The sequence below is a fragment of the Streptomyces sp. enrichment culture genome, from assembly GCF_964272895.1.
Lineage (GTDB): Bacteria > Actinomycetota > Actinomycetes > Streptomycetales > Streptomycetaceae > Streptomyces.
Window position 1 is genome coordinate 5056806 of record NZ_OZ186832.1, and the last position, 56270, is coordinate 5113075.

Here is a 56270-nt window from a genome sequence, read left to right on the forward strand (position 1 = left end):
GCGGAACCGGGTCACGTCCGCCTCGGTGGCCCGCCGGGCCGCCGTCTGGTTGCCGCCGAACAGCTCACGGACGGCCTCGACCGTGGTCAGCGCGTCCGTGCCGCGAACCGGCTCCTCGCTGTTGACGAGGCGTACGGCGTAGTCCGAGTAATAGGCCAGTTCCACTTGTAGTCCTTACGTGGGCGCTCTATTGTCGTGGCGTGCGGTCGGTAACAGTTGATCGTGCATCCAGGGTATTACGGGACATGCGTGGACGGAGGGGCGTCGATGACCGACACCGGCATCACCACGGCCGGAGCCGACTGGCAGGCGTGGCAGCAGAGCTGGGACCGCCAGCAGGAGTGGTACATGCCCGACCGCGAGGAACGCTTCCGCATCATGCTCGACATGGTCGAAGCCCTCGTCGGTTCCAGCCCCCGCGTGCTCGACCTCGCCTGCGGCACCGGCACCATCACCGCCCGCCTCCTCGCCCGCTTCCCCGACGCCACCAGCACCGGCGTCGACCTCGACCCGGCCCTCCTCGCCATCGCCGAGGGCACCTTCGCCGGCGACGACCGCGTCACGCTCGTCACCGCCGACCTCAAGGACCCCGACTGGACGGCGAAGCTGCCGCACGACTCGTACGACGCCGTCCTCACGGCCACCGCCCTGCACTGGTTCCACAGCGAGCCCCTGGCGGCCCTCTACGGCCGGATCGCCGAGGTCGTCCGCGACGGCGGGGTCTTCATGAACGCCGACCACATGATCGACGACACCACCCCCCGCATCAACGCCGCCGAGCGCGCCCTGCGCCACGCCCGCATGGACCGGGCCAAGGCCGACGGCGCCCTCGACTGGGCGGAGTGGTGGCAGCTGGCCGCCAAGGACCCCGTGCTCGCCGAGCCCACCGCCCGCCGCTTCGAGATCTACGGCGAGCACGCCGACGGCGAGATGCCCTCCGCCGCCTGGCACGCCCGCGTCCTGCGCGAGAAGGGCTTCGCCGAGGTACGGCCCGTGTGGTGCTCCCCGTCGGACACCCTGCTGCTCGCCCTGAAGTGACCCATGCGTGAGGGGCGGTACGGGAATCCCGTACCGCCCCTCGTGGCATGTCGGGTCAGAGGACCTTCGACAGGAACGCCTGGGTGCGCTCGTGCTGCGGGTTGGTGAGAACCTCGCGCGGGTTGCCGGACTCGACGACCACACCGCCGTCCATGAAGACCAGGCTGTCGCCGACCTCGCGGGCGAAGCCCATCTCATGGGTGACGACGACCATCGTCATGCCGGACTCGGCCAGGTCGCGCATGACGTCGAGCACGTCACCGACCAGCTCCGGGTCCAGCGCCGAGGTCGGCTCGTCGAACAGCATCAGCTTCGGGTCCATGGCGAGGGCCCGGGCGATGGCCACGCGCTGCTGCTGACCGCCGGAGAGCTGCGAGGGGTAGTTCCCGGCCCGGTCGGCCAGGCCCACCCGGTCCAGGAGCTGAAGGGCGCGCTCGCGGGCCTCGGCCTTGCTCTTGCCCTTGACCTGGATCGGGGCCTCCATGACGTTCTCGACGGCCGTCATGTGCGGGAAGAGGTTGAACCGCTGGAACACCATGCCGATGTCCCGGCGCTTCAGCGCGACCTCGCTGTCCTTGAGCTCGTAGAGCTTGTCGCCCTTCTGCCGGTAGCCGACCAGCTCGCCGTCGACGTACAGGCGGCCGGCGTTGATCTTCTCCAGGTGGTTGATGCACCGCAGGAAGGTCGACTTGCCGGAGCCGGAGGGGCCGATGAGGCAGAACACCTCACCCTGCTTGACCTCAAGGTCGATGCCCTTGAGGACCTCGATGTGGCCGAAGTTCTTGTGGACGCCCTCGGCCTTGACCATCGGGACGACGGAGTCCTTCACGGGCTCGTCCGTCTTGCTGAGCTTGTCGGTCATGCCATGCCCCCCTTCGGGCGGCCGAGGGAGAACATGTTGGCCTTCACCTTCTGCAGCGGGGTGGGCGGCAGCTGGCGGGAGGAGCCCTTGGCGTAGTGGCGCTCCAGGTAGTACTGGCCGACGCTGAACACCGAGGTCAGCAGCAGGTACCAGGAGGCCGCGAGGAACAGCATCTCCACGGGGGCGCCGGAGGTCTGGCCGATGTCCTGGCCGACGCGCAGCAGTTCGGAGTACTGGACGACCGAGACCAGCGAGGTCGTCTTCAGCATGTTGATGACCTCGTTGCCCGTCGGCGGCACGATGACGCGCATCGCCTGCGGGATCACGATCCGGCGCAGCGTCTTGGAGTGGCTCATGCCCAGCGCGTGCGCCGCCTCGGTCTGGCCCTCGTCGACCGCGAGCAGACCGGCTCGGCAGATCTCCGCCATGTACGCGGCCTCGTTCAGGCCGAGGCCCAGCAGCGCGGTCAGGAACGGGGTCATGAAGTCCGACCACTCGTCCTTGTAGACCGGGCCGAGGTTGATGTACTCGAAGACCAGGCCCAGGTTGAACCAGACGATGAGCTGGACCAGGACCGGGGTGCCGCGGAAGAACCAGATGTAGAACCAGGCGATGGACGAGGTCACCGGGTTCCGGGACAGCCGCATCACGGCGAGCAGGATGCCGCCGAAGATGCCGATGGCCATGGACAGGACCGTCAGCAGAAGGGTCTTGCCCACGCCTTCCAGGACACGGTCGTCGAAGAAGTAGTCCGGGATCGCGTCCCATTCGACCTTGCCCTGGGAGAAGGCGTAGACGATGGCGCCCAGCAGGGCGAGGGCCACGACGGCGGCTACATACCGCCCGTAGTGACGGACCGGGATGGCCTTGATGGCCTCCGGGCCGGCCGGCGGGGTGTCCGCGGGCCTGTCCGCCTTGTCGATGTCAGTCACGCGTATTGCCTTTCAGTGGCCGCGACGCTGCGGTCACTTGCCGCCGTTGATCTGGGCTTCCTTGACGGCGCCCGCCTGGACGCCCCACTTCGCGATGATCCGGTCGTACTCGCCGTTGGCGATGATCGCGTCGAGCGCGGCCTTGAGGGCGTCACGCAGCTTCGTGTTGTCCTTGGCCACCGCGATGCCGTACGGGGCGGCCTCGACCTGCTCGCCGACCAGCTGGAAGTCCTTGCCGCCGCCGGAGGTCTTCACCGCGTACGCGGCGACCGGGAAGTCGGAGGAGCCGGCGTCCGCGCCGCCCGCGCGCAGGCGGGTCTGGGCCTGCTGGTCGTTGTCGAACGCCTCGATGGAGAGCTTCTTGCCCTTCGGGCACTTCTTCGCCTCGGCCTTGGCGAGGTCCTCGGAGACCGTGCCGCGCTGCACCACGAGCTTCTTGCCGCAGAGGTCCTTCCAGGTCTTGATGCCCTGGTCGTCGCCCTTCTTGGTGTAGATCGAGACACCGGCGGTGAAGTAGTCGACGAAGTCGACGCCCTCGCCGACCTTCTTGCCGGTCTCGGAGTCGATGCCCTCCTGGCGGTCCTTGGTGTCGGTCATCGCGGACATGGCGATGTCGTAGCGCTTGGAGCGCAGACCGGTGATGAGGGAGTCGAAGGTGCCGTTCTCGAACTCGAACCGCACGCCGAGCTGCTTGCCCATGGCCTCGGCGATGTCCGGGTCGATACCGACCGTCTTGCCGGAGCTGTCCTTGAACTCGACCGGCGCGTAGGCGATGTCCGAACCGACCTTGATGACGCCCTTGTCACGGATGTTCTGGGGCAGCCGGTCCGCCAGCGGGGCCGCGATCTGCGGTGCGGCCTCGGTGGACCCGTTGCCGGCCTTGTCGGTCTGGTCACCGCAGCCGGTGAGAAGCAGAGCGCCTGCGACCGCGATCGAGCCGACCGCTGCCAGCCGGGAGCGCGCGGCGGTCGTACGACGGGTGGTGCTTGCGGTCATGGTGGGTTCCTCCGGCGGATGGGTGGAGTTGCCGATGGGTCGACGAGAACACACACCTTCGGGTGTCGCGACCTCGTGTGATTACCGCATCTTGCCATTCGGACTGAGCCATTCAGGGGGCTGTAAATGTCAAAATCAGATAACGGGATGACGGTGAACCGGCGCAGTCCGCTCCATAACGGCCGGATCTTCTGCGGGGAACTGCGCTTCCGGCCGGAAGATCTTCGGTTTGTCTCACGATGTGGATCATGGCTCAGCGGTGCTCGGAGGCCGTTGAGCGGTTGTCGAGGGTTTGTCCAGGGCTTGTCCCCATATTCGGGCATGAGTCATGTCACTGGCATGTGACCTTCGCGTTATGGACTCGTCCTGGACACCGGTCGTCCGGTAAGAAGGTTCTTTACACCCCTCATCCGGGGCCCAGGACGCGTGTGCGGCGCGTCCGTCGCGTACATGCCCACAAGCATCACTCAGCAAGGGGCGTACGCGGTGCCCGCCCACCCCTCACCGGGAGTGGAACCAAACCCTCAACCTTGAATACTTAAGGGGTAAAGACAAGTGGCAGCGGAGATCGTCAATCCTCGCAGCGACAGTGACGCCAGTACGGGTCAGGAAGGCGGGGGCGAGCCCCTCGATTCCTTCGACATCGACCCGGCGTTCGCGCTGCACCGCGGCGGCAAGATGGCAGTGCAGGCCACCGTGCCGGTCCGTGACAAGGACGACCTGTCCCTGGCGTACACGCCCGGCGTCGCGAAAGTGTGCACCGCGATCGCCGAGCAGCCGGACCTGGTTCACGACTACACGTGGAAGTCGTCCGTCGTCGCCGTCGTGACCGACGGCACGGCCGTGCTCGGACTCGGTGACATCGGGCCCGAGGCCTCCCTTCCGGTCATGGAAGGCAAGGCGATCCTTTTCAAGCAGTTCGGTGGTGTGGACGCGGTTCCCATCGCCCTGGCCTGCACGGATGTCGACGAGATCGTCGAGACCGTGGTGCGTATGGCGCCGTCCTTCGGTGGCGTCAACCTGGAGGACATCTCCGCGCCGCGGTGCTTCGAGATCGAGCGCCGGCTCCAGGAGCGGCTGGACATCCCGATCTTCCATGACGACCAGCACGGCACGGCCGTGGTGACGCTGGCCGCGCTGCGGAACGCCGCGCGGCTGAGCGGCCGCGCGCTGGGCGACCTGCGGGCCGTCATCTCGGGCGCCGGCGCCGCCGGTGTCGCTATCGCGAAGATGCTGGTCGAGGCCGGCATCGGGGATGTGGCGCTGACCGACCGCAAGGGCGTCATCTCGGCGGACCGGGACGATCTGACCCCGGTCAAGCGCGAGGTGGCCGGCTTCACGAACAAGGCGGGCCTGACCGGGTCGCTGGAGGATGCCCTCGCGGGCGCGGACGTCTTCATCGGCGTCTCCGGCGGCACGGTGGCCGAGGAGGCCGTCGCCTCCATGGCCGAGGGCGCGTTCGTGTTCGCCATGGCCAACCCGAACCCCGAGGTCCACCCGGACGTCGCCCACAAGTACGCGGCCGTCGTCGCGACCGGGCGCTCCGACTTCCCGAACCAGATCAACAACGTGCTGGCGTTCCCGGGGATCTTCGCCGGTGCGCTTCAGGTGCGGGCCTCTCGGATCACCGAGGGCATGAAGATCGCGGCGGCGGAGGCGCTGGCCGCGGTGGTCGGGGACGACCTCGCGCCGGACTACGTCATTCCGTCGCCGTTCGACGAGCGGGTCGCTCCCGCGGTCACGGCGGCGGTCGCCGCGGCGGCTCGTGCGGAGGGTGTGGCTCGGCGTTGATATCGCGCTGAACTCGCCGATTTCGCGTTGAGCCGAATGGCCCCGTCCTTTTTGGGCGGGGTCATTTTTTTGGGGTGAGTTGGGCCGTTCGCGTGAGTTTGGTGCGCCATCCGTGGGGGTGGGTTCTCTGTGGGGGCGGGTGCCGGTTGTTTGTGGCTTGTCGCGCAGTTCCCCGCGCCCCTTCAGGGCGTGCAGTCCCCTTGGTTGCAAGAGGGTGTGTCTCACATCGTTCTGTGGTTCCCGTCGGTCGGGAGGGGCCCTAGGGTCGGTTGCATGTTCGCTGTCTACGCTGCCCGCATCGATCGTGATCAACCGCTTCGCGGCCTTGAGTTGGGGGAGCGTCCGGCTCCCGAGGTCCGGGCCGGCTGGACGACCGTCGATGTGAGGGCCGCTTCCCTCAATCACCATGACCTGTGGTCCCTGCGGGGCGTGGGCCTCGCCGAGGACAAGCTGCCGATGATCCTCGGCTGTGACGCCGCGGGCGTCGACGCCGACGGCAACGAGGTCGTCCTGCACTCGGTCATCGGCCAGACCGGACACGGTGTCGGGCCGAAGGAGCCGCGGTCGATCCTCACCGAGCGCTATCAGGGCACCTTCGCGGAGCAGGTGGCCGTGCCGGTCTGGAACGTCCTGCCCAAGCCGAAGGAGCTGTCCTTCGAGGAGGCCGCCTGTCTGCCGACGGCGTGGCTGACGGCGTATCGGATGCTGTTCACCAACGCCGGGGTGCGGCCCGGTGACTCCGTACTGGTGCAGGGTGCCGGCGGCGGGGTCGCCACCGCCGCCATCGTGCTCGGCAAGGCGGCGGGGCTGCGGGTGTTCGCGACCAGCCGGGACGAGGCCAAGCGCAAGCGGGCCCTGGAGCTCGGGGCCGTGGAGGCCGTGGAGCCGGGGGCGCGGCTGCCGCAGCGGGTCGACGCGGTGATCGAGACCGTGGGTGCGGCGACCTGGTCGCACTCGGTGAAGTCGCTGCGGCCCGGCGGGACGATCGTCATCTCCGGTGCCACCAGCGGGGACCGGCCCTCGCACGCGGAGCTCACCCGGATCTTCTTCCTGGAGCTGAAGGTCGTCGGCTCGACGATGGGCACCAAGGACGAGCTGGAGGACCTGCTGTCGTTCTGCGCGGCGACCGGTGTGCGGCCGGTGATCGACGACGTGCTTCCGATGGACCGGGCGCGGGAGGGCTTCGAGAAGATGGCGTCGGGTGAGCTGTTCGGGAAGATCGTGCTGACCAACTCCTGAGCTCGTGGAGTGACCGACTCTTGAGTCCATGGGGGTTGACCGACTCCCTGGTGCGAGGGAGGGGCGGGTGCGGCTGAGGCCGGCCCGCCCCCTTTTTCGGCCGCAGTAGTCAACTTTGGTTGACAGAGGGGAGGTGTCAACCTATGTTGACGGTATGACCGAAGCAACGGATCTCGCCGAGCGGGCGGGGGACCGCGATCCGCGGATCGGACTGCGGGCCGTCGCCGCTCTGCGGAAGCTGCTGGAGCAGCTGGAGGCGGTACAGGTGCGCAACGCGCGCAATCAGGGCTGGTCGTGGCAGGAGATCGCCGCGGAACTGGGCGTCAGCAGGCAGGCCGTGCACAAGAAGTACGGGAGGCGATGATGTTCGAGCGGTTCACGCGGGACGCACGGGCCGTGGTCAAGGGGGCCGTGGAGCACTGCGAACGCACCGGGGCCGGAACCGTCGAGGCGGAGCATCTGCTGCTCGCCCTCCTCGGGCAGGAGGGCAGCCGTGGCGCGTCCGCGCTCGCCGCGCTCGGTGTCGCCGACCGCAAGGAGTCGATGGGCCGGGCACTGGCCGCGGCGCGACGGCGCGCCGGACTGTCGCAGGCCGAGGCCGATGCCCTCGCCGGGCTGGGCATCGACGTCGCCGAGATCGTCTCCCGCGTGGAGGAGGTCCATGGCGTCGGAGCCCTGTCCGGGGACCGGGGCTGGTGGGGCGGGCGGCGCTCCTTCGGCCGGGACGCCAAGGACGTGCTGGAGAAGTCCCTGCGCATCGCCCTCGCCCACCGCGACCGGACGATCGGCGACCAGCATGTGCTGCTCGCCCTCACCGCCCGGCCGGGAGTACCGGCGGAGGTCCTGGCCGATCACGGGGTGACGTACGAGGGGCTGGTGCGGGTGCTGTATGGGGGTGAGGGAGAGGCGAAGGCGGGGTGAGCTGCCGGGGTGGGGCGGGGGAGAGGCGATGGCGGGGGTGAGCCGCCGGGATGGGGCGGGGGAGAGGCGAAGGTGGCGTGAGCCGCCGGGGACGGGTGGGTGAGGGGTGAAGGTGGGGTGAGCTGCCGCGGGCGGGGGGATAGGCGATGGCGGGGTGAGTCGTCGCGGGGTCGGGAGAGGTGACGGCGGGCCGAGCCGTCGGGGCGGGATCGGGAGAGGTGACGGCGGGGTGAGCTGCCAGGGGCGCGGGGTGGGGAAGGCCGACCGGGGGTCGGCCTTCGCCTAGCTCTTCGGGGTGCGCAGGAGGGCGGCGATGTGGGCCGCCGCGGTGGAGAGGTGGCGGCGGGTGTCGCGCAGTTGCTCCGGGGTGACGCCGTGGTCGCGGGCGGTGTCCCGGATGTCGTCGCGGAAGCGGTCCAGGAGGCGCTCGAGGTCGCGGGCCGGGTCGCCGGTCGTGGGCTCATGGGCCCAGGAGGGCTCGTAGTCGGCGGGGAAGTCCTCGGGGGTCTGGGTGTACTCCGGCTGCGGGGCCGTGGGTGCGCCGCCGCCCCGGCCGAAGGGGAACTCGCGGCCGAACTCGCCGAATTCCTTGGTTAGTTCGGCCAGGCCCTCGCGCAGCCCGGTCGGCCAGTCACCGCGTGCGAAGTGGTCCTGCACCCGCTCCTGGACCCGGCGGGCGATGCGCTGCACCTCCTCCTGAGCCTGGGCCTGCGCCCGGTCCTGGGCCTCCTTGGCCTGGCGGCGGGCGCGCTGCGCCTCCTCGCGGGCGCGGCGGCTCTCGTCCTTGGCGCGGCGGGCCTGCTCCTTCCACTCCTGCCTGACCCGGCGCATCTCCTCCTTGGCCGCGCGCCATGCCTCCTGCTCGCCGGGCCGGTCGTCGGCCGAGCCCTGCCGGGCCTCACCGGCGGCCTCGCGCATCTCGCGCCGCAGGTCGCCCGCCGCGCCGCGCACATCGGCCCTGATCTCGGCGGCCAGTTCGGCGACCGACTCGCGGATCTCCAGCTCCAGATCGGCCAGTTCCCCGGCGCGGTCGGCCAGTTCGGCACGGCCGGCGTCGGTGATGGCGTACACCTTGCGGCCGCCCTCGGTGGTGTGGGTGACCAGGCCCTCGCTCTCCAGCTTGGCCAGGCGCGGGTAGACGGTGCCCGCCGAGGGGGCGTAGAGGCCCTGGAAGCGCTCCTCCAGGAGGCGGATGACCTCGTAGCCGTGGCGCGGGGCCTCGTCCAGCAGCTTCAGCAGATACAGGCGCAGGCGGCCGTGGGCGAAGACGGGGGGCATGTCAGAGCACCTTCTTGTCGGTCGAGCCGTCGGCCCGGTCGGGGGTGGGGTCGGAGGCGGGGGCCGCGTCCTCGTCCTGGCCGGCCACCGCATTGTCCCCCGGCGCGTGCGGCCCCTGGCCCCCCGGCTCCTCGGGGTGGGGGCCGGGGGCCGAGCCCGCCCCGGACTCGTCCTCCGCGGCCGGGCGGCGCAGCAGGGCGATCGAGCCGGAGACGGTGGTGGCCTTCAGCCGGCCGTTGCCCGCGCCGAGACGGCCGGTGATGCGCTTGGCGCCCCACTGGCCGCTGACGCGCAGGTCCTCGAAGGCGTTGGAGACGGAGCCACTGGCGGTGTTGGCCTCCACCTCCGCGTCCGCCGGGTGCGGGAGCCGGATGGCGATCTCACCGGAGACGCTGGTCAGACTGATGTCGGTGGGGCGGCCGGCCGGGTCGAGGTCGACGACCATCGAGCCGCTCACCGAGTCGGCCTTCACCGAGGAGCCCGCCTCGACGACGGTCAGATCGCCCGAGACGGAGTTGAAGCGCAGATCCCCGGTGAGAGCCTGGGCCTCCACACTCCCCGCGACGGTGTCGGCGCGAACGGGGCCGGCGAGGCCGACCAGGGCGGTGTCGCCGGTGACGCCCTTGACCTCGGTGACTCCGTCGATCCCGGAGACGACGGCGGCGGCGCCGATCACCCCCACCTCGACACGCGTGGCCGCGGGCACGGCCAGCGAGACCACCGCGCTGCGCCGCCAGCCCTTGCGCTCCAGCCACTTCAGGAAGCCCTTCCAGGGCAGGTCCTCGTAGGCCACCGTCAGGACGCCGTCCCGGTGCGTGACCACCAGGGGCGGGCCCTCCACATCGGTGACCTCCAGGCGCGCGGACGGCTCGTCGGTGCCCACCACATTCACCGTGCCGTTGACGATGCGCACCTGGAGCTCGCGCACGGGCGCGTCGAAGGTGAGCTTCTGGGGCTCGGCGACGGACCACTCGGACATCGTGCACACCTCCGGTGCGAGACGAACGGCGAACGCGGCATATCGCGTCCTGTCGCTATTCACGATATATCGCGGCCCGTGGAAGTCAAGGCACTCGTTCGGGTGAGCCGTCGCCTGGCCGGAAAGGTGAATTGCTCTGAAGTATCCGAATCGCCCTAGCGTGTGAGCATGTCGACGGACCGCTCCCGCTTCGGTTTCCCTCTCCCCGCGCCCGGCGCGCTGCTGCTGTGCCGGGCGGATCCCGACTCCGTCGCGCCCGTCGCCCAGATGCTGCGCGAGACCGTCCTGCTCGCGCCGGCGGGCGAGGGCTGGAGCGTGCTCGTGCCCGAGGGGCAGCCCTGGCTGCGCGGCGAGGAGCCCGTCGACCGCGTCGTCACCGGCTGGGCCACCGCCCTCGCCGTCGGCGCACCCTGGCCCGTGCTCGCCCTGTGGTGGGACGCGGACCGCAGCGGCTGCGTCCTCGGCACCGGTTTCCGCAGGAGCGTCGGCTACGTCTGGCTCGCGGGCGGCACACCCGTCGGCGAGGACGAGGCCATGCGCACCCTCGGAGCACGGCTCGGACTCGACCCCGTCCTGGACATGCAGGAGCTCGACCGGCTGACCGAGCCGGACCCCGAGGCCGACGCACACGCGCGCGTACGCGGCCTGATCGCCGTCCTCACGCGCGCGGGTGTCTCCCTGCCCGCCGGCCTGGAACCCGGGGAGCCCACGGACCGCCTCCGCGCGGCGGCCGTCCGGCGCCCCGGCGCACGGCAGATCGAGTGGGGCGGCTGGCGCGAGGCCGTACGCGCCGAGCTGGACGTCGTGGAGAGCGGCCCCCTCGGCCCCTACCTCCCCTGGACCGGCAGCCCCCGCGCCCGCCTCCTGGCCCTCGCCCAGGTCACCCTCGGCGCCCCCGCCGTCCTGTGGGGCCTACGGCGACGCAGCGGCGGCTGGGTCACCGCGGGAGCCGTACTCCTGGCACACGGCGCGCTGGGCCTCGCGTACGGGGCGATGCGCCCGCGGGACTGAGGGTGGACCGGGGGGACTGAGGGTGGACCGGGCGCGCGGCCCCTGCTCCGCTACTCGTCGTCCTCGTCGTCCAGCCGCGCCAGCCACGTCGCCAGCCGCTCCACCGGCACCTCGAAGTCCGGGTTCAGATCGACGAACGTCCGCAGCTGCTCGGCGAGCCACTCGAAGGTGACCTCCTCCTCGCCGCGCCGCTTCTCGAGTTCTTCGATGCCTCGGTCGGTGAAGTACACGGATGCTCTCCTGGGGCTGGGCCTCGGGCCACGGGTCGTACCCCTCCAGGTTAAGCGGGCCGCCCGTACGGCTCGCACTTGCCGGAACCGTCCCCCACGGGCGTACCGCCCGGTCCACTGGAGGCCCACGCCCTCCAGGCCCTCACCCGCACGCTGGGCCCCGACCACCCCCACACGGTCTCGGCCCGCCACCGCGCCCGCCCCCACTGGGACTTCGAGCCCTACCTGGGCTGAAGCGCCCCGAAAGGGGCGCGGGGAACTGTGCGATCAGCCGGCCAGGGCCCGCAGCCGTGCGCGATCCGAAGACCGCCACCGGGATAGCGAAGGGGCCCAGCGCCCCGAGACGAACTCGGAACACCGGGCCCCATACAGCTGCTGAACCGCCGGAGGCTTACGCCTCGAACACCTCACGCACCAGCTGCTCCTGCTCGGCCTGGTGCCGCTTCGCGGAGCCCACGGCCGGCGAGGAGCTGTGCGGACGCGAGATGCGCCGCAGACGCTCGCCGTGCGGGACGTCGGCGCCGACCGCCAGGTCCAGGTGGTCGATGAGGTTCAGGGCGATGAACGGCCAGGCGCCCTGGTTCGCCGGCTCCTCCTGGGCCCACAGGTACTTCTCGGCGTTCGGGTACTTCTTGATCTCCGCCTGGAGCTCCGTACCCGGCAGCGGGTACAGGCGCTCGATGCGGATGATCGCCGTGTCCGTGACGCCGCGCTTGACCCGCTCGGCCTCCAGGTCGTAGTAGACCTTGCCCGCGCAGAAGACGACCTTCTTCACGGCCGCCGGGTCCACCGAGCTGTCGCCGATGACCGGGCGGAACTGGCCCGTGGTGAACTCCTCCGCCTTCGACGCGGCGGCCTTCAGGCGCAGCATCGACTTCGGGGTGAAGACCACCAGCGGCTTGTGGTGCGGGTTGTGCACCTGCCACCGCAGGAGGTGGAAGTAGTTCGACGGCGAGGTCGGCATGGCGACCGTCATGTTGTTCTGCGCGCACAGCTGGAGGAAGCGCTCCGGGCGGGCGGACGAGTGGTCCGGGCCCTGGCCCTCGTAGCCGTGCGGGAGGAGCAGGACCACACCGGAGGTCTGGGCCCACTTCTGCTCCGCCGAGGAGATGAACTCGTCCACGACCGTCTGGGCGCCGTTGACGAAGTCGCCGAACTGCGCCTCCCACAGCACGAGCGCGTCCGGGCGGGCCAGCGAGTAGCCGTACTCGAAGCCCATGGCCGCGTACTCGGACAGCAGGGAGTTGTAGACGTTCAGGCGCGCCTGGTCCTCGGAGAGGTACTGCAGCGGCGTGTACTCCTCGCCCGTCTCACGGTCGATGATCACCGCGTGACGCTGGCCGAAGGTGCCGCGCTGCGAGTCCTGGCCCGCGAGGCGGACCGGGACGCCCTCCAGGAGCAGCGAGCCGAAGGCGAGGGTCTCGCCCATGCCCCAGTCGATGGTGCCGTCCTCGACCATCGCCGCCCGGCGCTGCAGCTGCGGCAGCAGACGCGGGTGGACGGTGATGTGGTCGGGGATGTTCACCTGGGACTCGGCGATCCGCTTGACGACCTCCGCGGACACCGCGGTGTTCACGGCGACCGGGAACTCGGCCTGCGGGTCGGAGACCTCCACCACGGCCGGCTGCGAGGTGGCCTCGCGGACCTCGGTGAAGACCTTCTCCAGCTGGCCCTGGTAGTCCTGGAGCGCCTGCTCGGCCTCTTCCAGGGTGATGTCGCCGCGACCGATCAGGGACTCGGTGTACAGCTTGCGCACCGAGCGCTTCTTGTCGATCAGGTCGTACATCAGCGGCTGGGTGAAGGCCGGGTTGTCCGACTCGTTGTGACCGCGGCGGCGGTAGCAGATGAGGTCGATCACCACGTCCTTGTTGAACGCCTGGCGGAACTCGAACGCCAGACGCGCGACCCGGACGACGGCCTCGGGGTCGTCGCCGTTCACATGGAAGATCGGGGCCTCGATCATGCGGGCCACGTCCGTCGCGTACATGGAGGAACGCGAGGACTCGGGGGCCGCGGTGAAGCCGACCTGGTTGTTGATGACGATGTGGACCGTGCCGCCGGTGCGGTAGCCGCGCAGCTGCGACATGTTCAGGGTCTCGGCCACCACGCCCTGGCCCGCGAAGGCCGCGTCGCCGTGGATTGCCACCGGCAGGACCGTGAAGTCCGTGCCGCCCTTGTTGATGATGTCCTGCTTGGCGCGGGCCACGCCCTCGAGGACGGGGTCGACCGCCTCCAGGTGCGACGGGTTCGCGACCAGGCTCACCTTGATCTGCTCGCCGTCCAGGCCCGTGAAGGTGCCCTCGGCGCCCAGGTGGTACTTCACGTCGCCGGAGCCGTGCATCGACTTCGGGTCGAGGTTGCCCTCGAACTCGCGGAAGATCTGGGCGTACGACTTGCCGACGATGTTGGCGAGGACGTTCAGGCGGCCGCGGTGGGCCATGCCGATGACGACCTCGTCCAGGCGGGACTCGGCGGCGGAGTCGATGACCGCGTCCAGCAGCGGGATGACGGACTCGCCGCCCTCCAGGGAGAACCGCTTCTGACCGACGTACTTGGTCTGCAGGAACGTCTCGAACGCCTCGGCGGCGTTCAGGCGGCGCAGGATGCGCAGCTGCTCCTCACGCTCCATCCGGGCGTGCGGGCGCTCCACGCGGTCCTGGATCCACTTGCGCTGCTTGGGGTCCTGGATGTGCATGAACTCGATGCCGGTGGTGCGGCAGTACGAGTCGCGCAGCACGCCGAGGATGTCGCGCAGCTTCATCATCGACTTGCCGGCGAAGCCGCCGACGGCGAACTCGCGCTCCAGGTCCCACAGGGTGAGGCCGTGCTCGACGATGTCCAGGTCGGGGTGCTTGCGCTGCTTGTACTCCAGCGGGTCGGTGTCGGCCATGACGTGGCCGCGGACCCGGTAGGAGTGGATCAGCTCGAAGACGCGGGCGGCCTTCGTGACGTCGTCGTCGTGCGAGGCGTCGATGTCCTTGAGCCAGCGGACCGGCTCGTAGGGGATGCGCAGCGCCTCGAAGATGTCGTCGTAGAAGCCGTTCTCGCCGAGCAGCAGGTTGGCGACGGTGCGCAGGAACTCGCCGGAGGCGGCGCCCTGGATGACCCGGTGGTCGTAGGTCGACGTGAGCGTCATGACCTTCGAGATGCCGAGCTTGTTCAGGGTGTCCTGGGAGGTGCCCTGGAACTCCGCCGGGTAGTCCATGGAGCCGACGCCCATGATCACCGACTGGCCGGGCATCAGCCGCGGCACGGAGTGGACGGTGCCGAGGCCGCCGGGGTTGGTCAGGGAGACCGTGACGCCGGTGAAGTCGTCCATCGTCAGCTTGCCGTCGCGGGCGCGGCGGACGATGTCCTCGTATGCCTGCCAGAACTCGAAGAAGTTCAGCGTCTCGGCCTTCTTGATGGCCGCGACGACCAGCTGGCGGTCGCCGTTCGGCTTCACCAGGTCGATGGCGAGGCCCAGGTTGACGTGCTCCGGCTTGACCAGCGTCGGCTTGCCGTCCTTGATCTGGTACGACCAGTTCATCGACGGCATCGCCTTGATGGCGCGCACCATCGCGTACCCGATGAGGTGCGTGAAGGAGATCTTCCCGCCGCGGGCGCGCTTGAGGTGGTTGTTGATGACGATGCGGTTGTCGAACAGCAGCTTCACCGGGACGGCGCGGACCGAGGTGGCGGTCGGCATCTCCAGCGAGGCGTCCATGTTCTTCGCGACCGCGCCGGCCGGGCCGCGCAGCGTCACGTACTCCGGACCGGCCGGGGCCTCGGTGGCCGGGGCGGCCTTGGCGGCGGCCGGCTTGGGGGCCGCAGCGGCGGCGGGCTTCGCCGGGGCCGGGGCGGCGGCCGGAGCCGGGGCCTGGGCCTTCGGGGCGGCGGGCGCCTGAGCGGGCGGCGCGGTGGCCTGTGCGGGCGCGGCGGCCTGTGCGGGTGCCGTCGCGGCCGCGGGTGCGGCAGGAGCCGTGGTGGGGGTCTCCGCGGCCGCCGTGGCCGCGGCACCCGACGCAGCCTGGGACGCGGCGGCCCCCGGCTTGTAGTCGGCGAAGAAGTCCCACCAGGCACGGTCTACCGAATTCGGGTCCTGGAGGTACTGCTGATAGATCTCGTCGACGAGCCACTCATTGGCACCGAAGGCGGCCGCGGGGTTCTTGCCCGCTTGGTCGGCCTCGGTGGCAGGGGCGCTCGAGTTACTGGGGGACTGTGGCGACACGGCGGCAACCGCCCTCTTCCGCTTCACAAGGTGATGGACAGCGGGAATAAAGGCTACGCCTCCAAGACCGAGAAGGTCAGGCCAGGCCCGTTCATCGTCGCGTAAGTCACATTGCGGGGGGTGTTTCGGGGCCGTAAATGGCGGGAAACAAGCGGGGTTCCGGTTCTGTGAGGACGCGCCGAGGGTACGTCTGTGCAGGTCCGGCGCCTGATCGGCGCGGACCTGTGCCTGATCACACGTGTCCGTCAGCGCGGACGCTCATGGATCTTGGGACTCCGGTTCGAACCCTACGTCAACTTCTTGCCGGAGGGATCCCTGGAAGTGTGACAAGAATCCGGCAACCCCGCTCGGATTCGGCCACCCCGATCCGGCCGCCGTGCAGCTCCACCGCCCAGCGGGCGATCGCCAGCCCCAGCCCCGTGCCCCCGTCGCTGCCCGGCCCGTGCGGCCGGGTCACCGCGCCGCGGTTGAACCGCTCGAAGACCTTGTGCCAGTCCGACCGGGGAATGCCGGGTCCCTCGTCCAGGACCTCCAGCTCCAGCGACTCCGGACCGGCCCCCCGCCGCGCCCTGACCGTGACCCGGCCGTGCGGCGGGCTGTGCTTGACCGCGTTGTCGATCAGATTCGCCACGACCTGGTGGATCCGCTCCGGATCCGCGTGGGCGGTCAGCTCCGGCGGCGACACGTCCAGCGCCAGATGCACGTCCGCGCGTGTGTGGCTGCCCGAGCCGGAGGCGATGCCCGCGCGCGCGGAGGCGACCATGTTGGCCTCCTTCAGCACGCCGGACAGGTACGGCCACACCTCGAAGCGGCGGGTCTTGAGCGGTACGACGCCGTTGTCCAGGCGGGAGAGGTCGAGGAGGGTCTCGACGAGCCGGCCGAGGCGCTCGGTCTGCTTCAGGGCCGTGCGCATCGTCTCGGGGTCGGCCTCGGTGACGCCGTCGACGATGTTCTCCAGGACCGCTCTCAGGCCCGCGATGGGGGTGCGCAGCTCGTGCGAGACGTTCGCCACCAGCTCTTTGCGCTGGCGGTCCTGGGCTTCCAGTTCGTCCGCCATCACGTTGATCGTCTGGGCCAGGTCGCCCAGCTCGTCCCGGCGGTTCTCCTGCACCCGGCGCGTGTAGTCGCCGTACGAGATCGAGCGCGCCACCAGGTTCATCTCATCCAGCGGCGAGGTCAGCGAGTGCGCCACGAACTGCGTGATCAGCAGCGTGGCGATCATCGAGAAGACCGTGATGAAGCGCAGTTCGGTCTTGGTGTGCACGGCGATCACCGACAGACCGGTGGTGATCAGCACCGAGATGACGACCAGTGCGCCCAGCTTGGTCTTGATCGAGAACGGGCGTACGCCGCCCCAGGGCTCCCCGGGGCTGCTGCGTACGGCTCTCCGCCCGTCGCTCATGGCGTCGGCGTCTCCAGCGCGTAGCCCACGCCGTGCACGGTACGGATCCGCTCCGCTCCGATCTTGCGGCGCAGCGCCTTGATGTGGCTGTCGACGGTCCGGGTGCCGGAGGCGTCCGCCCAGTCCCACACCTCGGCGAGCAGCTGCTCACGGGAGAGGACGGCCCGCGGGGTGTTCGCCAGGCAGACGAGGAGGTCGAACTCGGTGGGCGTGAGGTGGACGTCCTCGCTGCGCACGCGGACCCGGCGCTGGGCGTGGTCGATCTCCAGCTCGCCCAGGCGCAGGATGCCGGAGCGGGGGGTCGCGGCGGCGAGGGCCGCCCGCTCCACCCGGCGCAGCAGTACGTGCACGCGGGCGGCCAGCTCGCGCATCGAGAACGGCTTCGTCATGTAGTCGTCCGCGCCGACTCCGAGGCCGACCAGCATGTCCGTCTCGTCGTCGCGCGCGGTGAGCATCAGGACCGGGACGGGGCGCTGGGCCTGGACCCGGCGGCACACCTCCAGGCCGTCGAAGCCCGGCAGCATGATGTCGAGGATCAGCAGGTCCGGCTGCCATGCCTCGGCCGTGTCGACCGCGGCCGGGCCGTCGCCTGCGGTTTGCACCAGGAATCCCTCGGCGCGCAGGCGGGCCGCGATGGCGTCGACGATCGTCGCGTCGTCCTCGACCACCAGCACCCGGCGCTGCGCGCCCGGGGAGGTCGTCGCCGTGCCGTTGTTGTGGGAGGTGTGTGTCTGCTCCATCGCCCGCCCCTGAAGTGTGCTTTCCGGAATCAGTGGGGTGATCCCATGTCTGCGTTTGACGCTTGAAAGATCGGCGCCAGGGAAGCAGCGTACGGGGAGTCACCGCGGCTTTGCTATCCAGGTCGGACGGCGAGGTGCACGACGTCCGGAACGCCCCGGGCAACGGGGATCTCTTCGGTACGCACACGCTGGAATCCGGCATTCCACAAGGTTTCTTCAAATCCCGGGGAGGGCTGCGCGGACCACACCGCCAGTACCCCTCCGGGCCTCAACGCCCTTGTGCAGCTTGCGAGTCCGGTCGGTGAGTAAAGGCTCTGATTGTCGTCGGAGACGGTCCAGTCGGGGCCGTTGTCGATGTCCAGGCAGAGGGCGTCGTACGTGGCGTATGTCTCATTGACGTGCGCGAGGAGATCGGCTTCGACGATGTGGGTACGGGAATCCCGGAGAGCCTTCCGGGAGATCTGTGCCAGGGGGCCGTTCCGGTGCCAGTCGATGACGGCGGGTTCCCGTTCCACCACGGTGATCCGTCCCCAGCGGGGGTTCGCCGCGGCGTGTGCGAGCGAGAAGCCGACGCCCAGGCCGCCGACCAGCACATGAGGGGACTCGCGGTCGTCGAGGGCGGCGAGCGCCGCGTCGACGAGCAGGCGTTCGGAGCGGCCGTCGGAGGTGTCCATCAGGAAGCAGCCGTTGGCGATGATCTGCAGCAAATTCCCGTGCCGGCGCAGGACCACCTCGCCGTGGGGGCCCTCGCGACGGTCCAGGACTTCGGGGGTGTCGTAGCCGGGGGTGTCGTAGGAGGTGGACATCCGGCCATCCTGGCATCTTCCTGGCGGGTTCTTGCGGGATTTACCGCCGCGGCTGCCGCGGTAACTCCCGCCGGGGGGAGGGGCCGTGGGACGTCGGTTCAGCTCTCGTCCGGTGTCCGGGGCGTGTCCGGGGTCCATACGTACGGTGTCGTGGTGGTGACCGCGGTGAAGCCGAGGCGTTCCAGGATGGGCCTGCTGTCGTCGGAGGCGTCCACGTGGAGGTACCGGACGCCGCGGGTGGCGGCGAGGGCGGCTCGTACGGCCACCAGGGCGCGGTAGATGCCGCGGCCGCGCCACTGCGGGAGCGTGGAGCCGCCCCACAGGCTGGCGAAGTCCGTTCCCGGGCGGAGGGCCAGCCATGCCGCGCTGACGACCTCGCCGGCCGCCTCGGCGACGTAGACCGCGATCTGGTCCGGGGCGGAGGCGACGCGGCCGATCAGGTCCTCGGCGACCGGGCCGAAGTCGCCGCCCCAGATCTTCTCCTCCAGGGCGCCGACGCGGTGCATGTCCGCGTCCGCGGTGACGCGGCGGAGGGTGACGCCGGGGGGCAGGGTGGGGGTGGGGTCCGCCATGCGGGCGGCTTCGCCGATGACGACCGTCTCGGGGGTGTGGGGGGTGAAGCCGGCGGTGCGGAGGCGGTCGGGGAGGTCGGCGGGGAGGTCGTGGCCGCGGGTCTTCCACTCCACGGCCTCGCCGCGGGCCGCGAAGTAGTCGCGCTGCGCCTGGATCAGGCGGTCCAGTGCGGCGCCCTCCACGCCGAGGTCTCTCGGGCCCGTGACGAATCCCCTGAACTGTCCCACCACCCGAAGGAGCGGCCCCTCCCGCTCGACGCTCACCCCTTCGGGCAGCGAGGGCGCCACGCCGCGCATCTGGGCGTCGTAGGCGGCGAGGAGGGTGGCGGTGGTGGTGTCGGTGGTGGTGGCGGTGGTGGCGGCGGCCGTGGCGGTGTCGGGGTTCTGGGTGATCGTCATGGCGGAACGGTGGCCGGTGGGGGTGGGGGCGGCAAGTCGTTTTCCGTCCGCGGGTGGGTGGGGGGATGCCTGCGGCGGCCTGCTGGTGTCCGGTGGGGGCGGGCGTAGCGCTGCCGGGTGGTGGGTGGGTCGGGGCCGCGCCGGGGGGTGTCCGTCCTCGGTCCGGCGGTTCTGTCGGGACCTAGGGTGACTGCCTGACGGACGCCGGCCGCTGCGGGCGGACACCCCCCGGCACGTCCCCTTCCCGCCGTCGGCGGCTGACCGACGCCCACTGTGCTGGGTGCCTCGTCGCCGTTGGCGGCTGACCGACGCCCGCGGTGGGTTGTGCCTCGTCGCCGTGGGCGGATGACCGGGCCCACCGGCTGTGGCAGCTTCTCGCCGTCGGGGGCTGAGCGACGCCTCCGGTGCGTGGTGTCGTCGCCGTCGGCGGCTGACCGGGCCCACGGGCGTGGCAACTTCTCGCCGTGGGCGGCTGATCGGCCCACGGTTGTGGCGGCTCCTCGCCGTCGGGCCCGCGGTGCGTGTGGCTTGTCGTTGCGGGGGTCCTTTCTGGCGCCGGGCAGGTGTACGTAGTCAGGGGCGCGGGGAACTGCGCGACCAGCCCACGACTGCCCGCACCCGCGTACGGCGGAACCCACGGAGTGGGCGGTGAGATTACGTGCCCAGGAACCTCGCGCTGGTCAGGGGCGCCTCCACCCGCCACCCGAGGGACTCGTACAGCGCGCGCCCCTGCGGTGTGCCGGCGAGGACGCCGGTGTGGGCGCCCTGGGTGGCGGCGGCGTGGTGGAGGGTGCGCAGGACGAAGGAGCCGAGGCCCTTGCGGCGGTGGTCGGGGGAGGTCTCGATCTGGTCGGCGACGGCCGTGCCCCCGGTGACGGCGATCTGGCCGCGGGCGGAGAGGGAGCCGTCGGGGGCGGTGAGGAGGACGCGGGTCACGCCGCCCCGGCTCCAGACGCGGAGGCGGTGGCCCTGGGGGGTGGTGTCGGGGGCGGTGGAGCCGGTGAGGGGGACCGTCATGAGGTAGCCGGGCTCGGGGTCGATCCACCAGGGGCCGTCCAGCCAGTCGGCGGTCTCCTCGGGGTGCCGGAAGAGCTTCAGCCACACCCCGGCTCCCGTGACGGAAGCGGCCACCTTGCGCACGGTCGTCTCGTCGACGTCGTCGTTCACCGCGCCGAGGACATGCCGGGTGACCTCCGTCGGCCGGCCGGTGTCGATGGTCCAGCCCCAGGGCTCGGCGTAGGGGGGTGCCGCGCCGCGGGAGACGACCCAGCCGTCGATCCAGGCCCGTACGGTTCCGTTCATGCCGCTCCCTGTAATAGGTGACTATCGACTTTGGCTCTTACTGGTGTGACGATATGGGGCGGCTTGACCGGTCCGACAGGGGTGATCGCTCATAGCGAACACACCTTTGGGAACATCCCGAGGCTCACGAGCATTGAGTCGGCATAGCTCAACTTGACTGCCGAAGGGGAGATCATGGCTGCTGAGTCCACGGCGTTCACACCGCTGGCCCTGCCTGTGCTGCCGCTCGACGACGAGGTCGTGCTGCCCGGGATGGTGGTTCCGCTGGACCTCAACGACACGGACGTAAGGGCCGCGGTGGAGGCCGCTCAGGCCGCCGCCCGCAACGAGCCCGGCAAGCCCAGGGTGCTCCTGGTGCCGCGGATCGACGGGACGTACGCCGGTACGGGCGTCCTCGGCACCGTGGAGCAGGTCGGGCGGCTGGCCGACGGCGACCCGGGTGCCCTGATCCGGGGGCGTGGACGGGTGAAGATCGGGGCCGGGACGACCGGACCGGGACGGGCGCTGTGGGTCGAGGGCACGCGGATCGACGAGAAGGTGCCCGAGCCGCTGCCGGGGCAGGTGAGCGAGCTGGTCAAGGAGTACAAGGCCCTCGCCACGACCTGGCTGAAGAAGCGCGGGGCCTGGCAGGTCGTCGACCGGGTGCAGGCCATCGACGACGTCTCGGCGCTCGCCGACAACTCCGGCTACTCGCCGTTCCTGACCGTCGAGCAGAAGGTCGAACTGCTGGAGACCGCCGATCCGGTCGCCCGCCTCAAGCTCGCCACCCAGCAGCTGCGCGACCACCTCGCGGAGCAGGAGGTCGCCGAGACCATCGCCAAGGACGTCCAGGAGGGCGTCGACAAGCAGCAGCGGGAGTTCCTGCTGCGGCGGCAGCTGGAGGCCGTGCGCAAGGAGCTGCGGGAGCTGAACGGCGAGAAGGAGGGCGAGGAGTCCGACGACTACCGCGCCCGCGTCGAGGCGGCCGACCTGCCGGAGAAGGTGCGCGAGGCCGCGCTCAAGGAGGTCGACAAGCTGGAGCGGGCGTCCGACCAGTCGCCCGAGGGATCCTGGATCCGGACCTGGCTGGACACCGTCCTGGAGCTGCCCTGGAACGAGCGGACCGAGGACGCGTACGACATCCAGGGCGCCAAGGCCGTGCTGGACGCCGAGCACGCCGGGCTGGAGGACGTGAAGGAGCGCATCACCGAGTATCTGGCGGTGCGCAAGAGGCGTCACGAGCGGGGCCTGGGCGTCGTCGGCGGGCGGCGGGGCGGCGCCGTGCTGGCGCTCGTCGGGCCGCCCGGTGTCGGCAAGACCTCGCTCGGCGAGTCCGTCGCGCACGCCATGGGCCGGAAGTTCGTGCGGGTCGCCCTCGGTGGTGTGCGGGACGAGGCCGAGATCCGCGGGCACCGGCGTACGTATGTGGGGGCGCTGCCCGGGCGGATCGTGCGGGCGATCAAGGAGGCCGGGTCGATGAACCCGGTCGTGCTGCTGGACGAGATCGACAAGGTGGGGTCCGACTTCCGCGGCGACCCGGCCGCCGCCCTGCTGGAGGTGCTGGACCCGGCGCAGAACCACACCTTCCGGGACCATTACCTGGAGGTGGAGCTGGATCTGTCGGACGTCGTCTTCCTGGCCACCGCCAATGTGCTGGAAGCCATCCCGGAGGCTCTGCTCGACCGGATGGAGCTGGTGCGGCTGGACGGCTACACCGAGGACGAGAAGATCGTCATCGCCCGCGACCATCTGCTGCCGCGCCAGCTGGAGCGGGCCGGGCTGGAGCAGGACGAGGTCACCCTGGAGGAGAGCGCGCTGCGCAAGCTGGCCGGGGAGTACACCCGTGAGGCGGGGGTGCGCACCCTGGAGCGGTCCATCGCGCGGCTGCTGCGCAAGGTCGCCGCCCAGCACGAGCTGGGGGAGCGGGAGCTGCCGTTCACCATCGGTGCCGACGATCTGCGCGGGCTGATCGGCCGGCCGCACCATGTGCCGGAGTCGGCGCAGGACCCGGCCGAGCGGCGCACGGCCGTGCCGGGGGTGGCGACCGGGCTCGCGGTGACCGGCGCGGGCGGTGACGTGCTGTACGTCGAGGCGTCGCTGGCCGATCCGGAGACGGGCGCGGCGGGGCTGACCCTGACGGGGCAGCTGGGTGACGTGATGAAGGAGAGCGCGCAGATCGCGCTGTCCTTCCTGCGCAGCCACGGCGCCGAGCTGGAGCTGCCGGTCGGTGACCTGAAGGACCGGGGTGTGCACATCCACTTCCCCGCGGGTGCCGTGCCGAAGGACGGTCCGAGCGCCGGCATCACGATGACGACGGCCCTGGCCTCGCTGCTCAGCGGGCGGCTGGTGCGGACGGACGTGGCGATGACCGGTGAGGTCTCGCTGACCGGCCGTGTCCTGCCCATCGGCGGCGTCAAGCAGAAGCTGCTCGCCGCCCAGCGCGCCGGTGTCACCACCGTGATCATCCCCAAGCGCAACGAGCCCGACCTGGACGACGTCCCGGCCGAGGTGCTGGACAAGCTCGACGTCCACACCGTCACCGATGTCCGCCAGGTGCTGGAGATCGCGCTCGCACCGGCCGCCGCCGAGGTTCCCGTGGCGGCGTGACGGACGCCGCGGGAAGAGAGGAAGGCCCGGGTCCCCGTGCGGGAGGCCCGGGCCTTCGCCGGGTGCGGATCAGCCGTAGGCGAGGGCCTGGACGCGGTCCAGGGCGCCGTTGAACTTGTTGTGGTCGCCGACCGTCGGGCCGGTCGAGGTGTACTGCCACATCGTGTAGTAGGCCCAGCCCGCCGGAAGTTCGCCCACCGTCGTCGCGTAGCGCGCGATCCAGAGCGGGTTGTACTGGGCGAAGCCGCCGTAGTTGCCGGTGCACTGCTTCCACCAGCTGGTGGCCGTGTAGATCACGGCGTCGCGGCCGGTGCGGGCCTTGTACTGGTTGAGGAAGTCGCGGATCCAGCTGACCATGCCCGCCTGCGTCTTGCCGTAGCAGGTGGAGCCGTAGGGGTTCCACTCGATGTCCAGGGCGCCGGGGAGGGTCCTGCCGTCGCGCGACCAGCCGCCGCCGTTGTCGACGAAGTAGTTGGCCTGGGTGGCGCCGCTGGTGGTGTCGGGGGTGGCGAAGTGGTACGCGCCGCGGATCATGCCGACGTTGTAGGAGCCGTTGTACTGCTGGGCGAAGTAGGGGTTCTTGTAGTACGTGCCCTCGGTCGCCTTGACGTAGGCCCACTTCACCCCGCTGTTCCACAGGGTGGTCCAGGCGACGTTGCCCTGGTGGCTGCTGACGTCGACGCCCTCGGTCTGGGTGGCGTCACCGGGGACCGGCGTGCCGTGCTGGCCGTCGTGGGGGATGACGCCCATGCCCATGTGGGCGGAGCCGCGCGGGGGGACGTCGGCCGCGGAGGAGGGCGTGGCGAGGAGGAGGGACAGGGCCGCGAGCAGGGTGCCGGCGAGGGTGAGGCGCCGGCGTCGAGTGGTTCCGGGTCTGTGCACGGGCATGGTGGTGCCTCCGAAGACTCGGTGGTGCTCGGTGGGGGGAAATGCCTGACATGGCGTGGGCATGCCAGTATTTGCCTGAGGAGAAGCTACGCACGTAGACCTCGGGGTGGGAAGAGGGTCCGGACACCGCCGTTGGTCTACGCCTGCGAAATACTGACCGAGCTGCGGCGATGGTCGCCTTTGACGGAAACTTTCAGGAACGGGAAACCGGAGCAGGGGTGCTGACGTGCACGAGCGCGGAAACGGTGGCGAAGGGCAAGGGGAATCCGACGCTTCGGCGAGTGGTGTGGACCAGGAGTTCCTGGCCCTGGAGCGGGAGCTGACGGTCTTTCTGCGGCGGGCCCGCGCTAGTCAGGGGGAGATGGCCCGTGAGGTCCATCCCGATCTGGAGTCCTCCGCCTACGGGCTGCTCGTCCGGCTCGACGAGAGCGGCGGCCAGCGCGCCACCGACCTCGCCGCCTACATCGGCGTCGGCAAGGCCACCATGTCCCGTCAGCTGCGCGCCCTGGAGGAGCTGGGCCTGGTCGCCCGCGAGCCCGACCCGGCCGACGGCCGCGCCTGGCTGGTCCGCCTCACCGAGGAGGGCCGCTCCCGGGTGGGCCGGGTCCGCGAGGCCCGCCGTGCCCGGTACGTCCGCAAGCTCGACCACTGGGACCGGCGCGAGGTGGCCGAACTGGCGCGGCTGCTGCACCGGTTGAACAGCGGCATGGAGAAGTAAGGCCCCCGGCTCTCCGGGGCCGCCCGGGCGGCTAGAGATCCACCAGGACGACCGTCGCGTCGTCGTGCGTCTTGCCGCGCCCCAGGTGCCTGCGCTCCCGCGCGTCCGCCCGCTCCAGCTCGCGCACCCGGTCCACCAGCCCCCGCGGCCCCTCCTTGCGGACGTAGGTGAACAGGTCCGTCCAGTCGCCCTCGTGGAACCTCTCCGTCCAGCGCGTCGCCCCGTCCGTGAGGGCGGCCAGGGACCGCACCGCGGCGCGCGGAAGGGTGCCGGTGACCGCGCGGGCGGACACGGCGGGATCGGCGGCGGCCGTGAAGAAGCCGCCCTCCTTGTTGCGGGCCACCGCGTCGATCACCTCGTCGGAGACCCGCAGCTCGGGCGGGAGGCGGTCCAGGCGGTCGTCGAGCACGGCGGTGACGGCGCCGTCGGGGGACTGGAGCAGCAGCACCGAGTCGGCGAGGACCAGGTACTCCACCCTCTCCGCGTCCCAGCGGGCCAGAACCACCGTGGCCTGTGGGGTGCGAGGGTGAGAAAGGTCACACGTGTGCGCATGTGACTCGGCGGTACGAGCGAGGGCACGGGACAGCGCGTCGGCGAGGGGAACATCCGGGAGTGAAACGGTCAGTTCGGTCAGGGCGCCGCCCAGCCGCGCCGTGTACCAGGGGACGGAATGCAGACACCCCGTCCCGCCCCTCGGGGGCGTCACCCCGTCCAGCACCACCAGCGAACCGCCCTGTCCGCAGGCGGATGTGCCGACGCTCGCGAAGTCCTCGTTGGGGCGCGCGGGGGCGGCCGGTTCGCAGACGAGTTCGGTTCGCATCCGGCCAGTCTGCACCAGGCCCTCACTTCCTTCGCCAAAGGCCGGCATCCGCCCGGGAATCGACGCACCGGCGCAGCTCATCCGCCGGGTTTGGGGTGGAATACCGCACTCCGGGAAGACGTGGCGGCGAATACTGTCAAAGCCCGCCGTCCACGTCCAACCGGCCCGCCCGGCAAGGCCGTCGCACAGGCCACGGGAACTTGCCCGCCAACTCCCCTCCGATGTTCACTCCTTCGGGTGGCGGGTCTGGTGATGCACGCTCCCTGCCCACCGGCACTGGGAGGGTCTGGAGCCGTAACCCGGTGTGTGCGCACCAGTTGCACCGATTGACGGGGCGTCACCCGGGCCCATGGGTACACGAGTACAGGAATGCGAGCACCGGTGCAGAAGATGCGGCCTCGGCGCACAGGCAGGCAGACGGCTCCCGAAGGGGGCCCGGAGCAGCAGCCCGGCACCCCGGTCGGCAAGGGTCGGCCGACCCATGTACGCAACCGGCTGATCGTCGCCGTGGCCGTCGTCGCGGCCGCGATCGCCGGCGCGGGCGCACCCTCCGTACTCGCCGCCTCCGGGCAGCTGAGCGACACGCAGGACCTGGTCACCCTCGCCGAGCAGACCCGCGACGCCCTCACCCTCGCCCACTCGCTCGCCGACGAGCGTGACGAGGTCACCTCCTTCGTCGCCGCCGGACGCCCCAAGTCCAAGGCACCCTCCGAGCAGCGCAGCGCCCGCGTCGACCGGCAGGTGCAGGAGCTGCGCGCCGACACCGACACCCCCGCCGCGCTGCGGGAGGACCTGGACTCCATCGCCGCCCTGCGCCGGGCGGCGCTCACCGGGAAGAGCACCGCGCTGGAGACGCACGAGGCGTACTCCACGGCCATCGCCGAGCTGCACCGCCTCGCCGAGGACCTCGCCGAGCAGCTGCCCCCGCGGGCCGGCTCCGGCGCCTACGCGCTCGCCGAGCTCGACATGGCCGTCCAGCAGGCCGCCGCCACCCGCGGGCTGCTGCTGGCCGCGCTGAACGTGCCGAGCGGCACGGAGACCGTCTGGGACCCGGTGACCGGCCAGAACGTCGAGAACACCGTCTCCGAGGACCCCGAGCAGCGCGACGCCCTGTCCACCGCCGCCCAGCAGGCCCGGCTGCGCTCGGACGCCGCCCTCGCCGACTTCCAGGACACCGCGACCGACAAGGCCCGCACCTCCTACGAGTCCACGGTGACCGGCGCCGAGGTCAACGACGCCGAGAAGTACCTCGCCGCCCTCACCGACGAACCCACCCTCTCCGACGGCGACCAGAGCGTCAGCCCGGAGAAGCTGGACGCCGCCCTCACGGCCCGCGTCGAGACCATGCGCGGCGTCGAGTCCGCCCTCTACAACCAGCGCGTCAAGGACCTCGCCCAGCTCCGTGACGACGACGTCACCGCGCTGGAGATCCGCATCGCCGTGCTGGGCGCCCTGATGCTGCTCGCCGTCGGCATCGCCACCGCCATGGCGCGCACCCTCACCCGCCCGCTCGCGGTGCTGCGCCTCGGCTCCAAGCGGCTGGCCGAGGCCGCCGACCCGGCCGCCGAGGAACCGGTGAAGTTCACCGGCCGCAACGACGAGTTCGCCCAGGTCGTCCGCTCCGTCAACGCCCTGCACGCGCACGCCGCCGCCCTCCACGAGCGCATCGCCACCCTGGAGGCCGACCGCAAGCACCTGGTCGGCCAGCGGCAGAAGATGGCCGACGCCCGCGAGGAGCTGCGCGCCGAACTCGCCGGCTCCGCCGCCGCCCTGGAGCGGCTGCGCGGCTCCATCGGCTCCACCTTCGTCAACCTCGCCCTGCGCACGCTGGGCCTGGTCGAGCGGCAACTGGCCGTCATCGAGGGCCTGGAGGAGCGCGAGCAGGACCCCGAGCGGCTCGCCACCCTCTTCAAGCTGGACCACTTCGCCACGGTCATGCGCCGGCACAGCGAGAACCTCCTGGTCCTCGCCGGCACCGAGCATGTCCAGCAGACCGCGCACCCCGTCCCGCTGGTCGACGTCGTCCGCGCCGCCGTCAGCGAGATCGAGCGCTACGAGCGCGTCCGTATCGCCGCGCTGCCGCCGCACGCGCACATCGCCGGGTTCGCCGCGGACGACCTGAGCCACCTGCTGGCCGAACTCATGGAGAACGCCACCTCGTTCTCCCCGCCCGACCTGCCCGTCGAGGTCTCCGGCTGGCTCCTGGAGAACGGCGAGGTCATGCTCTCCGTCCAGGACGAGGGCATCGGCATGGCCGGCGAGCGCCTGGAGCGGCTGAACTCCCGCCTGAAGGACTTCGACCCGGAGACGCCGTACGACCAGGAGGGCGAGGACGGCCTCGGCCTCGGGCTCTACGTCGTCGCCCGCCTCGCCCACCGCCACGGCGTCCGCGTCCAGCTGCGCGAGCAGAAGCAGGGCGGCATCGCGGCGGTCGTCGTCCTGCCCACCGGCCTGCTCGCCGCCGCCCCGCAGGCCGCGGTCCCCTCCACCGCTCCCGCCTCCGGCGGCACCCTCTCCTTCTCCCTCCCCGGCGCCGACGCGGAGGCCAACTCCAACGTCCTTCCGGGCCGCACCGCGGGCACCGACCCACTGGTGGAGCTGGCGGAGAAGACCGTACGGGCGTCGGCGGAAGCCGAGGAGCCGGTACGGGACTCCGCGGAGGCGGAGGCCGAGGCGGAGACGGCACCGGACTCCGCGGAGACGGAGGCACCGGCGCAGGCTCCGACGGAAACGCCGGCGGAGACGACCATGGAGCTCCTGGCCCCCGTACCGGCGACGGACGCCGAGGTCCGGGACGACGAGCCCGCGGCCGCCGAAGGCGAGACCGGGGCCGAGGCCGAGCACGAGCGCACCCCCGACGAGGACGAGCCCCTCACCGCCAAGGGCCTGCCCAAGCGCACTCCGAAGATCACCGCCTCCGTCCCGGCGCCGCGCCAGCGCAGCGGCTCCGTGGACGCCGAGGCCCTACGCCGTCGCCTGGGCGGCTTCCGCAGGGGAGCGGAGGCCGGCTACCGCGACGTAGAGGCAGAGATCGCACAGACCGCCGCACGAGACGTACACGCACACGCCGATGAAGCCACGGGGGGCACAGTCGAGGAGGCAAGCAGTTGACCGCGCCCAGTACCTTCGGACTGAGCAGTGAGGCCCGCAATCTGCACTGGCTGCTGACCAATCTGGTCGAGGAGGTGCCCGGCATCCTCTCGGTCGCCGTGGTCTCCTCCGACGGCCTGCTGCTCCTCTCCTCCGACCCGGGAAGGAACGAGGCGGCCCGCCAGGCGGCCGAGGGCAGGCCCACCGGCCCCCGCGGCTCCTCCGCCGACCTGGCCACCGTCGTCTCCGGCATCGGCAGCCTCACCGTGGGCGCCGCCCGCCTGCTGGAGTTCGGCGGCGTCAAGCACACCATGGTCGCCATGGACGAGGGCAGCCTGTTCGTGATGTCGATCAGCGACGGCTCGCTGCTCGGTGTGCACGGCTCCGCCGACTGCGACATGAGCGTCGTGGCGTACCACATGGCCCTCTTCGTGGGCCGCGCCGGGCACGTCCTGACGCCGGAACTCCGCAGCGAGCTGCGCAAATCCCTGGAGTCGGAGACCGCGGGGAGCGTGCGATGACCGCCGGCGTGCCGAAGAACCGTCTCCCCGTCCGCGGCGGCGACCGCAAGCCCGCCAGGGTGCGCCCCTACTCGCTCACCGGCGGCCGCACCCGCTTCGGCCACGTCCTGCTGGTGGAGACCTTCGTGGCGACCACGGGCGAGCTGGAGGCGCCGGAGGAGCGCAAAGAGCTGACGAATGGTTCCCTCAGCACCCGGGTCATGCCCGAGATGCGGGCCATCGTCGAACTGTGCCGCCGTATGCGCACGGTGGCCGAGGTCGCCGCGCTGCTGAAGATGCCGCTCGGTGTGGTCCGCGTGCTCCTCAGCGATCTCGCGGACCAGGGAAAGATCCGGGTGTACGGGACGGGCACGGGCCACGGCACGGGCCGGCCGGACCGCGCACTGCTCGAAAGGGTGATGAGTGGACTCCGTCGTCTCTGACGCCGCCCCCGCGGCGGGCGTCGCCCCGCTCGTCGATACGGACGAGAACCTGAAATCCTGGCAGACGGACCGCACCCGCGCCCCCATCGCCACGAAGATCGTCGTGGCCGGAGGCTTCGGCGTCGGCAAGACCACGCTGGTCACCGCCGTCTCGGAGATCACGCCGCTGCAGACCGAGGCGCTGATGACCGAGGCGAGCGAGGAGACCGACGACCTCACCGCCACGCCGGGCAAGCTCACCACGACCGTGGCGATGGACTTCGGCCGCATCACGCTCGACGACGACCTGGTGCTCTACCTGTTCGGCACGCCGGGCCAGCAGCGGTTCTGGTTCATGTGGGACGACCTGGTGCGCGGTGCGATCGGCGCCGTCGTGATGGCCGACACCCGCCGCCTGAAGGACTGCTTCCCCGCGCTCGACTACTTCGAGAGCTGCGGGATGCCGTACGTCGTGGCGGTCAACCACTTCGAGGGCACCGAGCTGTTCGAGCCGGAGGACGTGCGCGAGGCCCTCACCGTTCCTCCGCACGTGCCTGTCATGATCATGGACGCGCGGCGCCGGATCTCGGTGATCGAGACCCTTCTGGCCCTCGTGGGCCACGCCCTCGACGAAACACCCGAGTAGGAGAACAGCACTCGTATGCGGAAGATACTCGTCGTCGGAGCCGGCCAGTCCGGCCTCCAGCTCGCCCTCGGACTCCAGTCGCACGGGTACGAGGTCACCCTGATGTCCAACCGGACCGCGGACGAGATCCGCTCCGGCCGGGTGATGTCGACGCAGTGCATGTTCCACACCGCCCTCCAGCACGAGCGCGACCTCCAGCTGAACTTCTGGGAGTCCCAGGCCCCGAAGATCGAGGGCCTCGGCGTCTCGGTCGCCGGTCCTGAGTCGCAGCGGCTGATCGACTGGGTCGGCAGGCTCGACGGCTACGCCCAGTCCGTGGACCAGCGGGTGAAGATGGCCGGCTGGATGGAGACCTTCGCCCAGCGCGGCGGCCAGCTCGTCATCCACGGCGCCGCGGTCTCCGACCTCGACTACTTCTCCCGCGCCTACGACCTCGTCCTGGTCTCCGCGGGCAAGGGCGAGCTGGTCCAGATGTTCGGCCGCGACGCCTCCCGCTCCCCGTACAGCGAGCCGCAGCGCGCCCTCGCGGTCGCCTACGTCCACGGGCTGGGACCGCGCCCCGAGCACCCCGAGTTCGACGCGGTCCGCTGCAACCTGGTCCCCGGCGTCGGCGAGCTGTTCGTCATGCCGACGCTCACCACCTCCGGGCGGGCCGACATCCTGTTCTGGGAGGGCGTTCCGGGCGGTCCGCTGGACGTCTTCCAGGGCGTCAAGGACCCCGCGGAGCACCTTTCCCTGACGCTGGAGCTCATGGAGAAGTTCCTGCCCTGGGAGTACGCCCGCGCCACCAAGGTCGAGCTGACCGACGCAGGCGGCACGCTGTCCGGCCGCTACGCGCCGACGGTCCGCAACCCCATCGGCCGGCTGCCGGGCGGCGGGCTGGTGCTGGGTGTCGCCGACGTCGTCGTCGCGAACGACCCGATCACCGGCCAGGGCTCCAACTCCGCGTCCAAGTGCGCGGCTTCGTACCTCGCCTCGATCCTTGAGCACGGGGAGAAGGAGTTCGACGAGGTCTGGATGCAGCAGACGTTCGACCGGTACTGGGCCACGGCTCAGCATGTGGTCAAGTGGACCAACGCGATGCTGGCTCCGCCGCCGGAGCATGTGCTGAACCTGATCGGGGCGGCCGGGCAGATCCCGGCTGTGGCGGATCGGTTCGCCAACGGGTTCAACGACCCGGCCGACTTCGAGAACTTCTTCTTCGAGGAGGAGAAGGCGGCGGCGTACCTGGGGTCGTTCGCCTAGTCGTGGCGGGGCTTCGCCGCACGGGCGACCGCGGGTCCTCCGTGGTCGCTCGCGCCCGCGCGGCGGAGCCGCACCTCGGACGGGGCCCCTTCGGGGCGTACCGCACCCAGGATCGGCAGGGACGCGAGGGGCGCCACCTGGACCCGCTCTCCCGTCCTGGGGGCGTGGACGATCATGCCCTCGCCCAGGTAGAGGGCCACATGGGTGGCCTCCGGGTGGTAGACGACCAGGTCTCCCGGGCGCAGGCCGGACAGCGGGACGCGGTCCAGCCGCGCCCATTGCTCCTGGCTGGTGCGCGGAATCCGTACGCCCGCCTTCGCCCACGCCCGGGAGGTCAGGCCCGAGCAGTCGTAGGTGTCCGGGCCCTCGGCGCCCCACTCATAGGGCTTGCCGATCTGCTGGACGGCGTGGCGCAGGGCGCGGTCGGCCGCTCGGGAGGGCTCCGCCAAGGCGCTGGGAGCGCCGGGGGCGGCCATGATCTCCCGCTGGGCCCTGGCGATGCCCTGGCGCTCGAACGCGCCGAGGGCGGCGATCTGTTCGGGGGTGAGGGCGGCCAGAAGACCCTCGATCTCGGCCAGGCGCCTGCGTACGTCGTCGCGCTGCTTCTTGTGCTGCTCGACGAGCGTCAGCCGGCGGTCCAGCGCCTCGCGGGCCTTGCGGGCCAGTTCGGCGGCCTTGCGTTCGGTGCCGGTGAGGCGGCCCACCGTGCGGGCGCGGTCGCGGGCCAGACGGGCGATCACATGGCCCTGGTCGAGGGCGTGCTGGGGGTCGCGGGCGAGCAGCAGACGGACGTACGGGGAGAGGTCGGTGCTGCTCTGGTACTGCTGGCGGGCCAGGCGTCCGGCGGCGCCCCGGCTGTCGTGCAGGGAGAGCCGGACGCGGGACAGCGCGGTGTCGAGCCGGGCGACCTCGGCGCGCTGCTCCTTGAGCCTCTCCCCGGTGGCGTTGTACCTCTCGGTGGCCTGCTCGGCCTCGCGGTACAGCCGCTGAAGGTCCGTCAGCAGGTCCGCGACGGGGCGGTCGGCGGCCGCCGGGCTGTGCAGCGCGGTCGCGTCGGGTTCCGGGACGGCCGCCGCGGGGGCGGCCACGAGGACGGCCTGGGCCGCCGTCGCCGCCGTACAGACCAGTCGCAGAAGCCTTCCTGACACGTCATCACCTCCGGTGCACGGGAGCGATCGCCCCGCACCGCGAGCATGGGACGGGTTCTCGCGGGTGCGCGCGCCGGATGTGGGCGAGGCGGCGTAACGCCGTCACCCGTGGGTGCCGTCCGGTTTGCCGCCCGGCGTGGCGTGTGGCTTCGACCAGGGCCAGCGCGGCCGGCCGCCGCCCTGGTCGCCCTGGGGGTCGTAGGCGTACTTCCAGCGGTTGCGCAGCCCCATGTGCCGGCCCTCGTGGCGCGGGACGCGGCGGTAGACCAGCACGGTCGGCTCGCCGCCCGCCGGGTCGGGCACGGGGATCCTGTACGTCTTGGGCGGGTGTCCGGTCATGCCGAGCAGCACCGGCAGCACCCGGCCGTCCATGGGTCCGCCCTCGAACGGGGTGTCTTCGCTCTTCACCGCACCAGTGTCAGCCATCCGCCCCGGCGAGGGCGGTCACGATCGCCTCGGTCTGCGGGTCGCGCCGGGCGGTCACCGTGAGCATCGCGAAGAACTGCTCCACCAGCCAGTCCCGCAGCTCCTCGGCGTCCGGCCGCTTGTCCTCGTCGAGCCAGATCAGGGAGGCCGCCTCCACGGCCGTGATCCAGGTCCGGACCGTCATCCGCAGCCGGGGGCCCGGCTCGGTGACCTGGAGGTGGCTGAGGATGTGCTCGGCGGCGGTGCGCCGTACGCCGTCCACGATCGCCGTGGTCCGGGAGGTCTCCACCACGCTGCCGCCCTGGAGCAGGGCGCTGAAGCCGGCGTCGTGCTCCGTGACGAAGGCCAGATAGCGGTCCAGGGCCCTGGACAGGCGGGGGAGCAGCGGGCCCTCGCGGGGCTCGTCGAAGCAGTGCATCAGGGCCTCGGCGGCGGAGCGCAGCGCGGCCTCGTACAGCTGCTGCTTGCCGCCGGGGAAGTACCGGTACACCAGCGGCCGTGACACCCCGGCCGCCTCCGCCACGTCGTCCAGCGACACGTCCTCGGGGGCGCGGTGCGCGAAGAGGGAGAGGGCGGCGCCGAGGAGCTGGGTACGTCGCTCCTCGACGCTGAGCCGGCGGTAGGCGGGGGCGGAGGGGGTCATGGGTGCAGCGTAATCGGCCGGTGAGCGGTCCCACCCGGGGCGCGGGACCGTGCCGCTGTGCGGCTGCGCCGCGCGGGCCCGGCCCAGCCACGCGCCACCGCGTCCGAAAGCTCAGGCCAGCAGGCCCGAGGACCTCCACAGCCGCCGCCCGACACCCCGCAGCACCCCGATGTCGTCGAGGAAGTCCGTCAGTCGCTTCGCCCCCGTCTGCATGACCTCCCTCCGGTGCCCGCTCGCCTTCACCTGCGCCATCGCCTCCCGCTTGTCCAGGCCCACGTTCGTGTAGACCTCGGGATTCACGAACGCCACCGAGAACACCCGGGCGAACTCGCCGGAGGTGACCCGCGTGAACTCCTGCGACCAGCGCGGAGCGGTCAGCATCTGGCGGCGCAGTTCCTCACGGGCGTAGCGGACGTGGCGGGCCTCCTCCACGACGTGGATGCGCGTGACGCCCCGCACCAGCGGCTGGATCCGCTCGTCCGGGAACGTCAGCCGCTGCATCCAGTCCAGGACCTCCTCGCCGAGCAGGGTCGCGGTGAAGGAACCCGGCGTGGTGGAGATGGTCTTGAACAGGCGCCCGAGGTTCTGGTGGACCCGGCTGACCGGGTACCAGGGGGTGTCGCCGCGGGCGATGAGCCGGGCGAACATCTTGGAGTGCCGGCACTCGTCCTCGATCTCGGTGAGCGCGTACCGCACATGCGCGCTCGTGGCGGCCTTGTCGTAGATGTGCCGGCACAGCAGCTGCATCAGGATGATCTCGAACCAGATGCCGAGCGAGGCCAGTGCCGCGGCCTCGTGCTGGGAGAGCAGGATCCGCTGCTCCTCGCTCATCCGCTTCCACATCGGGGTGTCGTAGAGCGACACCAGCTCCGGCGGCCAGAACCACTTGCCGTCCTCGAAGGGCGCGTCCCAGTCGAGCTCCTTGTCCGGGTCGAAGGAGTGCTTGGCGGAGGAGGCGAGCAGCCGCTCGGCCACCTGCTCCCGGTCCTTGAGCAGACCGAGCGCGTCGCGCAGCCCGTCCAGCGCGTCGGCTTCCGTCAGGGTCGTCATGGCTGATCCACCTCGTCGTACGGGGGCATGGCGGGTTACCCGCCGGTCACAGCTCTTATAAGACTGCGCGTCAGCAAGGGCGTCAATCCCCCGTGCAAGAACTTGTCGAGCCGAGGCGGGCGACCCCCCGCCCCTCGGTCACACGTTCGACGGGCGCCTCGGCCACACGGCCACCGGTTCCCGGCGCACCTCAGACCCCGCAGCCCAGCCCCTCCGGCACCTCCCCGAGTACCGGCTCAGAGGCGCCCGGCGGGAAGGAGGTGCGCAGGGTGAAGGCGTACGGCGTGGGCCCGTTGGCACGCAGATGCAGCAGCCGCGCCTCCGCCTCCGCGACCGTCGGGCGGTGGCCCGCCGGGACCCACCACAGGCAGACCATGGCCTCCCGCACCCGCTCGAACCAATCGCGGCGCCGGGAGAGCATCTCCCGATGACGGCCCTGGTACATGAAGGCCGTCAGGGCGTCGCCGTCCCGCCACACGGACATGTTGATGATCAGCCACCGGTCGCCGAAGACCGGGATGTCCGTCGCGTCGCCACCCTCGGACTGCAGGCGCCACACGAAGCCGTCCGCCGCGTCGGCGTCGGCGTTGACCGGGTCGAGGTTGTCGACGAAGTCCTTCAACTCGGGGGAATCCAGCGGGAATCGGAGGCGGGCGATGTTGACCTGGGCGAGTTCGTACGCGGCGGATTCAGTTTCGTACGCGGCGGATTCAGTCATGACCGAACGGTAGGTCGGCCCCCGTCGCCGCGGACAGCCCCCGTCTCAGGACGTGAGAACCGCCCGCATCACCGCCCGCGCGATCGGCGCCGCCATCCCGCCGCCGGTGATGTGCTCCCGGTCCGCCGAACCGTCCTCGACCACCACCGCGACCGCCACCCTCGGCTCCAGGTCCCGCGCGCCCTGCGCCCACGACACGAACCAGGCGTACGGGGTACCGGAGTTGCCGACCCCGTGCTGGGCCGTGCCGGTCTTGCCGCCCACCACCGCGCCGGGGATGGCCGCGTTGGTGCCGGTGCCCTTCTCCACCACGTCCCGCATCAGCTCCCGCAGCCGCAGCGCGGTCGCCGGATGCATCGCCTGCCGCACGGGACGCGGCCCCGCCGTCGCCACGGTCGTGCCCTCGGCCGTGGTGGTGCGCTCCACCAGATACGGCGCCCGCACCTGCCCCCCGTTGGCCACGGCCGCCGCCACCATCGCCATCTGCAGCGGGGTGGCCCGCGTGTTGTACTGGCCGATCGAGGACAGCGCCAGCTGCGCCCGGTCGACACCGGTGTCGAAGGTGCTCGGCGACACCGAGAAGGGGATGCGCACCTCGGGGTCGTTGAAGCCGAACGCCTGAGCCGTCGCCGCCATGTTCTCCAGCCCCACCCTCACGCCCAGCCTGGCGAACACCGTGTTGCAGGACCACATGAACGCCACCCGCAGCGGGGCGTCCTCGCAGCCGTCGGACTCGTTGGTCAGCGAGGTCGTGGTGCCGGGCAGGGTGTACGGGGCGGGGGAGTCGGTCGGTGCGTCGACGTCCGTCACCACGCCCGCGTCCAGCGCCGCCGCCGCGGTGACCACCTTGAACGTCGACCCCGGCGGATAGGTCTGCCGCACCGCCCGGTTCAGCATCGGCTTCTCCCGGTCGCCGTTCAGCCGCGCCCACGCGTCCCGCACCGAGGGGCCGTTGCCCGACAGCACCGCCGGGTCGTACGAGGGTGTCGACACCAGCGCCAGGATCCGCCCGGTCGACGGCTCGATCGCCGCCACCGCGCCCTTGCGCGCGCCGAGCCCCGCGTACGCCGCCCGCTGCGCGGCGTCGTTCAGCGTGGTGACGACGTCCCCGCCGGGGCTGCGGGCGCGCGTGAGGTCGTGCCACAGCGGGAACGGCGCCAGCATCGGGTCCGTGCCGGTGAGCACCGGGTCCTCGGCGTGCTCCAGCAGACTGGTGCCGTACTGCTGCGAGGCGAAGCCGGTCACGGGTGCGTACAACGGTCCGTTGTCGTACGTGCGTTCATGGCGCAGCTGCTCGCGGGTGTCCTGGGTGCCGGTGACCGGCCGCCCGCCGACCAGGATGTCGCCGCGCGGCTGGGCGTAACGGGCGATGACCGCGCGGCGGTTGGCGGGGCTGTCGTCGTAGCGCTGGGCCTGGACGACCTGGATGCGGGCGGCGTTGACCAGCAGGGCCACCAGCAGCAGGGCGCAGAAGACGGCCGCGTGCCGGATGTGCCGCGTCATGGTGCGCCCTGCCCGGCCGGTCCGGCGTACGGGCGCCGGGCCGAGTCGCTGATCCGGATCAGCAGTGCGGTGATGGCCCAGTTGGTGACGACCGAGGAGCCGCCCTGGGCCAGGAACGGCATCGCCATGCCGGTCAGCGGGATCAGCCCGGTCACCCCGCCCGCGATCACGAACACCTGGAGCGCCACGATCGAGGCGAGCCCGACCGCCAGCAGCCGCCCGAACGGGTCGCGCAGCGCGAGGCCGGCCCGGTAGCCGCGCTCCACCATCAGCCCGTACAGCAGGAAGATCGCCGACAGTCCGGCCAGGCCCAGCTCCTCCCCGGCCGTCGCCAGGATGAAGTCGGACTTGGCGGCGAAGCCGATCAGGATCGAGTGCCCGAGGCCCAGTCCGGTGCCCAGCACACCGCCGGCCGCGAAGGCGAACAGGGACTGCGAGAGCTGGTTGGGCCCCTGCCCGGCCTCGATCGTCGCGAACGGGTGCAGCCAGTCCTCCACCCTGCTGTGCACATGCGGCTCCAGCCAGCCCACGGCCACCGCGCCGAGCGCCGCCAGCAGCAGGCCGACCGCGATCCAGCCGGTGCGGCCGGTGGCGACGTAGAGCATCACCACGAACAGCCCGAAGAACAGCAGCGAGGTCCCCAGGTCGCGCTCCAGGACCAGCACGCCGACGCTGAGCAGCCAGATGGTGACGATCGGGCCGAGCACCCGCCCGGTCGGCAGCTGCACGCACCACACCCGGCGGCCCGCATACGCCAGCGCGCCGCGGTTGGCGGCGAGATACGCGGCGAAGAACACCGCGAGCAGCACCTTCGCGAACTCGCCCGGCTGGATGGAGAATCCGGCGATCCGGATCCAGATGCGGGCGCCGTTCACCGCCGGGAACAGGATCGGCAGCACCAGCAGCCCGAGGGCCGCGGCCACGCACACATACCCATACCGCTGGAGCACCCGGTGGTCGCGCAGGGCGGCGACGACCGCGATGAACAGGGCGACGCCCAGCGTGGACCACACCAACTGGGTCGGCGCGGCCCGGTCGCCGGGCGTCTGCAGGTCGAGGCGGTAGATCAGCACCAGCCCCAGCCCGTTGAGCAGCACCGCGATCGGCAGCAGCAGCGGATCGGCGTACGGGGCACGCAGCCGCACCACCAGATGCGCCAGCAGCGCGAGCACGCCCAGCCCGGCGCCGTAACCTGCGGCGCCGGGCGGGACGGTGCCGTTCCTGGCCAGGCCCACCGCGCAGTAGCCGTAGACCGAGAGCAGGACGGCGAGGACGATGAGGGCGAGTTCGACGCCCCGGCGCCGGGGGAGGCACACCGCCGGAGCGGGCGCGTCCGGGACCGTCGCGGTGATTCCGGTTCCGGCCTTCGTCATGTCCGGAACTTACCCAAATGGAGCTCCTTGCGAGCCTTGCGGCCCTGTGGTGCGCCCGATGGGGGTCAGCACCAGCGGGGGGCGGGCCCGATGTTCTTGATGTAGTACGCCGCCGCCCAGGCCCAGGTGCCGTCCGGGAGCAGGTACCAGCGGTTGTTGCCGTTGATGTTCTCGCCGACCGTCTTGCAGAAGATCTTCACCTTCTGCCCCCGGTGCAGCGACCCGATGACCTGGCTGCCCCGGTGCGGCGCGCTGCGCAGCAGCAGGGTGCTCGCGGTGACCACGCCCTTGTACAGGCGCGGGTTGTTCTTCGCGTGGTGCCCGTCGTCACCGGCCACGGCCGGCGTCACGGCGCCGCCGAGGGCGAGTGCGGCGGTCGTCAGGGATATGACCAGGCGGGAGCGCAGGGACATGCGTACCTCCGGGGAAAGGGGCGAAAGCTGACTAACCGCCACGCTAGGAGGGATGGGGGTCATATGCCCGCCGACGTGCTCCATACGGAGTCAAGGGGCGCGGGGCCAGGACGATGTACGGCTGCGCCGCGCGGGTGCGCACCACCGGCCGGCACCCCGCCCCCGGCGGACGGCCGATCCCCCGAGCTCTCAGCCGGCCCGCCCCGGCAACCGCAGCGTCGCGACGGCCCCGCCGTCCCGCGCGTTGGCGAACGACAACCGCGCCCCCAGCACGTCCGCCTGCCCCAACGCGATGGTCAGCCCCAGCCCGTGCCCCTTGGAACCCCCCTCGGTCCGGAACCGCTGCGGACCGTGCTCGACGAGGTACTCCGGATACCCGTCCCCGTGGTCCCGCACCGTCACCACCGGCCCGTCCACGGTCAGCACCACAGGACCCCGCCCGTGCCGGTGCGCGTTGGCCACCAGATTGCCCAGCACCCGCTCCAGCCGCCGCCGGTCCGTCTCCACCAGCACATCCCGCACGACCCGCACCTCCGTGTCGTTCCCGGCGGCGCGCACCACCCGCCCGGCCAGCGCACCCAGCTCCACGGTCGTCAGATCCAGCCGTTCCCGGCCCGTGTCCAGCCGCGAGATCTCCAGCAGGTCCTCCGTCAGCGTCCTGAGCGCCGCCACCCGGTCCCGCACCAGCTCCGTCGGCCGCCCCGGAGGCAGCAGTTCCGCCGCCGCGTGCAGCCCCGTCAGCGGGGTGCGCAGCTCGTGCGCCACGTCCGCGGTGAACCGCTGCTCCGCCAGCAGCTTGCTCTGCAGCGACCCCGCCATCGAGTCCAGCGCGGCGGCCACCGCGGCCACCTCGTCCTGCGGCCGCCGCGGATCGCGGGAGCGCCGGTCGTGCACCCGCGCGTCCAGATCACCGGCGCTGATCCGCCGGGCCACCCGCGCGGTGGCGTGCAGCCGCCGGGTCACCCGCTGCACCGCGAGCGCGCCGACCAGCAGCGTCGCCCCGATCGCCAGCGCCGAGGACCACAGGATCGCCCGGTCCAGGCCGTCGATGGTGCGGGCCTGCTGCGAGTAGTCGACCTGCACCGCCAGCACCCGCCCGCCGTCGGCCGGACCCGCCGCCCACATCGTCGGCCGGCCCCGGTGGTCGGCGACCATCGTGCCGCGCTCACCGCCCGCCGCCAGCGCCCGCAGCCGCGCGGGCAGGCCCTCGGGGTCCACCCCCGTGCCGGGCGTCGGCGTGTCCCCGGCCTCGAAGGCGTCCGTGGCCTGCGTCAGCCGGTCCAGCGCCAGCTCACGCGCCTGCTCCACCGTCTGGTGGGTCACCGACACATGCACCAGCACACCGAGCAGCGCGGCCAGCGCGCAGCACATCACCGTGATGAACACCGCCGTCTTCGCGGCGAGCGTGCCCGGCGGCGCGAACCTCATCGGGGGGCCGCCGAGCGGGAGGGCGACGGGGAGGCGGGGCCGGTCGTGCGGGCCGGGGGCGAGGACGCCGGGCTCGCGGTGTGCGAGGACGCCGGTACGGCCGTGTGCGAGGACGCCGGGCCCGCGGTGCGCGAGGGCGCCGGTACGGCCGTGTGCGAGGACGCCGGGCCGGCCGTGCGCGAGGGCGCCGGGATCGCCGTACGCCCGCCGGTGCGCAGCATCTCGTCCTGCGTCAGCAGCATCGCCCGCTGGTCCGGGTCCCACGTCCACTGCAACCGGTACTCGTACCCCGCGACCTCCGACGGCGAGCGGACGATCACCGACTGGCCGGCCAGCTCCACCCCGCTCAGCGCGTCCTCGTAGTGCATGACCCGCACCAGCCGCCCCCGCTCCACCGTGTACACCCGGACGGCGGTCAGCGTGCCGGGCAGCTGCCGGAAGCCCAGCGTCAGCTCGTCGCGCCCGTCACCGGTGAGGTCCCGGTAGTACGGCCGCAGCACCGGGCAGCGCCCCTTGCCGGCGCCGGCCGTGCAGTCGGCCATGCGCTCGGCCGTCTCGTGGTACTTGGCGCGGGCACCGGCGTACTCCTCGGGGGCGCCCTCGATCTCGGCCCGCACGATCGCCACCGGGTCGGCGTCATGGACGCTGTCCGTCACCCGTACGCCCTTGATCACCTCCGTCTCCGCCTCGTCGAAGTCGAAGGCGGGCGAGGAGGCGGGCGGCAGTTCGGGCCACAGCCGGGTCGGCCCCACCGCGGTCGGTGTCGCACCCGCGCCGCGCAGCGCGCCCGCGTCGCCACAGCCGGTGACCGCCGCGAGCACGGCGACGCCCGCGGCGGTGAGAAGAGCCCGCGAAGGGCGGCGAAGGGGCGGCACGGAACTCCTGTGATGCGGGACGGCGACGGGCCCCGTACACCTTATTAACGTGAAAGGTCCCCGGTCGCACGCGGTACGCCGGCCCCGCCCCCTACTCGGCGAGCTCCTCCAGCAGCCGGGCGGTCGGCAGCCCCGCCCGCAGATACTCCTCGAACAGCTCGTTGTGCAGCGCCCACGACGAGCGGCGGGCACGGATCAGCCGGATCGCCTCCTCGGCGGACCGCCCCCGGCGCACCAGCGCGTGCGCGACGACCAGACCGGAGCGGTTGTAGCCGTGGTAGCAGCGCACCAGCACCCGGCGGCCCGCGTCCAGCGCGTCGCACGCCGCCTCCGCCAGCCGGATCACGCCCGCGAGCTGCGTGCCGTCCAAAGGCCCGTCCGGAATGGGCCACACCTGGTGCTCCACGCCCGCGTCGGGGCCGTACCCCGGCAGCCGCAGCAGCGTCTGCACGAGATCGAACTCGTCGCGCACCACCACGGTCTCCAGCTGCCCCGACCGGCCCCGGAACTCGTGCCCGCCCATGAACAGACCGGGCACGACCTCGTCCCACGGGTGCTGCGGAGCGGGTACGTCGGGTTGCTTCCTGCGGGTACGCAACGGCGCCTCCCCAACCGCGGGACCTGCCCAACTGCTGTCAAAGGTAGCGGGGTTCTTGCCCGCGGAGCACCCCGCCTGTTCCCATGGTCATGGGGGTGATGGCGCATGAGCGGACTGCGCGTCGTACCGACCTGGCGACACGGCCGCGAACGGCTGTACGTCTGTCTGCGGGACGGTCGCAACATCGCCTGGTACGACAGGGAGAGCGGCCGGGTGAACCTGCTCACCGAGGACCGCAGAGCCGACGTCCTGCACGCCCTCGACCCCTTCATCACCGGCCCCGTCACGGTCGGCCCGCCCCCGCCGCCGACCCCCGCGGAGCTGGCCCGGCTCACCCTGCACCCGGACGACGACCTGGCACCCAACCGGCCCGGCGAGGCCCTGCTCGTCGCCCTGGACCGCGACCCCGCCCCCGCCCGCCTGCTGCGCACCGACCCCCGGCGGCGGGCGCTGCTCGCCGAGCAGACGGTCGGGGAGGCCCTGGACCGGCTGGACGGGGCCGGCTGGCACGCCCTGCACTCCGTCCCGCTGCCCGGCGGCGACCGCATCCACCACCTGGCGATCGGGCCGGGCGGCCTGTTCGCCGTCCACACCGTCTACGCGCGCAAGCTGCGGGTGCAGATCGCCGACCCCATGGTGACCCTGGGCCGCGGCGAGGCGAGCCCCCTGCTGCGCCGGGTGCGCGCCACCGCCGACCGCGCCTCCCACGCCCTGACCGCCGAGGTCCGCCCCGTCCTGGCGCTGGCCGGCCCGGCCGGACGCGTCACCCTCGCCGCCCCACCGCGCGGGGTGCGCGTCCTTGAGGACACGGACCTCCCCGGCCTCGCCCGCCTCGGCGGCGTCCTCAAACCGGCCGACATCGAGGCCCTGCACGCGATGGCCCGCGACCGGCACACCTGGCTGCGGCTCTAGGCGACCGACCGACTGGAACCGCGGCGCTGGCCGGCGGAGTGGGAGCGCGGCCGGCCGGCGGGCCGGGGGGCGCGGCTCTAGCCGACGGGCCGGAAGTGGTGATCCATCGTCCACCGGGCGATCTGCCGGCCCATGCGGTTGCCCACCTCGTCGCTGGTGCGGAAGTGGATCCCGCCCAGCACCCGCGCGTCGATCACGTCCCGGTCGAAGTCGGCCGACCGGGTGTACGTGCGGGTGGTGCCGGTGACCTTCGAGGAGATCCGCAGATCGATGTCCCCGCCCGTCAGCCGGTCCAGTACGCCGACGACGGCGCCGTCGATGGCGTTGTGGCCGCTGACGTAGTCCGCGTAGGGCGGGGTGCGCAGCAGCGGGGTCCAGGAGGGGTCGGCCTCAGTCGCCGGGTTGCCGTCGGTGTCCGCGAGCCGGATCGCCGTGACCGGACGCCACTGGCCGTAGCCGAACTTGGCGTTCCACGCGGTGATCGTCGCGTCCGCCATCGCCGTGTTGGCCGCGGCGAACAGCCGGGACGCCTCGACGATGTCCAGCCCGTGCCGTCGCACATAGCCGCGGTGGGCGTCCTGGAACTGCCGGGTCAGCACATCGGCGAAGAACCGTGCCGTCTCCGTCTGCCGCGGGGTGCGCGCCGAGCCGTCCTTCGCCCCCAGCGCCCGCACCTCGGCGACGTCCCTGGCGTACCGGCGGGAGGTCAGGGCGGGCGGCGGGCCCGGCAGGAACTGGTCGGGCGACTCGACCACCAGCGGGCGCAGCCGGGCCAGCCACGGCACATGGAACGGCTTGTGCTCCGGCGGCGTGGGCCGCCACACGCCGGGCGCGGGCGGCCGGTCGTAGGCCATCGCGGTCGTACGGCCGTCGCCCCTGCGCAGTCCCACGACGTGCGCGGCGGCCCGCTCCCCGAAGGCGACGCCCAGCAGTTCGGCGGGTCCGTCGGGGATCCGCGCCAGCGAGTCGGCGTAGGCGCGGTCGACCCGTGCGCGGGACCGCGGGAAGTACGTCCACAGCACCCGGTGCGCGGCGGCCGCGGCGGCGGCCTCGCTGGACGCGCCCCGCGGGGCCCGGCCGTGCCACTTGTACGGGGTGTAGCGGCCCTCGACGCCGACGACCGCGTTGTACACCGCGGCCGAGACCAGGCCGTGCCACACCGTCTGCTCGGAGGTGTAGCGCTCCGCGTCCTCGTGCACCACGGCGTGTGTGATGCGGTTCCAGTCGAGGACGACGTCGGGGGCGGTGGGCCGGGAGGCGGCGGGGACGGCGGCCGTCGCGGTCCACGGGGTCGCGCCGAGGGCGAGGGCGGTGACGGTGACGAGCAGGGCGCGGGGGAGCGGGCGGGCGTGACGGGACCGGGGGTGCGGCCGAAGGGCACGGGGGCGTCGGGCGGGGCGGCGTCGGGGTGGGGCGGCGCTTGTCATGCTGCTCCTTCGCGGTGGGGCCGGCCCCGCCGCGAGTCCCCGGCCGGGTGAGGGCTCGCCCTACGGCAGGGCGCCCGCGCGGTCGGGGTCGAGCAGCGGCGCCAGCAGGTCGCCGTAGTCCTGCAACCGGGGTGCGAGGTCGGGTGCGCCGAACGCGAGCTGATCCGGCGCCCCGCACTCCTCGACCTCGGTCCAGGTCACCGGCGCGGAGACGAGCGGCTCGGACCGGGCCCGCAGGGTGTAGGGCGTGGCCGTGGTCTTGCGCGCGGCGTTCTGGCTCCAGTCGACGAACACCTTGCCCGGCCGCAGGCTGCGCGTCATCCGGTGCAGGACCAACCGGGGCATCGCCCGCTCCGCCTCCACCGCCAGCGACTTGGCATAGTCGGACACCTGTTCGGAGGATGCTCCGCGCACCGCCGCCAGCAGATGCAGCCCCTTGGAGCCGGAGGTCTTCGCGTACGCCTCGATGCCGTCCGCCGCGAGCCGTTCCCGCAGCCACAGGGCGACCTCGCAGCACTCCACGATCGTGGCGGGCGCCCCCGGATCGAGGTCGAAGACCACCCGGTCGGCCTCGTCGGGATCGTCGACGCGCCACTGATGGGTGTGGAACTCGGTGACGAGATTGGCCGCCCACATCAGCGACGGCAGATCCTGGATCACCACCATCCGGGCCGGCCCCTCCGACCGGGGCACCTCGGCGACGGTGACCCAGTCGGGCGTACCGGGCGGCACGTTCTTGGTGAAGAACACCTGACCGTCGGGGCCGTCCGGATAGCGCAGGAAGGACACCGCACGGTCCCTCAGATGGGGCAGCAGGACGTCGGCGGTCGTCGCGTAGTAGTGCAGCACCTCGCCCTTGGTGAACCCGGTCGCCGGATAGAGCACCTTGTCCAGATTGCTGAGCGCGAGCCGCCGTCCCTCCACCTCTGTGATCGGCGTCATACGATGAGAATCACACGAAACCGTCGGATACCGCCCGAAAACGGCGAAACGACAGCAACCGTCTGCCCGACTGTCCCGGAAGGTGTGCCGCACGTGCGATCCATATGGAACGGCGCCATCTCGTTCGGCCTGGTCAGCATCCCCATCAAGCTGGTGAACGCCACCGAGAGCCACTCGATCTCCTTCCGCCAGATCCACACCGAGGACGGCGGCCGCATCCGCTACCGCAAGTTCTGCGAGCTGGAGGACCGCGAGGTCACCCAGGCGGAGATCGGCAAGGGCTACGAGGACGCGGACGGCACGATCATCCCGATCACCGAGGAGGATCTGGCCCACCTGCCGATCCCGACGGCCCGGACCATCGAGATCGTGGCCTTCGTGCCGGCCGACCGGATCGACCCGCTCCAGATGGACGCGGCGTACTACCTGGCGGCGGGCGGCGCCCCGGCCGCGAAGCCGTACACGCTGCTCCGGGAGGCCCTGAAACGCAGCCACAAGGTGGCCATCGCCAAGTACGCCCTGCGCGGCCGCGAACGCCTCGGCATGCTCCGCGTCGTGGGCGACGCCATCGCCATGCACGGCCTGCTCTGGCCCGACGAGGTCCGCGCCCCCGAGGGCGTCGCTCCCGACACCTCGGTCACCGTCCGCGACAAGGAACTGGACCTGGCCGACGCCCTGATGGACACCCTCGGCGAGGTCGACCTCGACGATCTGCACGACGAGTACCGCGAGGCCGTCGAGGAGGTCATCGCCGCGAAGGCCGCCGGCGAGGCACCCCCCGAGGCCCCCGAGCCCGCCGCCGGCGGCAAGGTCCTCGACCTCATGGCCGCCCTGGAGAAGAGCGTCCGCGCCGCCAAGGAGTCCCGCGGCGAGGAGCCCGCCGAGGTCCACCCCCTGCCCCGGAGCAGAACCTCCCGCGCCCAGCCGAAGGAGCCGGCCGGCAAGAAGTCGACGGCGAAGAAGACGGCGGCCAAGAAGACCACCGCCTCGGCGAAGAAGTCGACGAAGTCCGCCCAGACGGGCAAGGGCACCCAGAGCAAGAAGACGGCCGCGGCCAAGAGCAGCGCGTCGGCGAAGAGCACCACGGCGGCGAAGAAGACCCCGGCGAAGAAGACGGCGGCCCGCAAGCGCACGGCGTGACGTGCCGACGGCGGTCACCCGCTTGCGCGGTACGGCGCAACCACGGGCGCCGGACCGGCGGGGGCCGCCGTCACCCGCGGTACGGGGCTGCTGCGCACGTCGATCCGACGGCGGTACGGGACCCCGCGCACGTCGATCCGACGGCGGTACGGGACCCCGCGCACGCCGATCCGACGGCGGTACGGGACCCCGCGCACGCCGATCCGACGGCGGTACGGGACTCCGCTGACGTCGGCCCGAAGGCGGGCCGCCCTCACCCGCGGTAGGGCACTCCGCTCACGTCGACCCCTGCCGCTGCCGCCGCCCCTGCCCCTGCCGTTGCCGTGCCGCCCCCCGGCGCGATCGGCTGGAGCTCCGGGTGCTGCCCGCCACCGCCGTACGAGCCCTCGGCGGATGGTTTCCGCTGCTCACCGGCGTCGGCGGCGGCGGCGAAACGTTCCGGCTGTCCGTCGCCATCGGCGCGGACCTGCGCGAAGGCCGCCTGGAGGGAGCGCTTGAGCCGACGGGAGACGGGCCGCTCCACCCACCGGTGCACGAGGTGCGCCACCACGAGCATGGCGAGGACGGTGCCGCAGAGCAGCACCCACCGGTCGACGGAGCCCTGGAAGCGGTGGAAGACCTCCCACCCGATGGACTCGTGCAGCAGATACAGCGGGTAGGTCAGTGCCCCGGCCGCCGGCAGCCACCGCCACTGGACCCGCCGGAACCACCCGAGCGAGACCCCGGCCATCACCACGAAGAACACGGTGATGAGCACGGCGACCCCCCAGCCGGGGATGTTGTCCCCGACCCGGTCCAGGGTCCTGCGCCAGGTGTCCATGGCCACGTACTGCCCCATGACGAAGCTGAGACCGACGACGCCCCACAGCAGCAGGTTCGGCCCGAAGCGGTACATCAGATAGAAGGCGAGCCCGGCGATGAAGAACCAGCAGTGCGGCACGACCAGCAGATGGTCCAGAGGCCGGAAGTCGTACCCGGTGGCCAGCAGCGCCAGGGTCGCCCAGAGCAGACAGAACCCGAGCACCCGCCGATAGGTGACCCCCCGCCACACCACCAGGGCGAACAGCAGATAGAACCGCAGCTCGGCCCAGAGCGTCCAGTACACCCCGTCGGCATGCTCGACCCCCATGGGCCACTGCAACATCGTCAGGTTGACCAGCACGTCCCGCCAGGCCAGCGGCTCGACACCGCCGGCCACCAGGGCCACCACGGCGGTCGTGGCGAGCACCCCCAGCCAGTAGGCGGGGTAGAGCCGGATCACCCGCGAGACGAAGAAGTCGGCGACGGAGCGCCCCCAGCAGCTCATGCAGATCACAAAGCCACTGATCATGAAGAACAGCTCGACCCCGAGCCACCCGTACGCGGACGGCCGGAAGACGACGGGGAACAGCTGGGCCTGAGACCCCTCCCACCCTTCCCCGAACGCCACATAGTGGTACGCCACCACCATCAGCGCGGCGACGAGCCGCAGCCCGTCGAGCACCACGATCCGCTCGCCACCCGCCACCCGCGCACGGGCAGCCCTCTTACCTATTCGCACACACACTCCAGGACACGACACACGCCGGCCCTCGGAGCACGGCCGCATCATCCTAGATGCGCCGACGCCCACCCCCCCCGTGCCGGTGCCGCTGCCTGACGGCAGGGCCTGTCGGCACTCCTCGTGCCTCGGCCGTTCCATCGACAACGGGCCGCGGCTTCGTCGCGTCTCGGCCGCGTGTGGTCGGCCGCTGGTTGCCGGATGCACCTGCCGCGTCACCCCTCGCCCCGATGGCGGACGGCTGCCCCAGGTGTTCCGTCCGGTTTGCGCTCTACGCCTGGGCACCCGGGCTGGCGACCCTCACCGTATGGGGGATTCGGAGGAGTGGCCGCGACGCCTGGGCAGTGGGAAGTCCCGCTGCCCGCACTGCGGACTGCTGCAGGACCGGGTGGCGACACTCGACCAGGACTGGGTGCTGCTGGAGCCCGACATGCATCCGCTCGCCCACACAGTGCCGGCGGAGCATCGATGGATCGAGCTGTCCGACGGACGAGTGACGGTCTACGGCGTCTGCCCCCCGGACCAGTTCCAGCGCTGCCGCATCGACCACCGCCTCGGTTGCCCGGCACAGCCTCTGCCCGACCTGTGGCCGTGGCTGACCACCCTCCGAGCGGAAAACGCCCGCCAGGCGAAACGGCAGACTGACCCCAAGCCACCGCCCCCTGCGAAGTGGCCGGACGCCGGCTGACGACCCCTGCGGAAATACGCGAAGACCCCGTCCTCAGCGAACTAGCTGACGGCGGGGTCTTTGGACACCTCATACAGGGTGCCCCCGGCAGGATTCGAACCTGCGCACACGGCTCCGGAGGCCGTTGCTCTATCCCCTGAGCTACGGGGGCGTGTCGGTTGTGGAGCGTGTTGCTCGCGGCGACGGGTAGAACACTACCAGCTCTTTCGGGGTGGTCAGCAACGGGGTTGATGTCCCTCGGAGGGGGTGGAAGTCGGGAAAAGCCGGACGCGGTGGCCGGTGCGGACCTACTCTCAAGTTGTGCCAGGCGCGTCGGGCCGGGTGCTTGTTGTGGACGACAACAAGGTCATCCGGCAGCTGATCAGGGTCAATCTCGAGCTGGAGGGCCTCGAGGTCGTGACCGCGGCCGATGGTGTCGAGTGTCTGGATGTCGTCCATCAGGTGCGGCCGGACGTCGTGACCATCGATGTCGTCATGCCCCGGCTCGACGGGCTCAGGACCGTCGCCATGCTGCGCGCCGATCCGCGGACGCGTGATCTGCCGGTCGCCGTCGTCAGCGCCTGTACGCAGTACGAGGTCGAGAGCGGGCTCGACGTCGGGGTCGACGCCTTCCTCGCCAAGCCCTTCGAACCCGCCGAGCTCGTCCGGCTCGTACGGCAGCTCATCGAGCGGCGTGAGAGCGGGACTCCGGGGGAGGACGGGGAACGGGACGGTGAGGGGGACGGGCACGCTGCGACCTGCGGGGGTCCCCGCGGCGCCGGCGGCGATGTCTAGGCGCTGGTAGATCTCTTGTGATCTGCGGTCCAGGTCCGCAGGCTCCCCGTCGCGCCCGCCCCACCCGCCACCCCCCGCCTCCGTCCACATCCCGGACCATCGCCCAAACCGGCTCGCATACCCACCCCCCTCCTCCCATACGCTTGTCCCGTGACCCCCGTCGAGCTCTCCCGTACCGTCCTGCACGCGGTCCGCCGTGCCGTGGACGAGGGTGAGCTGAGCGTGGCCGTGCCGGAGCGGGTCGTGGTCGCGCCGCCGGGGCCGGGAGGGTGCGGGGACTACGCCACGAACGTCGCGTTGCAGCTCGCGCGTGCCGCCGGACGGCCCCCGCGGCAGGTCGCCGAGGTACTGCTGCCCCGTCTCGCGGCGGCCGAAGGGGTCACCGACGTCGCCATCACCGGGCCCGGTTTCCTCAACATCAGCCTGGACCGGGACGCCTCCGCCGAGTTCGTACGGAAGATCCTGCGCGAGGGGGACCGGTACGGGCACTCCGACGCGCTCGCCGGGCAGGTCGTCGCGCTGCGGGTGCCGTACGAGGTGCGGGCCGAGGTCGTCGCCGACGCGGTCGCGCGGATCGTCGCCTCGCAGGGCGGCCGCGTCGAGATCGCGCACGGGGAGCCGGCCGATCTCCGGCCCGTGCCCGCGCCGGAGGACCCCGCGCCGCTCGGCCCCGACGCCGCCCGCTGGGCCCTGCTCCACCCCGCCCCGCACGACCGGCCCCGCATCACCGCCGACCACCTCGTGCAGCGCGAGAGCAACCCCCTCTTCCGCGTCCGCTACGCCCACGCCCGCACCCGCGCCCTCACCCGCAACGCCGCCGACCTCGGCTTCGGCGCGGAGCCCGGCCCGACCGGCGGTCACCACAGCCCGGCCGAGACCCACCTCACCGCCCGCCCCGCCGCGCCCGCCGCCACCGGCGCCCCCGGCAACTCCGCCACCCCCACCCCCCTCAGCGAGAGCGCCCCCGCCCTGGTCGCCCTCCTCGCCGACCACCCCCGCATCCTCGCCGCGTCCGCCGCTCACCGCGCACCGGACCGGCTCGCCCGGCATCTCGTCACCGTCGCCGATGCCACGCTCGCCCTGCTGCCCGGAGTGCTGCCCCGCGGTGAGGAGAAACCCTCGGCCGCCCACCGCGCCCGGCTCGCCCTCGCCGAAGCCGCCGGGACGGTGCTGGCCGGTGGCCTGTCCCTGCTCGGCATCGACGCACCCGAACACCTCTGAGAGAGCCACGACACGTCATGAGCCGTTCCGCACACCCCGCCGGGCCCCGTCACGCCGACGTCCTCCCCGAGGGCCACTACGCCGGCCCGCCCGCCGACCTCAACGCCCTCGACCCCAAGGTGTGGGCCCAGACGGTCGGACGTGACGCCGACGGTGTCCTCACCGTCGGCGGTATCGACGTCAAGCAGCTCGCCGAGCAGTTCGGCACCCCCGCCTACATCCTCGACGAGACCGACTTCCGGGCCCGTGCCCGTGCCTGGCGCACCGCGTTCGGGCCCGACGCCGACGTCTTCTACGCGGGCAAGGCGTTCCTGTCGCGGGCCGTGGTGCGCTGGCTGCACGAGGAGGGGCTGAACCTCGACGTGTGCTCCGGCGGGGAGCTCGCCACCGCGCTGTCCGCCGGCATGCCGGCCGACCGGATCGCCTTCCACGGCAACAACAAGTCCACCGCGGAGATCCGCCGGGCCATCGAGGCAGGCGTCGGGCGGATCGTGCTCGACTCCTTCCAGGAGATGGTGCGGGTCGCCCACATCGCCCAGGAGCTCGGCAAGCGGCAGCGGGTGCAGATCCGTATCACCGTCGGTGTCGAGGCCCATACCCATGAGTTCATCGCCACCGCCCATGAAGATCAGAAGTTCGGCATTCCGCTCGCCGGCGGGCAGGCCGCCGAGGCCGTACGGCGGGCCCTGAAGCTCGACGGGCTGGAACTGATCGGCATCCACTCGCACATCGGGTCGCAGATCTTCGACATGTCCGGCTTCGAGGTCGCCGCCCACCGGGTGGTCGGGCTGCTGAAGGACATCCGGGACGAGCACGGCGTCGAGCTGCCCGAGATCGACCTCGGCGGTGGCCTCGGCATCGCCTACACCAGCGACGACGACCCCCGCGAGCCCCACGAGATCGCCAAGGCGCTCACCGAGATCGTCACCCGTGAGTGCGAGGCCGCCAAGCTGCGCACGCCCCGCATCTCCGTCGAGCCCGGCCGTGCCATCGTCGGCCCGACCGCCTTCACCCTCTACGAGGTCGGCACCGTCAAGCCGCTCGACGGGCTGCGGACGTATGTCTCGGTGGACGGCGGCATGTCGGACAATATTCGTACCGCGCTCTACGACGCCGAATACAGCGTCGCCCTCGTCTCCCGCACCTCCGACGCCGAGCCGATGCTCACCCGTGTCGTCGGCAAGCACTGCGAGAGCGGTGACATCGTGGTGCGGGACGCGTTCCTGCCCGCCGATGTCGCGCCCGGCGACCTGATCGCCGTACCGGCGACGGGTGCGTACTGCCGGTCCATGGCCAGCAACTACAACCACCTGCTCAAGCCGCCCGTGGTCGCCGTCAAGGACGGCGAGGCGCGGGTGATCGTCCGGCGGGAGACGGAGGAGGATCTGCTCCGTCTCGACGTCGGGTGATCGAACAAACCCCCAGGTGGAAGATCTCCTGTCTGCCACCCCCGTAGAAATGAAATAGATGTCTCACGATCCGGACCAGGGGCAGAAACTCCGGTCCGGTGAGTGAGACTGGACCAACCGAAGACGGTTTGAGGAAACGAGGTCGGATGATGCGTACGCGTCCGCTGAAGGTGGCGCTGCTGGGCTGTGGAGTGGTCGGCTCAGAGGTGGCGCGCATCATGACGACGCACGCCGACGACCTCGCCGCCCGCATCGGCGCGCCCGTGGAGCTCGCGGGCGTGGCCGTACGCCGTCCCGACAAGGTCCGTGAGGGCATCGCCCGGGAGCTGATCACCACCGACGCCACCGCGCTCGTGAAACGCGGGGACATCGACGTGGTCGTCGAGGTCATCGGCGGTATCGAGCCCGCCCGCACCCTCATCACCGCCGCCTTCGAGCACGGCGCCTCCGTCGTGTCCGCGAACAAGGCGCTGCTCGCCCAGGACGGCGCCGCCCTGCACGCGGCCGCCGAGGAGCACGGCAAGGACCTCTACTACGAGGCCGCCGTCGCCGGCGCCATCCCGCTGATCCGGCCCCTGCGCGAATCCCTCGCCGGCGACAAGGTCAACCGGGTGCTCGGCATCGTCAACGGCACCACGAACTTCATCCTCGACAAGATGGACTCCACCGGTGCCGGGTACCAGGAGGCCCTCGACGAGGCCACCGCCCTGGGCTACGCCGAGGCCGACCCGACCGCCGACGTCGAGGGCTTCGACGCCGCCGCCAAGGCCGCCATCCTCGCGGGGATCGCCTTCCACACCCGGGTGCGCCTCGACGACGTCTACCGCGAGGGCATGACCGAGGTCACGGCGGCCGACTTCGCCTCGGCGAAGGAGATGGGCTGCACCATCAAGCTGCTCGCGATCTGCGAGCGGGCCGAGGACGGCCAGTCGGTCACCGCGCGCGTGCACCCCGCGATGATCCCGCTGACCCACCCGCTGGCCTCGGTGCGCGGCGCCTACAACGCCGTGTTCGTCGAGTCCGACGCCTCCGGCCAGCTCATGTTCTACGGCCCCGGCGCGGGCGGCTCGCCCACCGCCTCCGCCGTGCTCGGCGACCTGGTCGCCGTGTGCCGCAACCGGCTCAGCGGGGCGACGGGGCCCGGCGAGTCGGCGTACGCCGCCCTGCCCGTCTCGCCCATGGGCGAGGTCGTCACGCGCTACCACATCAGCCTGGACGTCGCCGACAAACCGGGCGTGCTCGCCCAGGTCGCGACCGTGTTCGCCGAGCACGGCGTGTCCATCGATACGGTGCGCCAGCAGGGCAAGGACGGCGAGGCATCCCTCGTCGTCGTCACCCACCGCGCGTCCGACGCCGCCCTCAACGGGACCGTCGAGGCGCTGCGCAAGCTCGACACCGTGCGTGGTGTCGCCAGCATCATGCGGGTTGAAGGAGAGTAACCAGCAATGACCCACCAGTGGCGCGGAATCATCGAGGAGTACCGGGACAGGCTCCCGGTGTCCGACACCACGCCGGTCGTGACGCTCCGCGAGGGCGGCACGCCGCTCGTGCCCGCGCAGGTGCTCTCCGAGCGCACGGGCTGCGAGGTCCACCTGAAGGTGGAGGGCGCGAACCCCACCGGGTCCTTCAAGGACCGCGGTATGACCATGGCCATCTCCAAGGCGAAGGAGGAGGGCGCGAAGGCGGTCATCTGCGCGTCCACCGGCAACACCTCCGCCTCCGCCGCCGCGTACGCGGTGCGCGCGGGCATGGTCTCCGCCGTGCTCGTGCCGCAGGGCAAGATCGCGCTCGGCAAGATGGGCCAGGCCCTCGTGCACGGCGCGAAGATCCTCCAGGTCGACGGCAACTTCGACGACTGCCTGACGCTGGCTCGCGGGCTGAGCGAGAACTACCCCGTGGCGCTGGTCAATTCGGTCAACCCGGTGCGTATCGAGGGCCAGAAGACGGCCGCGTTCGAGATCGTGGACATGCTCGGCGACGCGCCCGACATCCACGTCCTGCCGGTCGGCAACGCGGGCAACATCACCGCCTACTGGAAGGGATACCGGGAGTACGCCGCCGACGGCATCGCCTCCCGTACCCCGCGGATGTGGGGCTTCCAGGCGTCCGGCAGTGCCCCGCTCGTGCGCGGCGAGGTCGTCAAGGACCCGTCCACCATCGCCACCGCCATCCGGATCGGCAACCCCGCCTCCTGGCAGTACGCCCTGGCCGCGCGGGACGAATCGGGCGGTTTCATCGATGAGGTGACGGACCGTGAGATTCTGCGCGCCTACCGCCTGTTGGCCGCGCAGGAGGGCGTCTTCGTCGAGCCCGCCTCCGCCGCGTCGGTGGCCGGTCTGCTGAAGGCGGCCGAGCAGGGCAAGGTCGACCCGGGCCAGCGCATCGTCTGCACCGTCACCGGCAACGGCCTGAAGGACCCCGACTGGGCCGTCGCCGGCGCCCCGCAGCCGGTCACCGTGCCGGTGGACGCGGCCGCCGCGGCCGAGCGCCTCGGCCTGGCCTGACGGCCGAAGGCCCGAAGCGCCGACCGAGGACCTGAAGCGCCGACCCGGTGGCCCGAAGCGCCGACCGAGGGCCTGAGGTGCCGGCCGGTGGCCTGAAGCGCCGGCCCGGTGGCTCGACGCGACAGCCGGTGGCCCGAAGCGCCGGCCGAGGGTCTGAGGTGCCGGCCAAGGGCCTGAGGCGGCAGCCGACGGCCAGGTCCCGCAGCCGAAGGACCGAACTGACCCCGCGGTCAGCAAGGGGTATCCCCGCGACGGGGGGCACAGGGGGCTCGCGACACGCATCGTGCGCCTCCTGTGCGCCCTATGTCGCCACAGAACCTTCCTTCGATAGGCTGTATCGAACCCGCCTGCCGCATATGCCTGTGCGATGCGTGCGGCGCGCCGCGCCCTCTGCGTGGCCCCGAGGGGTTCTCCGTACGTCATCGAATGTCTGTCGAGTGTCCTGACAGTCACGCAGCTCAAGGAGAGTCATCGAGAGATGGCCGGTCCAGCGTTCCGCGCCGCCCCCGTCAGGGTGCGTGTCCCCGCCACCAGCGCCAACCTCGGCCCGGGCTTCGACGCCCTCGGCCTCGCGCTGGGGCTCTACGACGACGTCGTCGTGCGGGTGGCCGACTCCGGGCTGCACATCGACATCGCGGGTGAGGGCAGCGAGACGCTCCCGCGCGACGAGAAGCACCTCCTCGTCCGCTCCCTGCGCACCGCCTTCGACGCGCTCGGCGGACAGCCGCGCGGCCTGGAGATCGTGTGCGCCAACCGCATCCCGCACGGCCGCGGCCTCGGCTCCTCCTCCGCCGCGATCGTCGCCGGCATCGTCGCGGCCCGGGCCGTGACCATAGGCGGCGAGTCCAAGCTGGACGACGCCGCCCTGCTGGAGCTGGCCACCGAGATCGAGGGCCACCCCGACAACGTGGCCCCCTGTCTGCTCGGCGGCTTCACCATCGCCTGGATGGAGGCCGGCGCCGCCCGCGCGATCCGGCTGGAGCCCGCGGATTCCATCGTTCCGGTGGTTTTCGTCCCCGGGAAGCCGGTGCTGACCGAGACCGCTCGCGGCCTGCTGCCGCGCACCGTGCCGCATGTCGACGCGGCCGTCAACGCGGGCCGTGCCGCCCTGCTCGTCGAGGCCCTCACCCGGCGCCCCGAGCTGCTGCTGCCCGCCACCGAGGACCGCCTCCACCAGGAGTACCGCGCCCCGGCCATGCCGGAGAGCGCCGCACTGGTGGAGCGGCTGCGCGCGGACGGCGTACCCGCCGTCATCTCCGGCGCCGGACCGACCGTGATGGCGCTCGCCGACGCCGACACGGCCGACAAGGTCGAGGCCCTGGCCGGTCCGGAATGGGCCGCCAACCGGCTCGGCCTCGACGGACAGGGCGCGAGCGTGCTTCCGCTGGCCCCGGCCGGCGGGGAGTAGGGCACGCGATTGCCGGATTTCGAGAGGGGGAATGTTTGTTGGATCCGGTAGTGTTAATCTCAAGTCTGCACCCGACCTCACCATGGCGAGGTGCCTCGTGTCCCCGTCCGGGACAGACATTCTTCCGGGAGCCCCCCAAGCCGCACTGTGTTCCGTACGTCATACGCGGGCAGTAAGCCGTATGCGGACACCGAGCGGTCCGACGGTGGGGGTACCCCCTCTGGGGGAGCTCCGGAATCGGTGCGACCACGCCACGTGACACCGGGTGCCACGGCTCGTCGAGGAAGCGCCATCACCAGATATCTCATCCGCCGTTCCGGCGGATTACCGCCCCGGCCGGTCCACAGCAAGGACCGAAGCCGGACAGCACAACCGGTCGCCGAGCCAGACAGGCCGACGTCCGCTCCAGGGAAGGACCCTTCGTGAGCGACACCACCGATCTGATGGGCGCACGTGTCGAGGAGACCGCTGCCGCGCCCGCCACGGACGCCTCCGCGCCTGCCACCG

General features: G+C 71.7%; 53 protein-coding genes and 1 tRNA gene (2 of these 54 cut by a window edge). 24 read left to right on the forward strand and 30 right to left on the reverse strand.

Annotation, left to right across the window (positions count from 1 at the left end; genetic code table 11):
* Nucleotides 1–165 carry the start of a CGNR zinc finger domain-containing protein gene (locus ACSU6M_RS23005; protein WP_437071916.1) on the reverse strand. 474 nt of this gene lie to the left of the window's left edge, so 165 of the gene's 639 nt are visible here — the first part of the coding sequence; the start codon lies at nt 163–165; its stop codon lies off the left edge, out of view.
* A gap of 102 nt (nt 166–267) precedes the next feature.
* On the opposite strand from ACSU6M_RS23005, the gene ACSU6M_RS23010 reads away from it, so the two are divergent.
* Nucleotides 268–1038 carry a class I SAM-dependent methyltransferase gene (locus tag ACSU6M_RS23010; RefSeq protein WP_437071918.1) on the forward strand — a complete coding sequence of 257 codons (771 nt, stop codon included), beginning with the start codon at nt 268–270 and terminating at the stop codon, nt 1036–1038.
* A 55-nt stretch (nt 1039–1093) separates the two neighbouring features.
* Here ACSU6M_RS23010 and ACSU6M_RS23015 read toward each other — a convergent pair whose 3' ends face one another.
* The 3 genes from ACSU6M_RS23015 to ACSU6M_RS23025 are packed head-to-tail and all read right to left on the reverse strand — an operon-like array spanning nt 1094 to nt 3828.
* On the reverse strand, nt 1094–1846 hold the full coding sequence (locus ACSU6M_RS23015; protein ID WP_437075312.1) for an amino acid ABC transporter ATP-binding protein: 753 nt from the start codon (nt 1844–1846) through the stop codon (nt 1094–1096).
* Between the two features lie 50 nt (nt 1847–1896).
* Nucleotides 1897–2832: an amino acid ABC transporter permease gene (locus tag ACSU6M_RS23020; RefSeq protein ID WP_437071920.1), complete on the reverse strand. Its 936-nt coding sequence runs from the start codon at nt 2830–2832 to the stop codon at nt 1897–1899.
* Between the two features lie 33 nt (nt 2833–2865).
* Nucleotides 2866–3828 carry an ABC transporter substrate-binding protein gene (locus tag ACSU6M_RS23025; RefSeq protein WP_437071922.1) on the reverse strand — a complete coding sequence of 321 codons (963 nt, stop codon included), beginning with the start codon at nt 3826–3828 and terminating at the stop codon, nt 2866–2868.
* Between the two features lie 555 nt (nt 3829–4383).
* Between ACSU6M_RS23025 and ACSU6M_RS23030 the strand changes: the two genes are divergently transcribed.
* The 4 genes from ACSU6M_RS23030 (at nt 4384) to ACSU6M_RS23045 (ending at nt 7779) form a co-directional block, all read left to right on the forward strand.
* Nucleotides 4384–5619: an NAD(P)-dependent malic enzyme gene (locus tag ACSU6M_RS23030; protein WP_437071924.1), complete on the forward strand. Its 1236-nt coding sequence runs from the start codon at nt 4384–4386 to the stop codon at nt 5617–5619.
* Nucleotides 5620–5892: 273 nt separating this feature from the next.
* Entirely contained in the window at nt 5893–6858 is a 966-nt protein-coding gene (locus tag ACSU6M_RS23035; RefSeq protein WP_437071926.1) for a zinc-binding dehydrogenase, read from the forward strand.
* Nucleotides 6859–7012: 154 nt separating this feature from the next.
* A complete protein-coding gene (locus ACSU6M_RS23040) occupies nt 7013–7222 on the forward strand; it encodes an HTH domain-containing protein (RefSeq protein WP_437071928.1) in 210 nt (69 codons plus the stop codon).
* Nucleotides 7222–7779, forward strand: a complete 558-nt coding sequence (locus tag ACSU6M_RS23045) for a Clp protease N-terminal domain-containing protein (RefSeq protein WP_437075314.1) — start codon at nt 7222–7224, stop codon at nt 7777–7779. The genes ACSU6M_RS23040 and ACSU6M_RS23045 overlap by 1 nt, the downstream gene beginning before the upstream one ends.
* Before the next feature lie 282 nt (nt 7780–8061).
* Here ACSU6M_RS23045 and ACSU6M_RS23050 read toward each other — a convergent pair whose 3' ends face one another.
* Nucleotides 8062–9057: a helix-turn-helix transcriptional regulator gene (locus ACSU6M_RS23050; RefSeq protein WP_437071930.1), complete on the reverse strand. Its 996-nt coding sequence runs from the start codon at nt 9055–9057 to the stop codon at nt 8062–8064.
* A gap of 1 nt (nt 9058) precedes the next feature.
* Nucleotides 9059–10036 carry a DUF4097 family beta strand repeat-containing protein gene (locus ACSU6M_RS23055; protein WP_437071932.1) on the reverse strand — a complete coding sequence of 326 codons (978 nt, stop codon included), beginning with the start codon at nt 10034–10036 and terminating at the stop codon, nt 9059–9061.
* A 168-nt stretch (nt 10037–10204) separates the two neighbouring features.
* On the opposite strand from ACSU6M_RS23055, the gene ACSU6M_RS23060 reads away from it, so the two are divergent.
* On the forward strand, nt 10205–11047 hold the full coding sequence (locus tag ACSU6M_RS23060) for a hypothetical protein (RefSeq protein WP_437071934.1): 843 nt from the start codon (nt 10205–10207) through the stop codon (nt 11045–11047).
* 50 nt (nt 11048–11097) lie between these two features.
* On the opposite strand, the gene ACSU6M_RS23065 is transcribed toward ACSU6M_RS23060, so the two are convergent.
* Nucleotides 11098–11277, reverse strand: a complete 180-nt coding sequence (locus ACSU6M_RS23065) for a DUF6104 family protein (RefSeq protein WP_003992906.1) — start codon at nt 11275–11277, stop codon at nt 11098–11100.
* 78 nt (nt 11278–11355) lie between these two features.
* Here ACSU6M_RS23065 and ACSU6M_RS23070 point away from each other — a divergent pair, with 78 nt between their 5' ends.
* A complete protein-coding gene (locus ACSU6M_RS23070) occupies nt 11356–11511 on the forward strand; it encodes a hypothetical protein (protein ID WP_437071936.1) in 156 nt (51 codons plus the stop codon).
* 157 nt (nt 11512–11668) lie between these two features.
* Here ACSU6M_RS23070 and ACSU6M_RS23075 read toward each other — a convergent pair whose 3' ends face one another.
* The 6 genes from ACSU6M_RS23075 to ACSU6M_RS23100 form a co-directional block, all read right to left on the reverse strand.
* A complete protein-coding gene (locus tag ACSU6M_RS23075; protein ID WP_437071938.1) occupies nt 11669–15487 on the reverse strand; it encodes a multifunctional oxoglutarate decarboxylase/oxoglutarate dehydrogenase thiamine pyrophosphate-binding subunit/dihydrolipoyllysine-residue succinyltransferase subunit in 3819 nt (1272 codons plus the stop codon).
* Between the two features lie 292 nt (nt 15488–15779).
* Nucleotides 15780–16889, reverse strand: coding sequence for a HAMP domain-containing sensor histidine kinase (locus ACSU6M_RS23080; RefSeq protein ID WP_437071940.1), 1110 nt, complete (start codon nt 16887–16889; stop codon nt 15780–15782).
* Nucleotides 16886–17629, reverse strand: a complete 744-nt coding sequence (locus ACSU6M_RS23085; protein WP_437071942.1) for a response regulator transcription factor — start codon at nt 17627–17629, stop codon at nt 16886–16888. The genes ACSU6M_RS23080 and ACSU6M_RS23085 overlap by 4 nt, the downstream gene beginning before the upstream one ends.
* Nucleotides 17630–17742: 113 nt before the next feature.
* Nucleotides 17743–18435 carry a spermidine synthase gene (locus tag ACSU6M_RS23090; RefSeq protein WP_437071944.1) on the reverse strand — a complete coding sequence of 231 codons (693 nt, stop codon included), beginning with the start codon at nt 18433–18435 and terminating at the stop codon, nt 17743–17745.
* Between the two features lie 98 nt (nt 18436–18533).
* Nucleotides 18534–19304 (reverse strand): GNAT family N-acetyltransferase, encoded by a 771-nt coding sequence (locus ACSU6M_RS23095; protein ID WP_437075316.1) that lies wholly within the window; start codon nt 19302–19304, stop codon nt 18534–18536.
* Nucleotides 19305–20060: 756 nt separating this feature from the next.
* Nucleotides 20061–20708, reverse strand: a complete 648-nt coding sequence (locus ACSU6M_RS23100) for a GNAT family N-acetyltransferase (protein WP_437071946.1) — start codon at nt 20706–20708, stop codon at nt 20061–20063.
* Nucleotides 20709–20882: 174 nt separating this feature from the next.
* Here ACSU6M_RS23100 and lon point away from each other — a divergent pair, with 174 nt between their 5' ends.
* The gene (lon, locus tag ACSU6M_RS23105; RefSeq protein ID WP_437071948.1) at nt 20883–23294 is read left to right on the forward strand and encodes an endopeptidase La; all 2412 of its coding nucleotides are present in this window, start codon (nt 20883–20885) and stop codon (nt 23292–23294) included.
* 69 nt (nt 23295–23363) lie between these two features.
* Here the strand turns inward: lon and ACSU6M_RS23110 are convergent, their stop codons facing one another.
* The gene (locus ACSU6M_RS23110; protein WP_437071950.1) at nt 23364–24182 is read right to left on the reverse strand and encodes a lysozyme; all 819 of its coding nucleotides are present in this window, start codon (nt 24180–24182) and stop codon (nt 23364–23366) included.
* Between the two features lie 226 nt (nt 24183–24408).
* Between ACSU6M_RS23110 and ACSU6M_RS23115 the strand changes: the two genes are divergently transcribed.
* Nucleotides 24409–24900: a MarR family winged helix-turn-helix transcriptional regulator gene (locus ACSU6M_RS23115; RefSeq protein WP_437071952.1), complete on the forward strand. Its 492-nt coding sequence runs from the start codon at nt 24409–24411 to the stop codon at nt 24898–24900.
* Nucleotides 24901–24931: 31 nt separating this feature from the next.
* Here ACSU6M_RS23115 and ACSU6M_RS23120 read toward each other — a convergent pair whose 3' ends face one another.
* Nucleotides 24932–25720 (reverse strand): protein phosphatase 2C domain-containing protein, encoded by a 789-nt coding sequence (locus tag ACSU6M_RS23120; RefSeq protein WP_437071954.1) that lies wholly within the window; start codon nt 25718–25720, stop codon nt 24932–24934.
* Nucleotides 25721–26089: 369 nt separating this feature from the next.
* Here ACSU6M_RS23120 and ACSU6M_RS23125 point away from each other — a divergent pair, with 369 nt between their 5' ends.
* From ACSU6M_RS23125 to ACSU6M_RS23145, 5 genes are read left to right on the forward strand one after another with little or no spacing between them, the layout of a single operon-like run.
* Nucleotides 26090–28831 carry a sensor histidine kinase gene (locus tag ACSU6M_RS23125; protein ID WP_437071956.1) on the forward strand — a complete coding sequence of 914 codons (2742 nt, stop codon included), beginning with the start codon at nt 26090–26092 and terminating at the stop codon, nt 28829–28831.
* Nucleotides 28828–29331, forward strand: coding sequence for a roadblock/LC7 domain-containing protein (locus tag ACSU6M_RS23130; RefSeq protein ID WP_437071958.1), 504 nt, complete (start codon nt 28828–28830; stop codon nt 29329–29331). The genes ACSU6M_RS23125 and ACSU6M_RS23130 overlap by 4 nt, the downstream gene beginning before the upstream one ends.
* On the forward strand, nt 29328–29753 hold the full coding sequence (locus ACSU6M_RS23135) for a DUF742 domain-containing protein (RefSeq protein ID WP_437071960.1): 426 nt from the start codon (nt 29328–29330) through the stop codon (nt 29751–29753). Before ACSU6M_RS23130 ends, ACSU6M_RS23135 begins: the two co-directional genes overlap by 4 nt.
* Nucleotides 29734–30378, forward strand: coding sequence for a GTP-binding protein (locus tag ACSU6M_RS23140; protein ID WP_437071962.1), 645 nt, complete (start codon nt 29734–29736; stop codon nt 30376–30378). Before ACSU6M_RS23135 ends, ACSU6M_RS23140 begins: the two co-directional genes overlap by 20 nt.
* A 15-nt stretch (nt 30379–30393) precedes the next feature.
* Nucleotides 30394–31623, forward strand: a complete 1230-nt coding sequence (locus tag ACSU6M_RS23145) for a styrene monooxygenase/indole monooxygenase family protein (protein WP_437071964.1) — start codon at nt 30394–30396, stop codon at nt 31621–31623.
* Here the strand turns inward: ACSU6M_RS23145 and ACSU6M_RS23150 are convergent.
* The 11 genes from ACSU6M_RS23150 to ACSU6M_RS23200 all read right to left on the reverse strand — a co-directional run bounded on the left by ACSU6M_RS23150 (nt 31620) and on the right by ACSU6M_RS23200 (nt 41798).
* Nucleotides 31620–32771: an NlpC/P60 family protein gene (locus ACSU6M_RS23150; RefSeq protein ID WP_437071966.1), complete on the reverse strand. Its 1152-nt coding sequence runs from the start codon at nt 32769–32771 to the stop codon at nt 31620–31622. The two genes, ACSU6M_RS23145 and ACSU6M_RS23150, sit on opposite strands and share 4 nt — an antisense overlap.
* A 102-nt stretch (nt 32772–32873) precedes the next feature.
* Nucleotides 32874–33179 carry a hypothetical protein gene (locus ACSU6M_RS23155; protein WP_437071968.1) on the reverse strand — a complete coding sequence of 102 codons (306 nt, stop codon included), beginning with the start codon at nt 33177–33179 and terminating at the stop codon, nt 32874–32876.
* Nucleotides 33180–33189: 10 nt separating this feature from the next.
* Nucleotides 33190–33840: a TetR/AcrR family transcriptional regulator gene (locus ACSU6M_RS23160; protein ID WP_437071970.1), complete on the reverse strand. Its 651-nt coding sequence runs from the start codon at nt 33838–33840 to the stop codon at nt 33190–33192.
* Nucleotides 33841–33951: 111 nt separating this feature from the next.
* A complete protein-coding gene (locus ACSU6M_RS23165; protein WP_437071972.1) occupies nt 33952–34890 on the reverse strand; it encodes an AurF N-oxygenase family protein in 939 nt (312 codons plus the stop codon).
* A 190-nt stretch (nt 34891–35080) separates the two neighbouring features.
* A complete protein-coding gene (locus tag ACSU6M_RS23170; RefSeq protein ID WP_437071974.1) occupies nt 35081–35608 on the reverse strand; it encodes a DUF3291 domain-containing protein in 528 nt (175 codons plus the stop codon).
* A 45-nt stretch (nt 35609–35653) separates the two neighbouring features.
* Nucleotides 35654–37111: a penicillin-binding transpeptidase domain-containing protein gene (locus ACSU6M_RS23175; RefSeq protein WP_437071976.1), complete on the reverse strand. Its 1458-nt coding sequence runs from the start codon at nt 37109–37111 to the stop codon at nt 35654–35656.
* On the reverse strand, nt 37108–38484 hold the full coding sequence (locus ACSU6M_RS23180; RefSeq protein WP_437071978.1) for an FtsW/RodA/SpoVE family cell cycle protein: 1377 nt from the start codon (nt 38482–38484) through the stop codon (nt 37108–37110). The genes ACSU6M_RS23175 and ACSU6M_RS23180 overlap by 4 nt, the downstream gene beginning before the upstream one ends.
* Nucleotides 38485–38549: 65 nt before the next feature.
* Nucleotides 38550–38897: an SH3 domain-containing protein gene (locus ACSU6M_RS23185; RefSeq protein ID WP_437071980.1), complete on the reverse strand. Its 348-nt coding sequence runs from the start codon at nt 38895–38897 to the stop codon at nt 38550–38552.
* A 189-nt stretch (nt 38898–39086) separates the two neighbouring features.
* The gene (locus tag ACSU6M_RS23190) at nt 39087–40325 is read right to left on the reverse strand and encodes an ATP-binding protein (RefSeq protein WP_437071982.1); all 1239 of its coding nucleotides are present in this window, start codon (nt 40323–40325) and stop codon (nt 39087–39089) included.
* Complete coding sequence (locus ACSU6M_RS23195) at nt 40322–41200, reverse strand: hypothetical protein (RefSeq protein ID WP_437071984.1); 879 nt, start codon at nt 41198–41200, stop codon at nt 40322–40324. Before ACSU6M_RS23195 ends, ACSU6M_RS23190 begins: the two co-directional genes overlap by 4 nt.
* 91 nt (nt 41201–41291) lie before the next feature.
* Nucleotides 41292–41798: a protein-tyrosine phosphatase family protein gene (locus ACSU6M_RS23200; RefSeq protein WP_437071986.1), complete on the reverse strand. Its 507-nt coding sequence runs from the start codon at nt 41796–41798 to the stop codon at nt 41292–41294.
* A gap of 105 nt (nt 41799–41903) precedes the next feature.
* Here ACSU6M_RS23200 and ACSU6M_RS23205 point away from each other — a divergent pair, with 105 nt between their 5' ends.
* Entirely contained in the window at nt 41904–42710 is an 807-nt protein-coding gene (locus ACSU6M_RS23205) for a nuclease-related domain-containing protein (RefSeq protein ID WP_437071988.1), read from the forward strand.
* A 77-nt stretch (nt 42711–42787) separates the two neighbouring features.
* Here the strand turns inward: ACSU6M_RS23205 and ACSU6M_RS23210 are convergent, their stop codons facing one another.
* Together ACSU6M_RS23210 and ligD are read right to left on the reverse strand one after the other, a co-directional pair.
* Nucleotides 42788–44137, reverse strand: coding sequence for a vanadium-dependent haloperoxidase (locus tag ACSU6M_RS23210; RefSeq protein WP_437071990.1), 1350 nt, complete (start codon nt 44135–44137; stop codon nt 42788–42790).
* Between the two features lie 60 nt (nt 44138–44197).
* On the reverse strand, nt 44198–45079 hold the full coding sequence (gene ligD / locus ACSU6M_RS23215) for a non-homologous end-joining DNA ligase (RefSeq protein WP_437071992.1): 882 nt from the start codon (nt 45077–45079) through the stop codon (nt 44198–44200).
* A 93-nt stretch (nt 45080–45172) separates the two neighbouring features.
* Here ligD and ACSU6M_RS23220 point away from each other — a divergent pair, with 93 nt between their 5' ends.
* On the forward strand, nt 45173–46219 hold the full coding sequence (locus tag ACSU6M_RS23220; RefSeq protein WP_437071994.1) for a Ku protein: 1047 nt from the start codon (nt 45173–45175) through the stop codon (nt 46217–46219).
* Between the two features lie 253 nt (nt 46220–46472).
* Here the strand turns inward: ACSU6M_RS23220 and ACSU6M_RS23225 are convergent, their stop codons facing one another.
* Complete coding sequence (locus tag ACSU6M_RS23225) at nt 46473–47759, reverse strand: acyltransferase family protein (RefSeq protein ID WP_437071996.1); 1287 nt, start codon at nt 47757–47759, stop codon at nt 46473–46475.
* A gap of 307 nt (nt 47760–48066) precedes the next feature.
* Here ACSU6M_RS23225 and ACSU6M_RS23230 point away from each other — a divergent pair, with 307 nt between their 5' ends.
* Nucleotides 48067–48447: a DUF6083 domain-containing protein gene (locus tag ACSU6M_RS23230; protein WP_437071998.1), complete on the forward strand. Its 381-nt coding sequence runs from the start codon at nt 48067–48069 to the stop codon at nt 48445–48447.
* A 79-nt stretch (nt 48448–48526) separates the two neighbouring features.
* Here the strand turns inward: ACSU6M_RS23230 and ACSU6M_RS23235 are convergent.
* Nucleotides 48527–48598 (reverse strand) — tRNA-Arg (locus ACSU6M_RS23235).
* Between the two features lie 95 nt (nt 48599–48693).
* Here ACSU6M_RS23235 and ACSU6M_RS23240 point away from each other — a divergent pair.
* The 7 genes from ACSU6M_RS23240 to rho form a co-directional block, all read left to right on the forward strand.
* Nucleotides 48694–49221 (forward strand): response regulator, encoded by a 528-nt coding sequence (locus tag ACSU6M_RS23240; protein WP_437072000.1) that lies wholly within the window; start codon nt 48694–48696, stop codon nt 49219–49221.
* A 150-nt stretch (nt 49222–49371) separates the two neighbouring features.
* Nucleotides 49372–50442 (forward strand): ArgS-related anticodon-binding protein NrtL, encoded by a 1071-nt coding sequence (nrtL, locus tag ACSU6M_RS23245; RefSeq protein ID WP_437072002.1) that lies wholly within the window; start codon nt 49372–49374, stop codon nt 50440–50442.
* A gap of 17 nt (nt 50443–50459) precedes the next feature.
* Entirely contained in the window at nt 50460–51851 is a 1392-nt protein-coding gene (gene lysA, locus ACSU6M_RS23250) for a diaminopimelate decarboxylase (RefSeq protein WP_437072004.1), read from the forward strand.
* A 146-nt stretch (nt 51852–51997) separates the two neighbouring features.
* Nucleotides 51998–53290: a homoserine dehydrogenase gene (locus ACSU6M_RS23255; RefSeq protein ID WP_437072006.1), complete on the forward strand. Its 1293-nt coding sequence runs from the start codon at nt 51998–52000 to the stop codon at nt 53288–53290.
* Nucleotides 53291–53296: 6 nt separating this feature from the next.
* On the forward strand, nt 53297–54355 hold the full coding sequence (gene thrC, locus ACSU6M_RS23260) for a threonine synthase (RefSeq protein ID WP_437072008.1): 1059 nt from the start codon (nt 53297–53299) through the stop codon (nt 54353–54355).
* A 478-nt stretch (nt 54356–54833) separates the two neighbouring features.
* Entirely contained in the window at nt 54834–55763 is a 930-nt protein-coding gene (thrB, locus tag ACSU6M_RS23265; protein ID WP_437072010.1) for a homoserine kinase, read from the forward strand.
* 422 nt (nt 55764–56185) lie between these two features.
* Nucleotides 56186–56270, forward strand: the beginning of a protein-coding gene (gene rho, locus ACSU6M_RS23270; RefSeq protein WP_437072012.1) for a transcription termination factor Rho. 1889 nt of this gene lie beyond the right edge of the window; 85 of the gene's 1974 nt are visible here — the first part of the coding sequence; its start codon is at nt 56186–56188; the stop codon falls past the right edge of the window.

Excerpts from the sequence above, each read along its gene's own strand:
- ACSU6M_RS23010 (WP_437071918.1), top strand. The coding sequence starts at position 268 with ATGACCGACACCGGCATCACCACGGCCGGAGCCGACTGGCAGGCGTGG.
- ACSU6M_RS23015 (WP_437075312.1), bottom strand. The coding sequence starts at position 1,846 with ATGGTCAAGGCCGAGGGCGTCCACAAGAACTTCGGCCACATCGAGGTC.
- ACSU6M_RS23025 (WP_437071922.1), bottom strand. The coding sequence starts at position 3,828 with ATGACCGCAAGCACCACCCGTCGTACGACCGCCGCGCGCTCCCGGCTG.
- ACSU6M_RS23035 (WP_437071926.1), top strand. The coding sequence starts at position 5,893 with ATGTTCGCTGTCTACGCTGCCCGCATCGATCGTGATCAACCGCTTCGC.
- ACSU6M_RS23040 (WP_437071928.1), top strand. The coding sequence starts at position 7,013 with ATGACCGAAGCAACGGATCTCGCCGAGCGGGCGGGGGACCGCGATCCG.
- ACSU6M_RS23045 (WP_437075314.1), top strand. The coding sequence starts at position 7,222 with ATGTTCGAGCGGTTCACGCGGGACGCACGGGCCGTGGTCAAGGGGGCC.
- ACSU6M_RS23050 (WP_437071930.1), bottom strand. The coding sequence starts at position 9,057 with ATGCCCCCCGTCTTCGCCCACGGCCGCCTGCGCCTGTATCTGCTGAAG.
- ACSU6M_RS23055 (WP_437071932.1), bottom strand. The coding sequence starts at position 10,036 with ATGTCCGAGTGGTCCGTCGCCGAGCCCCAGAAGCTCACCTTCGACGCG.
- ACSU6M_RS23060 (WP_437071934.1), top strand. The coding sequence starts at position 10,205 with ATGTCGACGGACCGCTCCCGCTTCGGTTTCCCTCTCCCCGCGCCCGGC.
- ACSU6M_RS23080 (WP_437071940.1), bottom strand. The coding sequence starts at position 16,889 with ATGAGCGACGGGCGGAGAGCCGTACGCAGCAGCCCCGGGGAGCCCTGG.
- ACSU6M_RS23085 (WP_437071942.1), bottom strand. The coding sequence starts at position 17,629 with ATGGAGCAGACACACACCTCCCACAACAACGGCACGGCGACGACCTCC.
- ACSU6M_RS23090 (WP_437071944.1), bottom strand. The coding sequence starts at position 18,435 with ATGTCCACCTCCTACGACACCCCCGGCTACGACACCCCCGAAGTCCTG.
- ACSU6M_RS23095 (WP_437075316.1), bottom strand. The coding sequence starts at position 19,304 with ATGCGCGGCGTGGCGCCCTCGCTGCCCGAAGGGGTGAGCGTCGAGCGG.
- ACSU6M_RS23100 (WP_437071946.1), bottom strand. The coding sequence starts at position 20,708 with ATGAACGGAACCGTACGGGCCTGGATCGACGGCTGGGTCGTCTCCCGC.
- lon (WP_437071948.1), top strand. The coding sequence starts at position 20,883 with ATGGCTGCTGAGTCCACGGCGTTCACACCGCTGGCCCTGCCTGTGCTG.
- ACSU6M_RS23110 (WP_437071950.1), bottom strand. The coding sequence starts at position 24,182 with ATGCCCGTGCACAGACCCGGAACCACTCGACGCCGGCGCCTCACCCTC.
- ACSU6M_RS23120 (WP_437071954.1), bottom strand. The coding sequence starts at position 25,720 with ATGCGAACCGAACTCGTCTGCGAACCGGCCGCCCCCGCGCGCCCCAAC.
- ACSU6M_RS23125 (WP_437071956.1), top strand. The coding sequence starts at position 26,090 with ATGCGAGCACCGGTGCAGAAGATGCGGCCTCGGCGCACAGGCAGGCAG.
- ACSU6M_RS23135 (WP_437071960.1), top strand. The coding sequence starts at position 29,328 with ATGACCGCCGGCGTGCCGAAGAACCGTCTCCCCGTCCGCGGCGGCGAC.
- ACSU6M_RS23145 (WP_437071964.1), top strand. The coding sequence starts at position 30,394 with ATGCGGAAGATACTCGTCGTCGGAGCCGGCCAGTCCGGCCTCCAGCTC.
- ACSU6M_RS23160 (WP_437071970.1), bottom strand. The coding sequence starts at position 33,840 with ATGACCCCCTCCGCCCCCGCCTACCGCCGGCTCAGCGTCGAGGAGCGA.
- ACSU6M_RS23165 (WP_437071972.1), bottom strand. The coding sequence starts at position 34,890 with ATGACGACCCTGACGGAAGCCGACGCGCTGGACGGGCTGCGCGACGCG.
- ACSU6M_RS23170 (WP_437071974.1), bottom strand. The coding sequence starts at position 35,608 with ATGACTGAATCCGCCGCGTACGAAACTGAATCCGCCGCGTACGAACTC.
- ACSU6M_RS23175 (WP_437071976.1), bottom strand. The coding sequence starts at position 37,111 with ATGACGCGGCACATCCGGCACGCGGCCGTCTTCTGCGCCCTGCTGCTG.
- ACSU6M_RS23180 (WP_437071978.1), bottom strand. The coding sequence starts at position 38,484 with ATGACGAAGGCCGGAACCGGAATCACCGCGACGGTCCCGGACGCGCCC.
- ACSU6M_RS23185 (WP_437071980.1), bottom strand. The coding sequence starts at position 38,897 with ATGTCCCTGCGCTCCCGCCTGGTCATATCCCTGACGACCGCCGCACTC.
- ACSU6M_RS23190 (WP_437071982.1), bottom strand. The coding sequence starts at position 40,325 with ATGAGGTTCGCGCCGCCGGGCACGCTCGCCGCGAAGACGGCGGTGTTC.
- ACSU6M_RS23205 (WP_437071988.1), top strand. The coding sequence starts at position 41,904 with ATGAGCGGACTGCGCGTCGTACCGACCTGGCGACACGGCCGCGAACGG.
- ACSU6M_RS23210 (WP_437071990.1), bottom strand. The coding sequence starts at position 44,137 with ATGACAAGCGCCGCCCCACCCCGACGCCGCCCCGCCCGACGCCCCCGT.
- ligD (WP_437071992.1), bottom strand. The coding sequence starts at position 45,079 with ATGACGCCGATCACAGAGGTGGAGGGACGGCGGCTCGCGCTCAGCAAT.
- ACSU6M_RS23230 (WP_437071998.1), top strand. The coding sequence starts at position 48,067 with ATGGGGGATTCGGAGGAGTGGCCGCGACGCCTGGGCAGTGGGAAGTCC.
- lysA (WP_437072004.1), top strand. The coding sequence starts at position 50,460 with ATGAGCCGTTCCGCACACCCCGCCGGGCCCCGTCACGCCGACGTCCTC.
- ACSU6M_RS23255 (WP_437072006.1), top strand. The coding sequence starts at position 51,998 with ATGATGCGTACGCGTCCGCTGAAGGTGGCGCTGCTGGGCTGTGGAGTG.
- thrC (WP_437072008.1), top strand. The coding sequence starts at position 53,297 with ATGACCCACCAGTGGCGCGGAATCATCGAGGAGTACCGGGACAGGCTC.
- thrB (WP_437072010.1), top strand. The coding sequence starts at position 54,834 with ATGGCCGGTCCAGCGTTCCGCGCCGCCCCCGTCAGGGTGCGTGTCCCC.